The organism is Winogradskyella undariae (genome assembly GCF_013285155.1).
Lineage (GTDB): Bacteria > Bacteroidota > Bacteroidia > Flavobacteriales > Flavobacteriaceae > Winogradskyella > Winogradskyella undariae.
On record NZ_JABTEL010000002.1, the window covers coordinates 343,423 to 401,093 of the forward strand.

A 57,671-nucleotide genomic window follows, 5' to 3' on the forward strand; every position below is an offset into this window, starting at 1 on the left:
AGCAACGGTAAGTGGAGGTCAGCGTACGATAAATGTCATTGAAATAGATAACGACAAATTAGACAAAGGCTATAAACTTCGCTTTGAATCTGCAGTTGAAGATCAAGAATATTACGAGAGTGATGTAGAAGTAGAGTTAACTTCAGCTAATGTAAAAAGTAAAGTAGAAGGTAAAGGATTTATCCGTTACATACGTATGATGCCTCAATAAAAGCAATGCATATGACCCTTTCTATTTGGAGATTTAGTCACTTTATGTTGGCTTTGGTGTCTTCTCTTTTTATTGTTTTAGCTTCCATAACTGGTACCATTTTGGCTTTCGAGCCTATTTCTAATCAGTTGGAATCTTATCAAATTAATGAGGACACAACTTTAGCCACAACGATAGAAAGTTTAACTAATAGTTATGACGAAATTATTACCATCTCAACGGATGAAAATGATTTTGTCATAGCATCGGTTATTACAAATGAAGGTGATAGTGAAACCTTTTACATCAACCCAGAAACAGGGGAGAAGTTAGGTGAGCTTATTGAAAAATCACCACTTTTTAAGTTTACCACTAATTTACACCGTTCTTTATTTCTAAAATCTACAGGACGTTTTATTGTAGGTTTGGTGTCGTTTTTTTTAATATTAATGGCTATTACAGGTTTGGTATTAATAGCCAAAAGACAAGGCGGAATTCGTCGGTTTTTCTCTAAAATAGTTAACGAGAATTTTGAACAATATTATCACGTAGAATTAGGACGTTGGTTTCTAATTCCTGTGATCATTGTCGCATTTACAGGTGTCTATTTATCATTAGAAAAGTTTTCTCTTTTACCAGAATCAAATATTACGCATACTTATCCTGAAGATGTATCTGAGGATATAGATAAAATACCATTTTCAGATTTCGAAGTTTTTAAGGCCACACCAATCTCTGAAGTTGAAAATTTAGAATTTCCTTTTTCTGATGATGTAGAAGATTACTTTTTTATCACATTAAAAGGTAGCGAACTTTTAGTCAATCAGTTTTCTGGAGAAATTGTAAGCGAACAGCGGTATCCTTTGGTTCATATGTTATCGCAATGGAGTTTGTTTCTGCATACAGGCCAAGGCACTATTTTATGGTCTATTGTTTTAGCATTGGTTGGTGTTGTCTTGTTATTCTTTATTTATTCTGGTTTTGCTATGACTTTAAAACGTAGAAAGTCAGCAGTAAAAATTAAGAATAAATTTAAAAAAGAAGACGCAGAATATATTATTCTAGTAGGTTCAGAAACAGGAAGTACATTTAATTTTGCAATTTCATTTTACAAAGCTTTATTAGTTTTAGGCAAGAAGGCATACATCACAGAGTTAAATCAATATGCGACATATCATAAAGCAAAAGAGCTCATCATTTTTACAGCAACTTATGGCGAAGGAGATGCGCCAATAAATGCAACTAAATTTGAAAAGTTATTGGGAACAATTCAAAATTCTACGTTAGATTATTCTGTAGTTGGTTTTGGTTCTTTATTATATCCTGAATATTGTAAATACGCAGAAGAAGTTGATGAGCTGCTAAATGTGCATCCAAATTTTAATCGAAAATTAGAATTAGTAAAAATCAATAATCAATCTTTTGAAGCCTTTAAAAATTGGGTTTTACAATGGAATACCGTTTCTAATCAAAATCTGGTTATTACACAACCGACAGAAAAATTAAATTCAAAATATACACGAACGTTTAAAGTGGTAAAACGAACGGAGTTAAATATAGATGATACTTTCTTGTTGCAGTTAAGGCCATTAAAGAAGATTAAATTTCAGTCTGGTGATTTACTAGCATTTAAGCCTAATGAAGATGAAGCTGCCAGAGAATATTCAATTGCCAAAGTAGAAGGAGATATTCTTTTGAGTATTAGAAAACATGACAAAGGGTTGTGTTCATCTTATTTCAGCACATTAAACAAGGCTGATACTATTACAGCAACGATAAGTGAAAATAAAGAATTTCATTTACCTGTTAAAACAAAAGATGTCATTTTAATAGCCAACGGAACCGGTATTGCACCATTTCTTGGCATGATTAACGACAATAAAAAACAGAAAAACATACACTTGTTTTGGGGAGGACGAACCAAGACCTCTTTAGAATTGTATGCTGGTTTATTAGAAGAAGCAAAAAAGCAACAGAAACTAAACCAATTACAAATCGCATTTTCTCAAGAACAAGCAGAGAAAATTTATGTTCAAGATCTTTTAATTCAAAATGAAGAATTTATTGCAAAACACTTCCAGCAAAATGGAGTAGTCATGATTTGTGGGGCTATAGCCATGCAGAACCGTGTTTTAGAAGTTTTAAATAATATTACCACAGAACAACTCAACAAGCCATTAAGCACGTTTGAAAGTAACGGACAAATTAAAATGGACTGTTATTAAAAAAGAGAATTTATGTGTCATAATATAAAAGTTTTATCAAAAGTCAGTAATGGTGAATTGTCTATATGTAAAGACTGTAATATTTACCATTTAGAGTTTAATAATATCTATTTCGAATTTACGCAACACCAATATCATCTGTTTAAAAACTACTTATTATCAATTGAAGAAGATTATTGGGAAGAAATGTATGCAGATGCAAAAGTGAAACGAAAAATTCCCATACCATCAATTCAAGAGAATTTGGTTTTAATGTTTAATAAACAAGAAATACTAGAGCTAAAAGCACTTTTTTGTCATAGAGGTAATGTTTATGAAAATGAAATAACCTTAATTGATATTGATTATACTTTTATTTTGAATTAAGATGGATGAGATTGAGTTAATTTATGGTAATTATTTAGGGGTTTCATTCTTTTTAAAACGGTGTACAGTTGATCAATGTAACAAAATACAATTGGTGTTTAACAAAGTTGCTTTTGATATTACAGTTTCAGAATTGAAGCATTTACAGCAAACTATTAAATCTGCCATGAAAAATTTAGAACAACTTGATTGTCTAAATTTAGCTGATAAATTAAAAAGGATTCCTGTATTATTAAAAAGCGATAAGGAAGTTCTCTTTAATTATCAAGAATTAAAAATTTTTAAAAACCTTATAGATGGTACTATTTTCAATTTAAATTTTGATTCTGTAATGGAACGTTTATTATCTGCTTAAATTTTATTTAAAATTAATCTAAATTAGCTTTGTGTTAATTGTTTTCTGTTTTAAGTTTGCACCTTATAAAATAATACTAATTTTTTATGTTTAAAAAAGCATTAATTTTCTTAACAATTATTCTTGTAGCGATTGCTTGTAGCTCTTCAGATGATAGTACAGGTAGCAATAATGTAGATGATGGTTTTGACCGTACAGCACTTTTAACTAACGTTGCCGATAATATTATTATACCAGCATTTCAAGACCTACAAAGTAAACTTTCGGCTTTAGATACAGCAAAAGAGGACTTTCTTAATGATAAATCTACGACTAATTTAGAAACACTAAGTGATACTTGGTTAGAGGCTTATAAGGTTTGTCAACACGTACAAATGTTTAATATTGGTGAAGCTGATAATGTTGGAGGTAGTGAAGAAAGAGGTTTTGTAAGTTTCTTTAATATTTATCCTGTTACAGTTGCAGATATTGAAAATGGAACATCTTCAGAAGATTATGACTTAAATACCTCTGATTATTTTGATGCACAAGGTTTTCCTGCTTTAGATTACTTAATTCATGGTGTTGCAACAGGTGATGCGTTACCTTTAGATAAGTTTACTACTAACAGTGATTTTAATGAATATTCAGCCTATTTGACTGATGTAATGGCACAAATGATTACAAAAAATAATGCTATTGTTAATAATTGGGAATCTAGCTACAGAAATACATTTATAGCAAATACAGATAGTGGTCTTAATGGCTCTTTTAACATGTTAGCTAATGATTTTCTTTTCTTTTATGAGAAAGGATTTAGAGCAGAAAAATTTGGTATTCCTACAGGTGTTTTTTCTAATGGAGGAACGCTTCCAGAAAAAGTAGAAGCTTACTATAAAAGTGACGTTTCTAAGGAATTAGCTTTAGAGGCTTTAACAGCTATAGAAGATGTTTTTAATGGTGTTAGTTATACTAATAATACCAGTGCAACGTCTATTAATACGTATTTAGAATTTTTAGGTAATGAAGCGTTGGTTGCAGATATTAACAATCAGTTTGTAGCGGTAAGAAATGCTATTAATGGTTTAAATTCTAATTTTTCTCAGCAAGTTATAGATAATAATATTCAAATGAATGCAGCTTATGATATTATACAAGCAGCAGTTCCGAAGTTAAAAGTTGATATGGCGCAATCTTTAAATATTGTTATAGATTTTAATGACAGTGATGGAGATTAATCTTTTTTTTTAATAAAACACTAGAGGTTGTCTTATGGCAACCTCTTTTTGTATTACATATAGAAATGCTAACTAAAATAAAAACATACTTAGATACAAATACTAACGCAGCACCTTTGTCTGTTTTTAGAATAGGTTTTGGTGTTATGATGTTAGCAAGTATTATAAGATTCTGGTCTTATGGTTGGATTGAAAAATTATATCTAGAACCTAAATTTCACTTTACTTTTTATGGTTTTCAATGGATAAAACCTATAGGGAATTATACTTATTTATTATTTGCAATATGTGGTTTAGCGGCATTTTTTGTCCTCATAGGATTTAAATACAGAATTGCTATTATTACATTTTTTCTAAGCTTTACTTACATAGAATTAATGGATAAAACCACCTATTTAAACCACTACTATTTCATAACAGTATTAAGCTTTTTAATGTGTTTTTTACCTGCTAATGCCTATTTTTCTTTAGATGCATTAATTCGTAAAAAGCAGTATAAACAAATTCCTAAATGGACAATAGATAGCGTTAAACTATTACTTGGTACAGTTTATTTATACGCTGGTTTGGCTAAATTAAATAGTGACTGGTTATTTAAAGCTATGCCATTAAAAATATGGTTACCATCTAAATACGATATTCCCATTATAGGAGAAACTTTAATGCATAAAGATTGGTTTCATTTTGCGATGAGTTGGTCTGGAATGTTTTACGATTTAGCAATTCCATTTTTACTACTCTATAAAAAAACAAGAACCTTAGCTTTTATAATAGTGGTTATTTTTCATGTGTTTACTAGGATTTTATTTCCAATTGGGATGTTTCCTTATATCATGATTGTTTCTACATTAATATTTTTTGATGCTACTTTACACGAGAAAATTTTAAATATTTTTAGAAAAGGGATTTCGTTTTTAAAATTCAAAACAATAGCATTATCAGATCAGGCATATCGCTATTCTTACAGAAAATTAGTGCATCCAATTTTAATAGTGTTTTTTGCATTGCAATTGGTGTTTCCATGGCGGTATTTAGTGTATCCAAACGAATTATTTTGGACCGAAGAAGGCTTTCGTTTTTCATGGCGTGTTATGCTAATGGAAAAGGCTGGTTATGCTAATTTTAAAATTGTAAATAGCGAAACCAATGATTTTTTCTATGTAGATAATACTGATTTCTTAACGCCTTTTCAAGAAAAGCAAATGAGTTTTCAGCCCGATTTTATTCTAGAATATGCCCATTATTTAGGCGATCATTTTAAAAGTCAAGGCCATCAAAATATACAAGTTTTTGTAGATTGTTATGTGGCATTAAATGGACGGTTAAGTCAACCTTATATCGATCCTAAAATAGATTTATACAAAGAAAAAGAATCATTTAAACATAAAAACTGGATACTACCATTCAATGATGAAATTAAAGGTTTATAATATATTAATCGTTTTATTAGTTTCAATTTCGACTGCTTTATCTCAAAATAAAGTATCAGGAATTGTAACTGAAAGTGAAACAAATAGTCCATTAGCTAATGTTGAAGTTTTTGAAAAATCTTCAGGGATGTTAGCAAAAACAGATGCTTCAGGTTATTTTGAGTTTACTACTAATAAAGAGAAGTTAACAATAGTGTTCTTTTCTTATGAATTTCAAGTTATAGAAGTTGAAGCTTTGATTAATGGTGAAACAAAAATTAACCAGAAATTAATACCAATAGGAGAGGAATTAACTGCAGTAGAGATCACTTCACGTAAATCTAAAGTCTTTGAATTAAGTCGCTTACGAGATGTGGAAGAAACTGCTATCTATGCAGGTAAAAAATCAGAAGTTATTTTGGTAGATCAGTCCATGGCTAATTTAGCAAGTAATAATGCCAGGCAAATTTATAGCCAAGTAGCCGGATTAAACATTTTTCAGAATGATGATGCTGGCTTACAATTAAATATTGGTGGTCGTGGTTTAGATCCCAACCGAACTTCTAACTTTAATACACGGCAAAATGGTTATGATATTAGTGCAGATGTTTTAGGATATCCAGAAAGTTATTATACACCACCAGCTGAGGCTTTAGAGCAGATCCAAGTTGTACGTGGTGCAGCATCATTGCAATATGGAACACAATTTGGAGGACTCGTAAATTTTAAGTTTAAAGAGCCTAACCCTAACAAACCTATAGAGTTTGTAATAAGAAATACAATAGGAAGCAACGGACTTTATACCAATTTTACCAGCTTAAGCGGTACCAAAAACAAGTTTAGTTATTATACTTATTTTAATTATAAAAAGGGAGATGGTTTTAGACCAAACTCAGAATTCGAATCTAAAAATGCTTTTTTACACTTAGGATATCAATTATCAGATAAAACTAAGATCTCTGCAGAGGTAACTTATTTACATTATTTAGCGCAACAGGCAGGTGGTTTAAGTGATGCGATGTTTAATGACGATGCTTTTCAAAGTAATAGAACACGTAATTGGTTTCAGGTAGATTGGTTATTGTATAATTTTAAATTAGCACATAAGTTTTCAGAAAAAACCAATTTTACATTTAACTTTTTTGGTTTGGATGCAGAACGTAATGCATTAGGTTTTAGAACTAACCGACAGGATATACCTGACGATTTTAATGAACGCGATTTAATTAAAGGAGAATATAATAATTTTGGTTTTGAAGCCAGATTATTAAGTAAATACAAGCTTTTTGGTAAAGATGCTACAGGTTTAATTGGTTCTAAATTTTACAAAGCAAATAACACTTCTATTCAAGGACCCGGAAGTGATGGTATTGGTCCCGATTTTGATTTACAAACAGAAACTTACCCTAATTACGCCAGCCAATCTAATTTTACCAATCCTAATCTAAATATTTCTGTTTTCGGAGAAAATATTTTTTATCTCAATGATAAATGGTCTATAACACCTGGTTTTAGAGCTGAATATATAAAGACCGAAAGTGATGGTTTCTCTAAACGTATTAATTTAGATGGAGCAGGTAATGTAATTTTAAACGAAACCATATATTCCGATGATTTAAACGAGCGTTCTTTTGTATTGTTTGGCTTAGGCGGAAGCTATAAACCTAATGATAATGTAGAGTTTTATGCCAATGCCTCTCAGAATTATAGATCAGTTACGTTTTCAGATATCAATTTAGTGAACCCTAATTATAGTGTTAGACCTTTAGTTGATGAAACAGGATTAACAGCAGATATAGGATTTAGAGGGAATTATAAAGATGTTGTTTCTTTCGATTTTAGTGCTTTTAGCCTTTTTTATAACGACAGAATAGGAATTACTTTAGAAGTGCAAGAAGATAATAGCGTTACTAAAGTTAGAGACAATATAGGAGATGCTTTTATTTATGGATTAGAGTCTTTGATAGATTTTGATTTGAATAAACTCTTCATACAAAATAGTAAGTATAGACTGAATTACTTTGTGAATACTTCCATTATTAATTCAGAATATATAAAGTCAGAAGAAACAGGAGTAGAGGGTAATAAAGTAGAATTTGTACCACAGCTAAATATAAAAACAGGCTTGCGTTTTGCTTATGAAAACTTTCAGGCAAGTGTTCAATATACGTATTTAGAAGAACAGTTTTCTGATGCAACCAACTCTGGTAATGATCCACTTGGTAGTTCTGGGATAATAGGTTTAATTCCTTCTTATGATATTTTAGACTTATCTCTATCTTATCAATACAAACAGTTTAAATTAGAAACAGGAATTAATAATGTTTTAGATAATACTTACTTTACCAGAAGAGCCACAGGATATCCTGGCCCAGGTATATTACCATCATCACCAAGAAATTGGTACCTTACTTTAGATATTAAAATTTAGTGGTAGATTTAGAGTTAAATAGCGAGTTTTAAGCATTTATTTTACTCGTAAATGAAGCTTTATATGGCATTTAAATAAACCATCTTGTTTATGGCTTATAATGTTGCTTTTCCTATAACAATGGTGTTATAAAAAAGAAAACTCATTCCGTTTTACACTAAGTATAGTATAAAACGAAATGAGTTTTAAAGATAATTTTATAAGTGTTTTATAGAAATGAATTAACTATGAAACGCTTAAAATAATAGATGATTTTTAATCACCATCAGTATCCGTTGTTGTAATAACAATAGATAAAATACTTCTTACATCTACAGCAAATAAAATACGTAAATCTTCTAATTTAGAATGAAGATCTTCAACTAAAGAATGATTAACCTCTACAGCTTCACTTAATGGAATTGTTATAGCATCGAGAGCTGCGTAAATTTCTGTTATCTTAGTTTGTATAGCATCATTTAAATCTGTGGTATTAGTTATAGAAAATACATAATCATCAACACCTAATCCATTTGGGTTAAAATAGGCTGTTTCTACACTTTTTACACTAGCTTCTACTAAAGCTTTAGAAGTAGTGCTATAATATGCTTGAGCTAATTCAGGATTGATAACTTGTGAGTTTTCTAAACCAGCAGGCTTTCCTACTTTAGTTGTTTTAGTAACATCTATGGCGTTATACATTCCATTATAATATTGGTTAAAGGAACCTTGAATACCAGAATCGTCATTATTAATAAAAACAGTCGCATAATCTTCACTAGGATCGCTCCATATATCCTGAAGACGTTCTGCTCTTGAAGTAAGATAAACTGAAGATAATCTTAAATAATCTCTGCGTTTTTCAGAATTAATAAAACCAGAATTAATAGTTGTTAAATCTTCTGCAAATAATAAATACTCTAATGCAGCTAATGATTTAGCTTGTGCACTAATAGTTGCCATAAAATCAGCATCTATAGTATCATTATCAGAGATAAAAAACTCAATAGCACCACTTACTGTTGGCCAATTATAAATAGAAGAATTTATAAATTGACTTCTAGCAGTACCAATATGGTGTACATAAGTTTTTTCATAAGCAATAGCCGTCAACTTCCATTGTTCTCTTGCGATCTCTAAATTTGCTTCAGTAGTATTATTTACATAATCGCTTATGTTTTGTTCGAATGTATTTGCAGAATTTGTAAAAGTAGCAATAGAAGGTACAATTTGCTGATTTGTTACATCGGATAATAAGTCCTTAACTTTAAATCCATCATTAGAACTATCATCATTACTATTACAAGCAAAAAAGAGAAGAGTGCTTATAGTGAGCGTTAGAAATAAATGTTTTTTCATATTAATTTTTATAAGGAGTTAACGAAATCTATAACGCTTTCACGTTCTTCTTGCGATAAGTTTTTAAATGCATTTTTAATGTTTTCAGCTTCACCACCATGCCAAAGTATAGCTTCTTCTATATTTCTTGCACGACCATCATGTAAGAAAAATGTATGGTTATTCACAGTTGAAATTAGACCTATTCCCCATAACGGTTGTGTTCGCCATTCATTGCCATTAGCATCAAAATCTGGTCTATTATCGGCTAAGTCATCACCCATATCATGTAATAAAAAATCAGAATATGGTTTTATTGTCACCCCTTCTAAAAGCGGATGAATTTCTGAAGTTCCTGTTGTTTGATTAATAGCATGGCAACTAACACAATTTAATTCATTAAAGAGTGCTTTTCCGTTTAATACAGATTGTTCTGTAAAATTCCTTCTGTTTGGTACAGCCAAAGTACCTTGATAAAATAGAACTTTTTCTAATTGATCATCGGTAACTTCTGGGTCTCCTCCGTTTGGTGCATCTATACAATCTTGTTGTGGAGAAGGACAATTGTTTTCAGTAAATAAAGAAGTGGTTAAACCCATATCTCCATGAAAAGCACCAGCAATTTGTTGTTTTAATGAAGGCATATTAGATTTCCAACCAAACCGTCCTAATTTATCAGTACCAGATGCTACATCATAAACATAATTTGGTTTACCCGAAATACCATCATTGTTAGTGTCAAACTCATCGACGTTTAGTAAAATTTGCTCTTCAGGTATAGCACTTATTAATCCTAGTCCAATAGTTTGTGTTGCTACTCTAGGAGACATTAATACACCAGCTAGGCTACCAAACTGTTCTTCACTAAAAGAATAAATTGGTTTTTGTAGTTGGTACGATGTACCATCTGCATATTCACCATCAATAGTTTCATAAGTAGCGATCACTTTTGCTTCAAAAGGAATACCATTATTAGATATATCTTGTATTTGTGTACTATAACTTGGTACAGGGTTTGGGTTTCCAAAAGCATCTTCCCCAGGTAAGCTAACACGCATTAAAAAACCATTAGAGTTTTCTCCATTAACAAGAGGTCCACCACGTCCATCTTTAAAGTGGCAACCAGCACATGCCCTCGCATTAAATGTTGGTCCTAAGCCATCTCTCCCTGTTGTAGAAGCAGGAGAGGAGACCCAATTTTGATTAAATAATGAGTTTCCGGTAGAAAATTGTCCGATTTCAGAAAAAGATAAACCATCTATTTCAAAACCAAATGCATTAGAACTAGTACTATTAACACCTAAAGAACCAGATAAATACTCTTCTCCTTCTTCATATGTATTTACAACAGCAGAGTAATTGTTGTCGTCAGAGTCACAGGATAAAAATCCTATAATTATCATTAAAAAAATGATGTTTTGTTTTCTTTTGAACAAAATATGTGTGGTTTTAAAAAATAGATAAATCCCAAAACGCGAAGTTCGGGATTTATCTAAGTTTAGAAAAATTAAATTTAAAAATTTAATTAAGGTTAATACCTATTACAGATGCTGAAGCACTAATTTCATCTGCTAAAATAAATAAAGCTTCTACAGCTTGCATTACTGGACCAGTAAGATCATCAGAAGTTTCTTGTGTAATTAAATAATCGAAAGGTTGTGCATTATCACCAACAACATTCACTTTAGTCATTGCGTTAGTCGCAGCTGTTTGTAAAGCTAGTGCTTGTGTTTCGTCTGCTTGGTTTACTAAATCGTAAAAAGAAGGTCCGTCAACAGATCCATAAGAACCATATATAACATTAATTACGCCTTGTGCATTAGCATATACATCTCTGTTTGTGTTATCAGAAAAACAAGAATGTTCATCTTCTTGACCTAAACCATTAATACCATCTGTAGAATCTACAGGAGCAATCATACGCTCAGAACTTAATTCATCACCCGCAATAAAGAAAGCACCATTAATAGCTTGTTGTAATGCTGTATCTGTATCTAAAGCTTCAAATACAGTTCTATAAGTACCACCTTCAGCCCAAGTATTAGTTAAGTCTAATAAATCACTAACTAATAAATCTGTTGTAACTGTTAAGTATAATGCTCTTCTATCTGCATTATCTGCAGTTGTATAATCCATGTAAGAACGTTGACCTGCTAAATTATCTGCAGGTACAGTATTGTCTTGTCCCCAAAGTAAAAATTCAATAGCATGCCATCCTGTACTAATTGACTTATCATTTTGATCTTCATTTAAACTAGATAAAGTAGCTTCGTCAATTGTAACGCTTAAATCACTTATAATACTATTGTAACTACCTGCATAATCTTCAGTACCAGTACTAACATAATCGATATAACTTTCATCTATAGGCCATGCATTCATAAGACTTTCTGTTCCTAATGACCAAAAATCACCTTCTGTATCTACAGGTCCATTAGTTTCTCTAAAAGCTTCTGTTTGTCCATATATTTCTCTAGCAGCAAACCAAGCATTTTTTGCAGTATTTAAAGTAGCGTCAGATGGAGATGCTACAAATGCTTCAATAGCAGTTTGCATAGTAACTGATGTATTATAGCTATCTAAATAAGATTGATAAACTAAATCTGCATAGTTAGAAATTACTTCTTCTTTTGTTACATCTGTACTCTCAGGGTTACTTTGGTTGTTATCATCATCACTTGAACATGCAAACGCAAATGAAACGGCTAGTAATAAAATTGAAATTTTTTTCATTTTGTTATTTAATTGTTAAATTTTATTTGGCGAATTTATTTTTTATCTCCGACATATCAAAATTTATTTAGACTAAATTTAAATAAGGATTTGGTGATTTAACTTTCTTTGCCTTATTTTTTATAAATTATCATTAATTGTTTGTGTGAATAATATGAAGAAATGTGTACAGGTACAAAAGTGAAACGAAAAATTCCCATACCATCAATTCATGAGAATTTGGTTTTAATGTTTAATAAACAAGAAATACTAGAGCTCAAAACACTTTTTTGCCATAGAGGTAGTATTTATGAAAACTATATTTCGTTGAAAGACATAGAGTATACCTTAATTCTTAATTAATAAATGGTTTATTTTGATAAGATTTTTGCGCTAACTACAAGAGAATTTGTACTTAACAATAAAATAATCTTCAAAACCTCATATAAGCGTACTTGGTTGATATTAAATCCTTACCTTTGTGCGCAATTATATCTTAATTGCCATGACAGCACACGAAAATAAAATTGTTGGAGAAGGTCTTACTTACGATGACGTACTCTTAGTTCCAGCATATTCAGAAATACTTCCTAGAGAAGTTAGTATCAAAACCAAATTCACACGAAACATTACCATTAACATTCCTGTTATTTCAGCAGCAATGGATACGGTTACGGAAAGTAAAATGGCAATTGCCATGGCGCAAGAAGGTGGAATAGGAGTGTTACATAAAAACATGACTATTGCACAGCAAGCCGATAAGGTAAGGCGTGTAAAACGTGCTGAAAGCGGAATGATTATAGATCCTGTAACATTACCAATGACGGCAACTGTTTTTGATGCGAAATCAAATATGGCAGAACATAGTATTGGAGGAATTCCTATTGTAGATGAAGATGGAAAATTAAAAGGAATTGTTACTAATAGAGATTTACGTTTTGAACATGAAGGAACAAAACCAATTGTAGAAGTAATGACCAAAGAAAATTTGGTAACTGCTGCTGTTGGTACTTCATTAAAAGACGCAGAACAAATTCTACAACAAAACAAGATTGAAAAATTATTGATTGTTGATGATAATTTTAATCTAAAAGGACTTATTACGTTTAGAGATATTACTAAAGTAACTCAAAAACCAAATGCGAATAAAGATTCTTTTGGTAGATTAAGAGTTGCTGCTGCAATTGGTGTTACAGCAGATGCAGTAGAAAGAGCTTCGGCTTTAGTAGCTGCAGGCGTAGATGCTGTAATTATAGATACGGCTCACGGACACACTAAAGGTGTGGTTTCTGTATTGAAAGACATTAAAAAGAAGTTTCCTAAGCTCGATGTTATTGTTGGAAATATAGCAACAGGTGCTGCTGCTAAATATTTAGTGGAAGCAGGTGCAGATGCTGTAAAAGTAGGAATTGGTCCAGGTTCAATCTGTACAACAAGAGTTGTTGCAGGTGTTGGTTTTCCTCAGTTTTCGGCGGTGTTAGAAGTTGCTGCAGCGATTAAAGGTTCTGGTGTTCCTGTTATTGCAGATGGAGGTATTCGTTATACAGGAGATATTCCTAAAGCGATAGCTGCTGGTGCAGATACCGTAATGTTAGGATCACTTTTAGCAGGAACTAAAGAAAGTCCTGGAGATACAATTATTTACGAAGGAAGAAAATTCAAATCTTACCGTGGAATGGGTTCTGTAGAAGCTATGAAACAAGGAAGTAAGGATCGTTATTTTCAAGATGTTGAAGACGATATTAAAAAATTAGTTCCTGAAGGAATTGTTGGTCGTGTACCATATAAAGGAGAACTAGTAGAAAGTATTCATCAATTTATTGGTGGACTTAGAGCTGGTATGGGATATTGTGGTGCTAAAGACATTGAAACTTTAAAAGAAAACGGACGCTTTGTTAAAATTACAAGTTCTGGGATAAATGAAAGTCATCCTCATGATGTAACGATTACAAATGAGTCACCTAATTATTCAAGATAACGAATTCCTGCGCAAGCAGGAATCTTATATAATAACAAAAAAACAGCATCTTCATAAGATGCTGTTTTTTTTGTTATTAAATTTATATAAGGGGAATTAAATTTAGTTTTTAACGTGATTTAGATAGTAAGTCTCTATTAGTTTTAATGCCGATTTATGTACTCTACCTGCAGCTTTTTCATAATCAGAAGGTACATCATTAGCACCATTTTTAATGCCTTCATAAATCCCTGCGATAATGGTACCTAGAAATTCACCAAGTTCAGCTATTCTATCCGCTTTATAGGTTTCTACAGAAACTGAATTATAGATCAGGTTGGTGTTATAAACTTGATTGATATAAGTTGCAAGTTCCTTTTGAGAAATAGCCTCACCAACTAAGTTATAAATGTTACCATTATGCTTTTCTTCTAAAAGCATTTTTGAATATGCATAACCTAATTCTTCGCGACTCGTATAGTTACATTTTCCTTGGTCTGCAGAATTTCTTATTCCATCTTCTTTTATGTAAGTATCTATGTATTCTAAATCAGGTTCAATATAAATTCCATTTCTGCCAATAACCCATTGCAAACCAGAATTACGTATGTCTTCTTCAGTCTGACGATTGCTTTGAACTACAGGACTAAAGGCATTATTTTCTTCAGCTCCAATAATACTAGTATACACTATTTTTTGTACACCATTTTGTTTCGCAGCTTCAATGACATTACGATGTTGTTGAATTCTTTTCTGAGGATCATCCATACCAGAAACGAGCAGTACGATGTCTATACCTTTTAAAGCAGTATTAAAATCTTCACGGTTATTATAATCTCCATTTCTAACTTCCACACCTAAGTGTTTTGCTTTTTCTGGTGTTCTCGCAATGGCTATTACTTGCTCTTTTTTAGTGGCTTTTAAAAGTGCTTTTACAATTTCGGACCCTAAATGTCCACTAGCTGATGTGACTGCAATCTTCATAATATTTAGTTGTTTTAGGATGGATTAGATTTTAGTTCTTCCAACTCTTTTTCAAGTTGTTCGGCTTTAAATTTAAACTTTTCTAAAGCCTTTTTCATCTGACCAATTTTTTTTAAAGCTTCCTCATCTTGAACCACTTTATACGTGGTTTCTCCATCTTTTACTTTTATTTTTGAATGGCTCCCACATGTTGGGCATTTTGCGACTTCGCTCATAATATATTTTTAAGGCAAAGTTAGAAATATAACCAAGGTTGTAAAAGGTGAATCCGCTATTAAAAATGGTAAATATGAAACTTGAAGGCTAAAGTGTAGATTTGAATTCTTTAGGAGAAAGACCTGTATGCTTTTTAAAAAACTTCGTAAAATTAGTGACTTCATCAAAGCCGTTTTGATAAGAGACTTCTTTTAGACTTATAGTGCTACTAAAAATAACACGCTTAATTTCTAGAATGACATAGTTGTCAATAAAATGCTTTGCCGTATTTAGTGTAATGGCTCTAACTATAGTGTTGAGATGTTTTGTAGAGATGTTTAATGATTCTGCGTAATCTTTTACGTTCCGTGTTTTCGTATAATTTTCTTCTACTAAATTTTTAAAATCAATAAATAGCGTTTGATGTTTCTTATTGAAGGTTTTTAATGGTGAATTATAAGTTTCACGTTCTAATTTTAATAAAAAAAGTTCTAATATTTTGGCAACTATTTCATTTTGAGCATACGTGTTTTTACTGTTAATTTCTTCGGTAATACGTTCTAAAAAGAAGTTGTTTAAACTACTGTTTTCAACCAATGGATCAGAAATATGATAGTTGTATAAATGCGAAATAAATTCAATTGATGATTTTGAAAAATATTTTAAAACAAAATCCTCTGTAAATATGACTAGATAACCATCGTAGGTCGTATGATCTTTAAAAGCATTTACCTGACCTTTTGCAATTTTGAGAACAGACCCTTTTTTAATTTTGTAATTTTTTAAATCTACTTGATGTTCTCCTTCACCTTCTGTGACAAGCAATAAAGCAAAAAAAGAAATTCGGTGTGGCTGATGCGGATTATGGTTAGGGTCTTTTTTGATTCTTTCGAATATTTCGGCCACTCTAATAAAATCGAAGCCTGTAGACTTAGAGCCTTCGGTAATTTTAAAAGATATATTGGGGAAATTATTCAATGTAGAATTTATTTATAGTTTTTGAATAAAAATAGTCATTATTATGGATTATTCCGAAGATATATAAAATGGTTAATTTGGGTATTATTGCCGAAGTTTTCTAGGCTATTTTATAAAAAGTAAAACAGCATCTGAAAAGATGCTGTTTTTTGTTATTATAAAACTTGATGTATATAAACTAAGCTTGGTTAGCTTTTATAGGACAACCAATAGCTTTTGTTAAACTAGGTTCTGGTTTCTCACCTTTTTCTAATGCTTCAATAGCATCTTCTACAAACTTCACTTTTACATCCTCTGGTGATTTTGCATTATCATCGATGGTACCAATATATTGCACTTTACGTTCAGCATCTAGTAAAAATACATGAGGAGTTCTAACAGCACCATATTGTGGGTATATTTTTTGACCTTCATCTACTAAATAAGGGAATGTAAATCCTTTTTCTTTAGCACGTGCTTGCATCGCTTCATAACCTTCTTTTACATTTTCAGGGCTATTAGGATTAATTGCAATTACAGGATATCCTTTTGGTGCATATTCATTATTTAAAGCAATTAATCGATCTTCATATAATTTAGAAAACGGACATTCATTACAAGTAAATGTTACAATATAACCTTTAGCATTTTCTAAACCTGCTAAAGAAACCATTGTGCCATCTACATTTTTAAGATTAAAATCTGTAGCAACATCTCCAATTTTGTAACCTCCAATTTCTTCTAAGGTTTTGGTTTGTTCAGGGCTACCTTGAGGTGGTCCTTTTTTATCACCACCATGTGGAGGTCCTTTTCGGTCTCCATCATGATGAGGAGGATGTTCTCCTTTATGTTCTTTATGTTGATTTTCAGCAGTAGGTTCTCCTGATTTTTTTTCTTCATTTTTACAAGATACAAGTACACTTGCCGATAAGCCAATAATGGCAATTAGAACACTGATTTTTTTCATGTTTGATTTAATTTTTAATTAAGTTTTCTTATTTGGTTTTCTAAATCTTCTAAATTTTCAAAAGAACGTTCGTAAAATAAGCGTTCATCTTTGTTGAACATAATAGTAAATGGAATGGCTCCGGACCAATTAGGATCTATTTTATCTATCCATGTGTTAGCATCTGGATCATCCAATAGTACAACTTTTTGGGTTATGTTATTTTTCTTTAAGAAAGGTTTAAGTTTTGTCTCAATATCTTTTGGGAAATCTAAGCTTACCAAAATCACTTCTACATCTGGGTGTTTTGCGGAAAATTTTTCAATGTATGGTAGCTCTTTAACACAAGGAGCACACCACATCGCCCAAAAATTAACGAGATATGTTTTATCGGATTCGGTGTAAATTAAAGGTTCAAATTCACTGAAGTCGTAAACAGGGATTTCTTTATTGACGTCAGTTACATTAGTACTTTCTACTTTTTTTTCTGACGTTGTATTATTACAATTAGTAGTAAGTAAAAGGATGAAAAACAATGTAAATATTGAAAATTTAGAGTGTTTTGATTGCTTTGTTTTGAGCATGTTTAAAATTTTGTATTCAATATTTCAAAGTTAGACTTGATAAAATAACAAAGGTTTAATTGAAAATTAAATTTTTTTAGTTAGACCATACTGCATAGCCTTCTCTCCGCAATTCTAATGTGATTTGTGCTTCGGCTTTTAATGCTTCTGCTCTTGTAAAAAAAGGATCAATATGATTGAATAGACTAGGTCGTAAATAAGTGCCATATTTCTCAACAATATTTGCTGATATTTTATGGCCTTTTTTATTTCTATGTCCTGTTTTATGTTGAAGAAAACGTTCTTTAGGTGTTTTGGATGTCATGCCTACATACAAGCATTCCAAAACACCATTGAACTGTGGATTAGCATTTCTAAACTTTGTGTTTTGTGTAAAAACACGTTTAGATAACTCTATGACATATATGGTATAGAGCGTTTTTGCCATAAAATAGATGAATTAAATTCTAGAAGAATATTTAATTATTTTAATAAAAAGCTTTTTAAATCGTCATAAGAATCAATTTTTATAGAGACTTTTTCTTTGTGCATAACCGATTGAATTTGCGGTGGTAAATCAATATCTTCTTTAATAACATCAGTAACTACATTTAAAAACTTAGTAGGATGCGCTGTTTCTAAAAACACAACATGAGCATCATTTGATTTTAAGTATTCTTTGGCACCTAAATAACCAACAGCTCCATGAGGATCTGCAATATAATTCCAATCATGATAAATTTCTAAAAGCGCAGCTTTAGTTTCTTCATCCGTAAAACTATAAGAAGATAAATTAGCTTTTAAAGTATCATAATCATTGTTGTGTAACTCTTGTATTCTAATAAAATTACTAGGATTACCAACATCCATAGCATTACTTATAGTTTGCACTGAAGGTTTTGGATTATAAGACTGTGTAAGCATATAATTTACAATCGTATCATTGGCATTATTGGCTGCAATAAAATGTTTAATAGGTAAACCTAATTTTTGGGCTACCATACCTGCGCAAATATTTCCGAAGTTTCCACTAGGAACGGAGAATGCAAGGTCTTTATGTTTAGATTTTAATTGCTTGTAGGTAAACATAAAGTAAAATAGTTGTGGTAACCAACGTGCAATATTTATAGAATTTGCTGAGGTTAATTGCATTTTACTCGTCAATTCGGTATCCATAAATGCCTGTTTAACCATATCTTGGCAATCATCAAAAACACCATCAACTTCTAGAGCTGTAATATTTTGACCGAGTGTAGTTAATTGCTTTTCTTGAATATCGCTCACTTTTCCGTTAGGATAAAGAATAACAACATTCACACCTTTTACACCTAAAAAACCATTAGCAACTGCACCTCCTGTATCACCAGAAGTCGCAACCAAAACGGTAACATCTTTAGTATTTGTTTTGTTGAAATAGCCTAAACAACGTGCCATAAAACGCGCACCAACATCTTTAAAGGCCATTGTTGGTCCATGAAATAACTCTAAAGTAGAAATGTTTTCATTGATTTCTACAACAGGAAAGTCGAAGTTTAAGGTTTCTTCAATAATTGTTTTTAAAACGTCTTCAGGAATTTCTGGTGCAATAAATTGTTTAATCGCTTCGAAGGCAATTTCTGTATTCGATTTATCTTCAATCGTTTCAAAAAATGAAGGATCTAAGGGTGTTATCGATTTAGGAAAATACAAACCTTTATCTGGAGCTAGACCTCTAACAACAGCATCTTCAAAAGTTGTGTTAGGAGCTTTTTTATTTAGTGAGTAGTAATTCATAGTGTTTTGACAGAAGACGGAAGACTGATAACAGACTGCCGAATTCATTTTTAGTTAATATTTCTTTTAAATGCTGCCATTTTGTTCATTAAATGAAAAGCAGAATTGTATAATTTGATAAAAATTTCTTCCGAGATATAATTTCGTCGTTTTGCTTTAAATAAACAAGTTACAACTTCAGCTAATGAGCGAATAGAATAACCTATAAATTTTCTCTGTTCTGGATTTGATTGACCAATTGAACCTTCAGATATGTTAAGTGCAACAGAATCTACAGCTCTCATAATTTGAGATTTTAAATTAAACTTCTCTTTATCTGGAAATAGTTGAGAAATATCATTTATTACTTCTCCGTAATCCATAGCGTCTTGCCAAATAATCAGTTTTTCAAATTTGAATTTATTCATAATCTCAATTTTAAGTCTCGGCCATTTCTGTCTTCCGTCATTCTTTCTACAAAACCCGAATCCCTTCAATATTAATCTTAGAAACATAAGTTTCAAATTGTATATCTGTTGTTTCGTATACTTTTCTTATCGCTTTTTCGACTTCTTTTGCTGTAGCTTCACTTTTACTCAACATAAAAATTGAAGGTCCTGAGCCAGAAATAGCACAACCAAGTGCACCTGCCTCTAATGCTGCGCTTTTTACATCATCAAAATGCGGAATTAATTGTTTGCGATAAGGTTCTATAACCACATCAATTAATGAGTCTTTTATTAAATCGTAGTCTGAAGTATGTAAGGCATGTACCAAACTTCCAACATTAGCCCATTGTGCTATAGCATTACTTAGTGGAATCTCTTTTGGGAGAATAGCTCTAGATTCTGATGTTTTAATTTCAATTTGTGGATGAATTAAGGTCGCAAATAAATCGGGTGGAGTAGGGAGCTCTAAAATTTGTAATGGACTTGCACTTTTTACAAGTGTAAAACCACCAAAAATAGCAGGTGCTAAATTATCAGCATGTTCACATTTACTCGCTAAAGCTTCCCCTTTCATGGCGAAATTTGTGAGTTGTGTTTTATCTAGCGGATAACCTAATAACGCATTCATCCCAAAAACACTTCCAGCTGCACTTGCAGAACTGCTTCCAATACCACTTCCTGGTTTTATCTTTTTATAGATTTCAATTTCAAAACCACAGTCGGGCTGTAAGGCATTATACATTGCTAAAGCAGAAACTCCAGCAACATTCTGTTCCGCTTCAAAAGGTAAATCGTAACCTTCAATTTTTGTGATTTTAATACCTTTTTCTTCAGTTTTTCTAATGATCATTTCATCACCAATAGTATCTAAACAGAAACCTAACACATCAAATCCGCAAGCAACATTAGCAACTGTAGCTGGAGAAAATATTTTTATTTCTTTATTCATCATTTAATTATTAGCGATTCTTATGATATCTGCAAATAATCCAGAAGCTGTAACGTCTGCACCAGCACCAGCACCTTTGATTATTAAAGGTTGCTCAGGGTAACGTTGTGTATAAAACATTACAATATTATCTTTTCCTTTTAAGTTGTAAAATGGGTGTCCTTCAGGGATTTCTTTTAATCCAACTTTAGCTTTACCGTCATTAAATTCTGCAACAAACTTAAGTTGACTGTTTTTTTCTTGAGCTGATTTAAAAAGACTTTGATAGTATGCTTCATCTTCTTTAAGTGTTGCTAAAAAATCATCAACACTATCTGAATTTAGACCTTTTTCTGTTAAGAAATTATCACTTTCAAGTTCTGATAATTCAATTTGATGACCACTTTCTCTAGCTAAAATTAAAATCTTTCTGGCGACGTCAATTCCACTTAAATCAATACGAGGATCTGGTTCTGTATAACCTTCTTCTTGTGCTTGTTTTACCACATCGTAAAATGTAGTTTCAGCATTAAAATTGTTGAATATAAAATTAAGACTTCCAGATAAAACAGCTTGAATGGTATTTATTTTATCTCCAGATGTAATTAAATGACTTAATGTGTCTAAAACCGGTAAACCTGCACCAACATTGGTTTCAAATAAAAATGATGCATTGTATTGTCTTGATAAAGCTTTTAATTCATTATAATATTCAATATCACCAGAACATGCAATTTTGTTGCATGCGACAACCGAAATGCTTTGTTTAAGATAATCGCTATAAATATTAGAAACAGCTTTGTTTGCTGTAATATCTACAAAAACAGAATTTCTTAAATTTAAATTTTTAGCATGTTCTAAGAAACCATTTAAACTTGCTTTTTCTCCATTATCGAGCTCTTGTTTCCAGTTTTTTAAATTAATTCCATCGTCATTAACAACCATGTTTCTAGAATTAGATAAACCTGTGATTCTTAAATTAATTTTAAACTGTTCTTTAACGTATGCTTTTTGTTGTTTTATCTGGTCAATAAGCTTTTCTCCAACATTACCAACACCAGTAATAAATAGGTTAATTTGTTTTGTCTTTATTTCAAAGAATTGTTCGTGTAAACTGTTTAATGCTTTTTTCACGTCGTTTTTATGAATTACAGCAGAAATATTTCGTTCTGAAGCGCCTTGAGCAATAGCTCTAATGTTTACGTTATTTTTACCAAGTGTGCTAAACATTTTTCCACTTATACCTTGGTGATTTTTCATTTTATCACCAATAACAGCAATGATAGATAAATCAGTTTCAACAACAATAGGATCTATTTTGTGTAATGAAATTTCATATTCAAAAACGGCATCTATTGCAGATTTAGCACGTTCAGCATCATTTTCAGAAATTCCAAAACAGATGGTGTGTTCTGATGACGATTGGGTAATTAAAATGATGTTAATCCTTTCTTGAGCTAAAGTTTCAAATAAACGTTTACTAAAACCAGGAACGCCAACCATACCATTCCCTTGTAAAGTTAATAGCGCAACATTTTCTATATTGCTAATACCTTTTACAGGTGAATTTCCGTTAGGTGTAATATTTTTTGTTATCGTTGTGCCAATAGCTTCTGGCTCTAAAGTATTTTTTATAACAATAGGAATTTTCTTTTTTAAAACAGGCATGACCGTTGGTGGATATAATACTTTCGCACCAAAATGAGATAATTCTACAGCTTCTTGATAAGACAACTCTACAATTGGAGATGCTTGTTTTACTAATTTAGGATTTGTTGTAAACATACCACTAACGTCGGTCCAGATTTGTAATTCATCAGCCTCTATAGCAGCAGCAATTATAGCTGCTGTGTAATCAGAGCCTCCTCGTCCTAGAGTAGTGATTTCTCCACTTGTAGATTTTGATACAAAACCAGGTAAAAGAACTATTGAACTCGAGTTTGAGTTAAAAAAAGACTGAATATTTGAATCCGTTTGGTCAAAATTAACAGTAGCATTGTTAAAGTTAGAATCTGTTACAATTAGTTCTTGTGAGTTTTTTAAAACGACATCTACAGATCTTGAACGTAACGTATGATAAATGAGAGTCGATGATAATTTTTCGCCAAAACTTAATAATTTATCTTTTGTTTTGGGTGATAATTCATTAATAAGATAAATACCGTTTAATAGGCTTTTTAGGTCATTTAATTTATCAGATACTAATTCTTGTAAATCATCCTGTTGTTTTTTTAAAGCTTTATCATTTTCTGTATTTGGAAATAAACCATCAATGATTGAGTTGTGTAAAGACCAAATAACATCATATTTGTTTTTATAGTCTAGATTTTTATCACAAGCTAAATTTCCAGCTTCTAATAATTTATCAGTAATGCCGCCAACAGCAGATACAACTACAGCTATAGATGTTGTTTTAGATTGTTGATCTAAAATAGATATCACTTTATTTATGTTTTCGGCTGAACCTACAGATGTTCCACCAAATTTGAGAACTTTCATATAATTTATAGTTTAAAAAAGGAATAAAAAAATGTCTAAATAGACAAGAAGGGACGGAGAGATTATTACATATTACCCCAAAGGGTAATAATCATTGAAATAATAAACATAGACATAGACACAAACATTGTTTGTGTTAATACTTTTTCTGTTATGTTAATTTCTTTCTTCATTACATCTCAAATGTATTATTTTTATAACAATAAAAAAACAATTCGTTTCTTTTTAGTGATTTATTAAAAATAGAGCTTCAAATTATTAAAAACGGAACAAAACCTATTATTTGTAAAATTTTTTAAGGTTATACTTATGGAATTGACAATAAAAAGTTGTCTTTTTTAACGGAATCATTTTTGAGATTACACAAATAACATTTTAAAGCAACAGTAATAATTAAAATAGTTACATGAAATTATTTTCAAAAGAACAAATTTACGAAGGAGATCGTTTGACATCTGAACGTCAAAATATAGCTTCAACAGAATTAATGGAGCGTGCTGGTAATCAAATTTTTAATTGGATACACGCACGTTTACAAGGTGCCCAAGTTCCAATTCATGTATTTTGTGGTATTGGTAATAATGGAGGGAATGGATTAGTATTAGCGAGACATTTAATTACACATGGATATAATGTAGAAACCTATGTTGTGAATTGTAGTGATAAGCGCACACAAGAGTTTTTAATTAACTACGACCATATTAAAAACGTTACTAAAAAGTGGCCAGAAATGTTGAGTTGTAAAGATGATTTTACAGCCATTGAAATTGATATTGAAGATATAATTGTAGATGCTGTTTTTGGTATTGGTTTTAATAGAGATCCTAATAATTGGGTTGCAGAGCTATTTCAAAAATTTAAAGCATCAAAAGCTTTTACGTTAGCTGTTGATATTCCATCGGGTTTATATACAGATGAAGCTGTAGAGGATGAAAATGCTGTAGTTTATGCTAATTATACATTAAGTTTTCAGTCTCCTAAATTAGTTTTCTTTTTACCTGATACGGCTAAATTTATTGGGCAATGGGAAATCTTAGATATTGGACTTGATCGTGAATATCTAATGCAAACGGAAACTAAAGCCGAATTAATTTTTAAGCAAGAAGTACTCCCATTATATAGGCCAAGAGATAAATTTTCTCATAAAGGTGATTTTGGACATGTAATGATTTTAGGAGGGAGTTATGGTAAAATTGGTTCCGTTAATTTGGCTAGTAAAGCTGCTTTACGTTCTGGTGCAGGCTTAGTAACGGCTTATATTCCTAAATGTGGTTACCATAGTTTGCAAACTTCGATTCCTGAAGTTATGGTTATTACAGATGAATCTGAAACTCATATTTCTAATATAAATTTTGATTTAGAACCTAATGTAATTGGTGTTGGAGTAGGGTTAGATACTTCGGAAGAAACAGTTAAAACATTTGAAGCTTTTCTGAAGAAAAATAAAACGCAGTTAGTAATTGATGCGGATGGTTTAAATATCTTATCGAAAAATAAAGCACTTTTAAAATTGTTACCTAAGCAGACGGTATTAACACCACATCCTAAAGAATTAGAAAGGTTAGTAGGGAAGTGGTCTAGTGATTTTGATAAGTTAGAGAAAGTGCAAGCATTATCAAATAAGTATGATGTTGTTGTTTTAATTAAAGGCGCTAATTCTATGACGGTTTATAAAGATAAATTCTATATAAATTCAACAGGAAATCCAGGAATGGCAACAGCAGGAAGTGGAGATGTTTTAACCGGAATGATTTCAGGATTAATAGCACAAGGTTATTCGTCTTTAGTAGCAACAATTTTTGGGGTTTATTTACACGGAAAATCTGCTGATATCTCACTTGAATATTGTGGTTTTGAAAGTTTAATGGCTAGCCATATTATTGAAACTATTGGTGAAGCTTATATTGATTTGTTTAAACAACCAGAGCAACCAGAAAAAGAACAGAAAGAATAAAAACGATGGTGTTATAAATGCCAAAAAGCCTATCTAAATTGATTTAGATAGGCTTTTTGTATATTGTGGTTTACAGAGAAATTAGATATTTAACTCATTAAATAATTTAATTAATTCTGAGCTTGAAGGTCTAGGAGCATCAGCAGATATAATATTTCCGTTAGGATCAATTAAAATGAATCTAGGAATACCATTAACTTTATAATCTTGTACAAACTTGGATCTAAATCCATCATCAGCTATTAATTGAATACCACCTAAATCTTTATCAGATACCATTTTTTTCCAACCATTATAAGCCGCAGCTTTATCGTTTTTGTAACCTCTTCCTTCATCTATAGAAATACTTACAAATTCTATATTTTTTCCTTCAAACTGTTTCTCTACATTTTTAAGTGAAGGGATTTCTTTAATACAAGGTCCACACCAAGTTGCCCATAAATCTATATAAACATATTTACCGTTTAAATCCGAAAGTGACATTGTACCTCCAGCATAATTTTCATAGTTCTCAAAACTAGGAGAAGGTGATCCTTCGGGAAAAGCATTAAGTGTTGCTTTTTTAGCTTTCATAAAATTATTAATCTGAGCTACTGTTCCGTTTATGTTTTTATCCATCATGGCAATATGAGTAGAATCAACATCCGTATATTTTGTTTTTAAATCTTCATAAGAAGATTTATAATTTTCAATAGCATCATTTACTTTGTCTAAATCATTAGATCCGACTAATTCTTCTGTAAAATGATTTTTTGAAATTAATAATGATTGTAATTTAAAATTATTAAGATCTGAATCGTCACCACTAAAAACCATAGAATCTACAAACGAATTATAATCAGTTTCAAAAGACGAAGTGTTATCGTTTTCTAAATAAATTTGTCCATATTCTTTTCCATGTTGAAAATAGAAATCTCCAGCAGCAACTTTTAACGTATCATTAAAAGAGCCATCATCATCCATGGTAATCGTTTTTTCATAATTTCGACCTTGAAAAACCTTTAGAATTTTGCTTTCATCTGGGTTTGTTATTTTTCCAGAAAGTGTAACATAATTTTTAGGTTCTCCTTTGCATGCCAATAACGAAGTAGCAACGCAAAGCAATAGTAATCGTTTCATAAATAGTATTTTGTTTGTCCTTCAAAAATAAGAATTTTAAAGGGATCTTAATTTTAAATTTATTATAAAGTTTGAGTTTTTTAAAACAAAAAAAGCCTTCAATTGAAGGCTTTTAGAATAATTTAAAGGTTATTTGACTTAAATTTTAAGGTCATCAAATAATTCAATTAATTCAGGATTTGATGGTCTTGGTGCATCGGCGCTAACAATATTTCCATCAGGATCAATTAAAATGAATCTAGGGATACCATCAATAGCATATTCAGTAACAAATAGAGATTTCCAATCCTTATCTGCCATTAATTGAATTCCGCCCAATTCTTTGTCAGTAACCATTTTCACCCATTTATCATGATCTTTTTCCCTGTCTATTGAAGCACTAATAAAAGCAATATTTTTTCCGTGATATTGTTTTTCTACTTTCTTTAAAGAAGGGATTTCTTTAATACAAGGTCCACACCAAGTTGCCCAAACATCTATATAGACAAATTGACCTTTAAGGTCATCTAAAGATGTTGTTCCTCCTTTATGATTTTCATAATTCACAAATTTTGGAGAAGGCATGCCTTTAGTTAGTTTTTTAACTTTATTATATTTATTAGTTAGGTCTTCTTTAAATTTTTCATCTGAAGACATTGTTATAATTCCATTATAGTAAGCTTCATTATTTTCGTAGTTAGGAGTTATTTGGTAACTTAAACTTTTTGCTAAATCTGTTTTTAGAGAAGGGAATGTTTGCTTGTTTATAGTTTCAAATACTTCTTTAGGGTTTTCTGTTTCATTAATTTTATTAGAGTAATAACGCTGTACTAAATTTTTGTAGTTGTCAATATTATTATAATCTACTTCATTGTTATAATCTATAGTATCAAGTGGTTTTAAGAATTCTAAAGAAGGTTTAAAATCTTCTTTTTTTGTGTAATACCCATGTGCCGAAGGATAACTTTGAATGCTGCTTAGATAATCATACTCAATATTTTTCTCTTCAAGAGTTATAAAGTTAAGATCTAAATCCTTTTGTTTTTTTAAGAATTCTAATTTAGAGTTTTTTATAGTATTTAATTCTTTAAGAAATTCAGTTTCTTCTTTAGAAAATAATTCGATATAATTTATATCTGCATTTTCATTAGCCATATATTTTTCAGCTAAGAAATTACTGTTTTCTGATCCTAATCCTGAATATTTTATGGTTTCATCAAATTTTTCAGTATTTAAAGTTACGTTAATTTCATCTCCAGGAGATAAATACATTGCTGTCGTTTCATTTCCGTGACTTAAGTTGTAATAACCTGTTTCTATTTTTAAAGTGTCTATGAAAGTTCCTTCATTAGTTATAGAGACTTCTTTAATTTTCTTACTTCCTTTAAGTATTGTAAGTATTTCCTGTTTAGGATTGTCAATTTTTCCTGAAAATAAAACGTAATCTATTTTGACTTCTTTTTTGCAAGAAACAAATAAAATAGCAACGCATAGTGTAATTAATCTTTTCATAGTTAGGTGAGTTTTGAATAGGTGATAAAAATATGACTTCGAAGTTAAATTAAAGAATTGAATATTATTATGGTAAAACCCAAAATAATTCTCAAATTTGAAAACGAATAAAACTAAATTAAATGGACAATTACCATGTTATCTCTTCAGATGCTTTAGATATTGTAACGATTTACAACATTTTTTATGAAAATAAAAAATTGAAGCTTTCAGAAGCCTCTGCAAATGAGATTAAAAAATGTAAAACCTACTTAGATGCTAAATTAGCAAGTGAAAAAAAACCTATGTATGGTATAAATACAGGTTTTGGTTCATTATATAATGTAAAGATTTCAGACTCCGATTTAAGCCAGCTTCAAGAAAATTTAGTGATGTCTCATGCTTGTGGAACAGGTGATCGAGTACCAGAATCTATTGTTAAAGTGATGTTGCTTTTAAAGATTCAGTCGCTAAGTTATGGTCATAGTGGTGTACAGTTAGAAACCGTAAATAGACTTATTGACTTTTTTAATAACGATATATTTCCTTTTGTATTTACGCAAGGTTCTTTAGGAGCTTCTGGTGATTTGGCGCCGTTAGCACATTTGGCTTTGCCGTTACTTGGAAAAGGAAAAGTAGTACACAATAATAAAGAATATGATGCTAAGGCGCTTTTAGAAGAGTTTAATTGGGAGCCTGTAAAGCTAGAAGCAAAGGAAGGTTTAGCTTTGTTAAACGGAACTCAGTTTATGAGTGCTTATGGTGTTTATTTATTATTAATGTCTCATAAAACATCTTATTTAGCAGATATTATAGCAAGTGTTTCATTAGACGCTTTTGATGGACGATTAGATCCTTTTCACGATTTAGTTCATGCAGTAAGGCCTCATCCCGGGCAACGAAAAGTAGCGAGACGTTTTAATGAATTTTTAAAAGGGAGTGAGCTTATTACACGCGATAAAGAACATGTACAGGATCCTTATTCTTTTCGTTGTATTCCACAGGTTCATGGGGCAACAAAGGATACTTTAGATTTTGTTGAAAAAGTAATTTTAACAGAAATTAATTCGGTAACAGATAATCCTAATATTTTTCATGAAGAGGATTTAATAATTTCAGGAGGAAACTTTCATGGTCAGCCTTTAGCGTTAGCATTAGATTATTTAAAAATTGCTATGGCTGAAATAGGAAATATCTCTGAACGACGAGTGTTTCAGTTGGTTTCAGGATTAAGAGGTTTACCAGCGTTTTTAGTAGATAACCCAGGTTTAAATTCAGGGTTTATGATTCCGCAATATACGGCAGCAAGTATTGTTAGTGCTAACAAGCAAATGGCATCACCTGCCAGTGTAGATAGTATTGTGTCTAGTAACGGTCAAGAAGATCATGTAAGTATGGGGGCAAATGCAGCGACACAAGCTTATACTTTGGTTAAAAATGTAGAGCGCGTTATAGCTATTGAATTAATGAATGCATCACAAGCTTTAGAATTTAGAAGGCCTTTAAAAACGTCTCCTTTATTAGAATCTTTTTTGGAGCAATATAGAAAAGTTGTACCTTTTATAAAGGCAGATGAAGTACTGCATGATTCTATTGAAGCATCAATTCAGTTTTTAAAAGATGTAGATATTGAAATTGACGAGTTGTTTTTAAATCATTACGACCTAAAATAATTTTAGATATAAAATCCAGAGTGATGTTTGATCACTCTGGATTAATTATTTTATCGGCCCAGCTGATGGCTTCTTCTAATTCTGAAAAAATTTCAAAATGTTTTTTGAAAAACATTTTTTCAATTTGGGCATTAATCTTTGCTTGGTAATTATTTGAAACAATTGCTATTCCTTCTAAATTTTGAATTTCTGAAGTTTTTAAATAGACTTTAGGGTCAACTGAGTAGGAGTTTATTCTGTTTGATATATATATAAAGGGCTTATTTGAAAAATAAGTTTCAGTAATCTGAATTAATGTATTATTTCTGTTTGATGTAACGTTAATGCCTTCTTTTATGATAACGATAATATAATGGTCATAAATTGTTACATCACAAAAATCGAATGTTAGGGATTCATTCATTTGTAAATGATAATTTAAAATAATTAGCAATAAAAAAAAACTCTTTCATTTCAGAAAGAGTTTTTTTTGTCTATCTAATTAAAATTTAAGATTCAGTTGTTTCTTCAGAAGATTTAATTTTAATATTAAGTGCATCATTTTCTGTATCTAAATCCATGAAAATAGTATCTCCTTCATGAAGTTTAGAGTTAATGATTTCTTCGGCAAGGGCATCTTCTACATATTTTTGAATAGCTCTATTTAAAGGTCGTGCACCATATTGTTTATCAAATCCTTTTTCAGCAATATAATCTTTAGCTTTATCTGTAAGCTGAAGCTCGTAACCAAGTCCTTTTATTCTATCGATAAGTTTAATAAGTTCGATATCTATAATTTTTCCAATGTCTTCTTTTTCTAAGGCATTGAATACAATAACATCGTCAATTCTATTTAAGAATTCCGGAGCAAAAGCTTTTTTAAGAGCATTTTCTATAACTCCTTTTGCATGATCTGATTCTTGTGCTATTGTAGCCGAAGTACCAAAACCTACACCAGATCCAAAATCTTTTAGTTTTCGGGCTCCAATGTTAGATGTCATGATGATTATAGTGTTTCTAAAATCAATTTTACGACCTAAACTATCTGTTAAATAACCATCGTCTAAAACTTGTAATAGCATGTTAAATACATCTGGATGCGCTTTTTCTATCTCATCTAAAAGTACTACAGCGTATGGTTTACGGCGTATTTTTTCGGTCAATTGACCACCTTCTTCATAACCAACGTATCCCGGAGGCGCACCAACTAAACGAGAGATGGCAAATTTCTCCATGTATTCGCTCATGTCTATTCTAACTAAAGAATCTTCACTTTCAAATAATTCGCGAGCCAAAACTTTTGCTAATTGTGTTTTACCAACACCAGTTTGACCTAAAAAGATAAATGAACCAATTGGTTTATTAGGATCTTTAAGTCCAGCTCTGTTTCTTTGTATGGCTTTAACAACCTTTGCAACTGCTTGGTCTTGACCAATCACTTTTCCTTTAATAAGTTCTGGTAATTTAGACAATTTATTAATTTCAGTCTGCGCAATTTTATTTACAGGAATACCTGTCATCATAGAAACAACATCGGCCACACTCTCTTCTGTAACGATTTCTTTATGAAGTTTTGTTTCTTCTTCCCATTTTTCTTGAGCAGTAGCAAGTTCTTTTTCTAAGCGTTTTTCATCATCTCTAAGCTTTGCAGCTTCTTCATATTTCTGCTTCTTAACAACGCTATTCTTCGTTTCTTTAACTTCTTCAAGATTTTTCTCTAATTGAAGAATTTGTTTAGGAACATCAATATTTGTAATATGAACACGAGAACCTGCTTCATCTAAAGCATCAATAGCTTTGTCTGGAAGAAAACGTTCAGTCATATAGCGATTAGTTAACTTCACACATGCTTCAATAGCTTCTTGTGTATAATTAACATTGTGGTGTTCTTCGTACTTCCCTTTAATATTATTAAGGATTTCTATCGTTTCTTCAACAGAAGTTGGTTCTACAATTACTTTTTGAAAACGACGCTCTAAAGCACCATCTTTTTCAATGTACTGTCTATATTCATCTAAAGTTGTTGCGCCAATACATTGTATCTCACCTCTTGCTAAGGCAGGTTTAAACATGTTAGAAGCATCTAAACTTCCTGTAGCTCCACCAGCTCCAACAATAGTATGGATTTCATCAATAAAAAGAATAATATCATCATTCTTTTCAAGCTCGTTCATCACCGCTTTCATGCGTTCTTCAAACTGACCTCTATATTTGGTTCCTGCAACTAAGCTTGCTAAATCTAAAGTAACAACACGTTTGTTAAATAGCGTACGTGATACTTTACGCTTTATAATTCTTAATGCAAGCCCTTCTGCAATGGCAGATTTACCAACACCTGGTTCACCAATTAATAAAGGATTGTTTTTCTTTCTTCGACTTAAAATTTGAGAAACACGTTGTATTTCTTTTTCTCTACCAACAACAGGATCTAATTTCCCTTCTTCTGCTAGTACAGTTAAGTCTCTTCCAAAATTATCTAAAACAGGTGTTTTAGATTTTTTGTTTGTTTTGTTAGGCTGCCCTCCAAAAGGATTTTGTTTTGCGTCATCTTCTTCCTCATTAATATCGTCATCAGAAAACGATTCTGCCTTCGGAGTGTCTAAGTAATCATCTTCGCTAGTAATCATAGATTTGAATTCTTCTTTAACATTATCATAATCAACTTTTAGCTTATTTAAAAGCTTAGTTGTTGGGTCATTTTCATTTCTTAAAATACACAATAATAAGTGGGCTGTATTAATTGAGGTACTTTGAAACAACTTAGCTTCTAAAAACGTTGTTTTTAAAGCACGCTCAGCTTGCCTTGTAAGGTGTAAGTTCTTTTTTTCATTAGATGTTGTAATGATATTAGGATTAGCAGGACTTAAAATCTCTACCTTTCTCCTTAAGTGATTAAGATCAATATCTAAAGCACTTAATATATCTATAGCTTTACCATCACCATCTCTTAATAAACCAAGCATTAAATGCTCAGTACCTATAAAATCATGACCTAAACGTAAAGCTTCTTCTTTGCTGTAAGCAATAACATCTTTTACTCTTGGGGAAAAATTATCATCCATATTATATTCCTTTCTCTTTCTTTCTGCATTAAAAATAATAAAAACATATTGAGTAAAGGTCAAAAACTGTACCTAAACCATGTGAATTTAAAAAAGAAGCACTAAATAATTTAAATTATACTGTACTAGCAATGATAAATAAGATTTAAGAGATGTTCTGTTAAAGTCTTATTTATTAGGGGTATATAAGTATAATAGAAAGAAATTATGTCAGGTCTTTCGATCTTTCTTTGGTGTTCAATAAATGTTTAAAACGAAGAGACTAAAAAAGCATTTTATCTCAAAGTTAATTCACAGATACTTATTAACTAAAAGGCTATTGTGTATTGTTAATAAAAAATACCAAAAATGATAATGAATTTGGGAATAAACAGTAGTATTTTGGTTATATTAGCATGTTAAGAAAACTTAGAAAAAAACTAATTAATTTTATATATGGCAGAAGGAGAAAAGCTCATTCCAATTAACATTGAAGATGAAATGAAATCGGCTTACATTGACTATTCAATGTCAGTCATTGTGTCACGTGCGTTACCAGATGTAAGAGATGGTTTAAAACCTGTACATAGACGTGTACTTTACGGTATGCACGAACTTGGTATTAGAGCAAATTCGGCACATAAAAAGTCAGCAAGAATTGTCGGTGAAGTTTTAGGAAAGTATCACCCACATGGAGATACCTCTGTTTATGATGCAATGGTACGTATGGCTCAAGAGTGGAGTTTACGTTACATGTTAGTCGATGGACAAGGTAACTTTGGATCTGTGGATGGTGATAGTCCTGCAGCAATGCGTTATACAGAAGCAAGAATGCGAAAGATATCTGAGGATATGTTAGCTGATATTGATAAAGAAACTGTAGATCATAAATTAAACTTTGATGATACGTTAAAAGAACCAACAGTTCTTCCTACACGTATTCCTGGTCTTTTAGTAAATGGAGCTTCGGGGATTGCTGTGGGTATGGCTACTAATATGCCTCCACATAACTTAACTGAAGTTGTAAATGGTACTATAGCTTACATTGAGAATAATGATATTGAAATAGATGAATTAATTCAACATATAAAAGCTCCAGATTTCCCAACAGGAGGAACTATTTATGGCTATGATGGAGTTAAGGAAGCTTTTCATACAGGACGTGGACGTATTGTAATGCGTGGTAAAGCGGTTATCGAAGAAGTACATGGTAGAGAATGTATTATTGTAACTGAAATTCCTTACCAAGTCAATAAGGCAGACATGATAAAAAAGACTGCTGATTTGGTTAACGATAAAAAAATGGAAGGTATTTCTTCTATACGTGATGAATCGGATAGAAATGGAATGCGTATTGTTTACATTTTAAAACGTGATGCAATACCTAATATCGTTCTTAATAAACTATATAAATATTCAGCACTACAAACATCTTTTAGTGTGAATAATATTGCGTTAGTTAATGGGCGTCCTCAGCTTTTAAACTTAAAAGAACTTATTCATTATTTCGTTGAGCATAGACATGAAGTTGTTGTAAGACGTACAACATATGAATTACGTAAGGCAGAAGAAAGAGCACATATCTTAGAAGGTTTAATTATCGCTTCAGATAATATTGATGAGGTAATTAAAATTATTAGAGCTTCTAATAATGCAGATGAAGCACGTAATAGTTTAATTGAACGTTTCAAACTTTCAGAGCTTCAAGCCAAAGCTATTGTTGAGATGCGATTACGTCAGTTAACAGGCTTAGAACAAGATAAATTACGTTCTGAATATGATGAAATAATGAAAACCATTATTGACCTTAAAGATATCCTAGACAGAAAAGAACGTCGAATGGCTATTATTAAGGAAGAATTAGAAGTTGTTAGAGAGAAATATGGAGATGAGCGTCGTTCTATAATTGAATATGCTGGTGGTGATTTAAGTATCGAAGATATGATTCCGGATGCGCAAGTTGTAATTACAATATCGCATGCAGGTTATATTAAAAGAACATCACTTAGTGAATACAAAACTCAGAATAGAGGCGGTGTTGGACAAAAAGCAACAACAACTCGTAATGAAGATTTCTTAGAACATTTATTTGTAGGTACAAACCATCAATACATGTTATTCTTTACTCAAAAAGGAAAATGTTTCTGGATGCGTGTTTACGAAATACCAGAAGGTTCTAAAACTTCAAAAGGTAGAGCAATTCAAAATCTAGTAAACATTGAGCAAGATGATAAAGTTATGGCTTTCATTTGTACTCAAGATTTAAAAGATGAAGAATACATTAATAGTCACTATGTCATAATGGCGACTAAAAAAGGTCAGGTTAAGAAAACATCTTTAGAACAATATTCTAGACCAAGATCAAACGGTATTAATGCGATTACTATTAAGGAAGACGATGTTTTATTAGAAGCAAAATTAACAACAGGCGAAAGTCAAGTGATGTTAGCGTTGAAATCTGGTAAGGCAATACGTTTTGAGGAAGCTAAAACTAGACCAATGGGTAGAGGAGCTTCTGGTGTTCGTGGAATTAGACTTCAAGACGAAAAAACGGATGAAGTTATCGGTATGATTGCTGTAGATGATATGGAAAGTAACATCTTAGTGGTTTCTGAAAATGGATACGGTAAACGATCTAGTCTAGAAGATTACAGAATTACCAATAGAGGTGGAAAAGGTGTAAAAACAATTTCTATCACAGAGAAAACAGGTAATTTAGTATCTATTAAAAATGTAACAGATGAAGATGATTTAATGATTATTAATAAATCTGGAATTGCAATTCGTATGGCTGTAGCTGATTTACGTGTCATGGGAAGAGCAACTCAAGGTGTTAAATTAATAAACCTTAAAGGGAATGATTCTATTGCTGCAGTAGCTAAAGTTATGAAAGATGACGAAGAGGTTATTGAAGATATAGAAGCTGAAATCATTGGAGATGGTGATACCAATGAAGATGATGGTACAGCTATTGATAATAATGAAACTGAAAACTAAATTAACAAATAAATTATTTATTACAAGATGAAAAAATTAATGACATTAATGCTACTCTTAGCTGTTTCGTCAATGTCCTTTGCTCAAAAAAATGAGGTAAAAGCAATTGAGAAGGCACTAAAGAATTCAAATTTTGGAGATGCCAAATCTGCAGTAACTTCAGCGGAAGCTCTGATTGGTAGTATGGACGATAAAACTAAAGCAAAGTTTTATTATTTAAAAGCTCAGGCTTTATATGCAGAAGGTAAAGGTACTGATGCTAATATTGATGAAGCGATAGTAAGTTTAGACAACTTAAAAGAATTAGAATCTAAAATGGGTAAATTAAAATATACCCAAGAAGCTAATGTAATGTCTGAAGGAATGGTTAATACATTTTTAACCAATGCCAATAATGCATTTTCAAGTAAAAATTATAAAGCTGCGGCTAAAGGTTTTGAAAAAGTTTATAGAATGTCTCCGCAAGATACATTGTATTTATATTATGCCGCTTCATCAGCAGTAACTGAACAAGATTATGATACTGCTTTAGATTATTATATTGAACTAAAGAATCTTGGTTACACAGGTATCAAAATGAATTATTTTGCAACCAATGCAGAAACAGGTGAGGAGGAACTTTTTCCAGATAAAGCACAAAGAACTTTTTCTTTAAAAGCTAAATTACATAACAAGCCTAGAGATGAAAAAAGTGAATCTAATGCCGCTGAAATTGTAAAAAATATAGCTTTAATTTATGTGTCTCAAGGAGAGAATGAAAAAGCATTAGCAGCAATGTCTGATGCTAGATCTCAAAACCCTGACGATATAGGGTTATTATTATCTGAAGCAAATGTTTATTTAAAAATGGGTAATAGAGATAAATTTAAGGAGTTAATGGAGCAAGCGACTCAGAAAGATCCAGATAATGCTGAACTACAGTATAACTTAGGTGTTTTAGCTGCTGAAGCTGGTAACTCAGAATCTGCTATTAAATATTACAATAAGGCTATTACAATTAACCCTAATTATGTGGATGCATATACTAATTTAGCTGTTGTTATTTTAGCAGGTGAAGCTGCAATTGTTGAAGAAATGAATGGTTTAGGTACAAGTTCTGCTGATAATAGAAAATATGATGAACTTAAAGAAAAGCGTTCTCAATTATATTCTGATGCTATTCCTTATCTAGAAAAATCATTAGAATTAAAAGAATCTAATATTGATGCTGCTAAAACATTAATGAATATCTATAGTGCATTAGGAGAAACAGATAAATTTAAAACTATGCGAGCTAGAGTTGAAGCAATGGAAGCTTCTGCTGCTGGTAACTAAAGTTTAGTATTCTTATTACAAGAACAAAAAAAATGGTCGGAAGAAATTCCGACCATTTTTTTTGTAAAGAATTAAGAGGCTAGAATAAATATATATTATATCTATATAGGCTATAAATAAGTAAATAGCTTTTTAATAATGCCGTGAAATTTATTTCCACTTAATGCTGCAACCCATACTTGGTTTTTGATCAGCGCTTATAGGCGTATTTGTTATTAAAGCAGTCATTGCAGCTCTAAGATCTTTTCCTGTTACAGGTTTGTCATTCTCAGGTCTAGAATCATCTAATTGACCTGTATAGACTAATTTTAAATCGGCATCGAATAAGAAAAAATCAGGTGTACAAGCAGCATTATAGGCTTTTGCAATATTTTGAGTTTGATCGTATAAATATGGAAATATATAATCTTCATTTATTGCGTATTTGGCCATTAAATCGGGTCTGTCTTGCGGATGGGTTAAGACATCATTACTAGAAATAGCAATACAGTTAATACCTTTTGAAATGTAATCTTTAGCTAATTGAGATAGTTCTGAGCTTACATGATTAACAAAGGGACAGTGGTTACATATAAACATCACCAATGTTCCTGTTGTACCTTTTAATTCGTTTAGAGATTTCTTTGTGTTATCTACACTATCTTTAAGTCTGAAGTGCGGTGCTATGGTGCCTAAGGGTAGCATGTTAGATTCTGTACGAGCCATTATTTCTTTATATTTGTTTTTATTAATCCGTTATATTGACCTCAGCAAAAGATATGGAAAAGATAGTAACATTTGAAGACTTTACAAAAGTAGATTTAAGAATAGGTACAATTGTAGAAGTGAATGCTTTTCCTAAAGCACATCGTTCAGCTTATCAATTAATTATAGATTTTGGTGTTTTAGGATTTAAAAAAACTTCTGCCCAAATTACAACTCAATATCAAAAAGAAGATTTAATAGATAGGCAAATTGTGGCTGTCGTTAATTTTCCTAAAAAGCAAATAGCTAATTTTATGAGTGAATGTTTAGTTGTTGGTGCAGTAAAATCAAATGATGTGTTTTTATTACATCCAGAAACTAAAGTTAAAAATGGGAGTCCTATTTCTTAAAAATCTATAATCTAAAAATAAAATTCCCTGATAAATTTTTATCAGGGGATTTTATAGTTTAATATAATTTATCTTAGATATCGTCAAAGCTAATATCTGTAAAACTTTCTGTGTCTCCTGATGTTTTTACTTCTTCAGTTACAAACTCATCTTCACGTTTAAAATCTTTTTGATGACGTTCGCTAATAACTTCCTGACCTTTTTCATTAATAATATAATCAGTCATTTCAGCTAAAATTTCTTTAAATTCGGTAAAGTCTTCTTTATATAAATAAATCTTATGTTTTTTGTAATAAAAAGATCCATCATCATTAGTGAACTTTTTACTTTCAGTAACTGTTAAATAATAATCCCCAGCTTTTGTTGCTCTAACATCAAAAAAATATGTTCTCCTTCCTGCACGTAATACTTTAGAATAGATTTCTTCTTTGTCCGTCATTTCATAATCACTCATAACTCAATCTTATTTTAATTTCAATCCAAAAATCTAAAAAAAAAGTAACCTAAACAACAAATAATTACTTTTCTTTTTCGGAGCGTTGTTTGTGGTATAATTCCTTGTAGTAACCATCAGTATTTATAAGGGTTTCGTGGTTCCCTGACTCTATAACTTTCCCGTCTTCTAAAATAATAATTTGATCAGCATTTTTCGCTGATGATATACGGTGACTTACAATAATTGTTGTCTTGTTTTTTGTCAGCTTAACAAGGTTATTTAATATCTTTTCTTCAGTTTCTGTATCAACCGCAGAAAGGCAATCATCAAATAATAAAATCTCTGGTTTTTTAATAATAGCTCTTGCAATAGATACACGCTGTTTTTGTCCTCCAGAAAGTGTAATTCCACGTTCACCTAATACGGTGTCGTAACCTCTATTGAAACCAATAATGTTTTTATGAACTTTAGCATTTGTTGCAGCGGCAATTACTTCTTCGTCAGTCGCATCTTCTTTACCAAACTTAATATTATTCTTTATAGTATCTGAAAACAAGAATGCATCTTGAGGTACATAACCTATACTTTCTCTTAAACTGAAGAGATTTAAGTCAGCTATGTTTTTATTATCAATTAAAAGAGCACCTTTATTAATATCATACAAACGACCAATTAAGTCTAAAATAGTAGATTTTCCTGAACCTGTTTTTCCTAAAATGGCTAATGTTTGTCCCGATTTTAATGTGAAACTGATGTCTTTTAATGCTTCTATATTTGTGTCTTGATAGGTAAAGGATACATTTTTAAATTCAATATCACCTTTAATAGGTGTTAAAGCAGTAGTTGTGTTTTTTATATCTGGTTCTGTATCTAAAAATTCGTTGATTCGTACTTGTGAAGCTTCGGCTTGTTGTACTAAAGAGGTTACCCAACCTACAGTTGCAACTGGCCAAGTTAGCATATTAACATATATAATAAATTCTGCAATAGTCCCTATTTTTTCAATTTCACCACTCATATATTGCATACCTCCTGCATAAATAACAATAAGGTTACTCACCCCAATTAATAATATCATCATTGGGAAAAATAAGGCCTGCACCTTTGTAAGACTAATTTGCTTCTGTCTGTTTTCTGAAGAAAGGTGTTCAAACTCGGCATTAGTTCTTGGTTCAATGCCATAAGATTTTATAACAGAAATTCCACTAAAAGTCTCCTGAGAATATGTAGATAACGTAGATAATGATTGTTGTACAATTGTACTACGTTTGTTAATTAAACGGCTTAACTTATAAATTACTACAGATAAAAAGGGTAGAGGTAGTAAGGTGTATAAAGTTAATGAAGGAGATCTATCCATCATATAAATGATTGCGATAACAAATAAAGTAATGGTGTTTATGGTATACATTATTGCAGGACCAACGTACATTCTAACTTTACCAACATCTTCACTAATTCGGTTCATTAAATCTCCAGTCCTATTTGTTTTATAAAAATTTAAAGACAGAATTTGGTAATGCTTATAAATTTCATTTTTAAGATCAAATTCAACATGGCGAGACACATTAATTATCGTTTGACGCATTAAAAATGTAAATATTCCAGCTATAATAGCGGCTCCAATAAGGTAAATGGTGTAAATTGTTAAGTCACTTTTAAAAATTTCATCTGAAATTTTTCCATCTAATCGGTCAGAAACAATATTAATACAAGCTCCAATTAATCTTGGGGTAAATAAGGCAAATACCTTGGCTATAATGGTGATAATGATACCAATGATTAATCTATATCTGTATTTGTAGAAGTATTTGTTAAGGTGTTTAAGTGCTTTCATTCTATAGTTTAGTGGCTCAAAAGTATTACTAGAATTGTATTTAATAGTTAATGTTTTGCTAATCCTTTAATTATAATTTACTTTTGCAAGCTGTTTTTAGAAACTCTAAAGACACCCTAAATTTTAAGTGATATGACTTCAGAAATTATAACTTCAAAAGAACTCAAAAAAATAGATCCGGTTTTCGGACAGCATTCTTTTGATGATCATGAGCAAATTGTTTTTTGCAATGACAAAGATACTGGTTTAAAAGCTATAATTGGTATTCATAACACAGTTTTAGGGCCTGCTTTAGGGGGTACAAGAATGTGGAATTATGCTAATGAATGGGAAGCTTTAAATGATGTATTGCGTTTATCTCGTGGTATGACATTTAAATCAGCCATTACAGGTTTAAATCTTGGTGGTGGTAAAGCGGTCATTATAGGTGATGCTAAAATACAGAAAACACCAGAATTAATGAAACGCTTTGGTGAGTTTGTAAATTCATTAGGCGGACGTTATATAACAGCAGAAGATGTTGGTATGACGACCGAAGATATGGATACTGTAAGAGAAGTGACGCCTTATGTTACAGGAATTTCCGAAAGTAAAGGAGGAGCTGGTAATCCATCTCCAATTACAGCTTATGGTGTTTTTATGGGAATGAAAGCGGCATCTAAATTCCAATTTGGTTCAGATATTTTAGAAAATAAAAATGTTTTTGTACAAGGAATCGGTAATGTAGGTGAAGCTTTAGTAGAACATTTAGTTAACGAAGGTGCCAATGTTACAATCTCAGATATTAGCCAAGAGCGTTTAGAAGAAGTGCGCTCTAAATATGGTGTAAATATTTATGGAGGTAACGATATTTATAGTGAAGATATGGATATTTATGCGCCTTGTGCATTAGGAGCAACGATTAATGACGATACAATTCATAAACTAAAAGCAAAAGTAATTGCAGGTGCAGCAAATAATCAATTAGCTGAGGAAAACAAGCACGGTTTAATTTTGCAAGAACGTGGTATTGTTTACGCACCAGATTTCTTAATAAACGCAGGTGGGATTATCAATGTTTATGCAGAATTAGAAAATTACGGAAGACAGGAAATAATGCGTAAAACAGAAAACATCTATAATACAACATTAGAGATTTTAGATAACGCAAAAGTGAATAATTTAACTACAAATGATGCTGCGTTAAACATCGCTAGAGAACGTATTGCAACTAGAAAGAGAGAAAACTTAAAATAGTCAAGATTAAATTCTAATATAAAAATTAAATAATAGTATTTTTGCAGGGTGAACTTTAAGTAGTTCACCTTTTTTTAATAATCAAAAAATAAAGTAAGTTCTTACACATGCTAAACAGAAGACACATCAGAATTAAAGTTATGCAATCTATGTATGCTTTTAAAGGTACCGAAAGTGATGATTTAATAAAAGAACAAAAGTTTTTATTACACAGTTTAGATAACATGTACGATTTGTACCTGTCGCTTTTAGCTTTATTAACCGAACTGCATAAAAAGAGTAAGAACCATAACGAGAAACTACAAAATAAACTCTTAGGTACTGCCGCAGATAAAAATCCCGATTTAAAATTTCAGGAGAATCAACTTCTTAATTGCATTAGTAGTAATACAATGTTAAAAGATGTTATTTCTAGTCATAAATTAAATTTCTGGGATTTAGAATTTGAATATGTTGATATTCTTTTTAAAGAAATTTTAAAGAGTGATATTTATAAAGCATATACAGAAGAGGAAGAACCTAATTTTAAGAGAGACAAACAATTTGTTTTAGATATTTTTACTGAAATTATAGCTCCAAACGAAAAGCTTTTTGACTTTTTTGAAGACAAAAAATTAACTTGGGTAGATGATTTACCAGTTGTAAATACAGCGATGCTAAAGGTTTTACGAAAGTTAAAATTAACGTCTCCAGAAACTGCTTTATTACCTGAGTTGTATAAAGATGATGAAGATAGAGATTTTGCTATAGAGCTATTTAAGAAAACTTTTCTAAATAATTCTAAGTTTACAGAAGAAATCAATGGGAAAACAACGAATTGGGATTCAGATCGTCTAGCGAGTTTAGATGGAGTGTTATTAAAAATGGCACTTTGCGAATTTCAGAAATTTCCATCTATTCCACATAAGGTTACAATCAACGAATATTTAGAAATCGCAAAAGAATATTCTACTCCAAAGAGTAGTTATTTTATTAACGGTATTTTAGATAAAGTTGTAAAGGAATATCAGGCTGAGAATATTCATGTGAAAACAGGAAGAGGCTTAATGTAATTTTAATTGACCTTTTTTCTATATCTAAATAAGAATAAAGGTCATTAAATAAAGACAGTATATCAGGTTATTGATGATAATTTAGTTCTTTTATAGAGTAAGTTATTTCTTGTAAATATTGTGTTAACAAAGAACTAAAAATTTTAATTCCTTAAAATAATCATTAACTTCGCTAGCTGTATATTAACTATCAAAATAAAATAAATAATGAAAAAAGTAATTTTAGGATTAAGTGCATTATGCATGGTAGCTTTTACATCTTGTAAAGATGATGCCGCTAGTAAAGTTAAAAACGAAAATGTTGCCGTTGCAGCTGAAAGAGATGCAAGTGCAGGTGATTTTGCAGTGCTTACTTTAGATAAGACAGAGCATGATTTTGGAAACATTGTAAACGGAACTCCTGTTGAAACTATTTTCAAGTATACTAATACAGGAAACTCTATGTTAGTCGTAAGTGATATTAAAAGTACTTGTGGATGTACAGTACCTTCTAATTTTACTAAAGAAGTTCAGCCTGGTGAAACGGGGCAATTTACTGTGAAATTTAATGGTAGAGGTAATGGTAAAGTAACAAAATCTTTAACTATGACCGCTAACACAGAAAAAGGAAAAATACCAGTAAGAATTACTGCTATGATTAGTGCAGATCCTAATGCTCCTGTTAAAGCAGCAAATACTGCAACAAGTAAGGTTAATCCTTTAGCTATTGATGCTGCTACACCAAGAAAATCTTCTACGCAACCAGGTCACGAAGGTCATAACCACGATTAATAATTTTTACATATAATAATTCCAAATGGACGCAATAGGATCATTTTTACCGTTTATCGCTATTTTTGCAGTGATGTATTTCTTTATGATTGCACCACAGATGAAACGCTCTAAACAAGAGAAAAAATTTGCTAGCGAATTAAAGCGTGGCGATCGTGTTATCACAAAAAGTGGTATGCACGGAAAAATTGTAGAGTTGAATGAAAAAGATAGTAGCTGTGTTATTGAAACATTAGCTGGTAAAATTAAATTTGACCGTTCTGCAATTTCTATGGAAATGAGTAATAAATTAAATGCACCAGCTGTTGTAAAATAAGCCTACTGTATTGATTACAAATATTAGAAAAGCCATTCATTAATTTGAATGGCTTTTTTTAGGTTGTTTAGTGTGTAGATTTATAATGTGTTTATATATTATATTTAATTAATAATAAACAAAAGGGTAAGCCTATACTTTGATTAATGTTTAAGAGGCTCTATTTAATAAAAAAACAGGCTAAGCAAAAAAATGTCCTAACCTGCTCTCCCTCGATTAATAGCACTTTAAATATTTTCTTTTAAGTTTGGTCTTCTATTTGATACTGCTAAATTATATATTTTATTAAAAGTTAACAATGCGTAGGTCTACGTAGTGTTTAATAAAATGGCTTTATATTGACTAAGTGATAATCCAATATTTTGTTTAAATAGCAATTCAATATTATGAGAATTTGGATAACGTTTTTGAAATTGAAGTAGTAATTTATCTTCGGTTGTAGAGTTTAAATGAATTATAATATTGTCTAATACCGTAGGTGTAATTGTTTTTAATTTAGCACACGATAGATAAATTAAAAAAGCACTTGTTTATTTAAGTCATTGTGATTTTGTGTCTTATTAAATAGCCGACATAAGTTGGTCTGCACTTAACAATATAATATGTCACTTTTTCTTTTGAGGTAAGTAATAAAGGGCTTATAAGAGGTTTATAGTATAATATAGTATTTACTTTTTCTGATTTTAAAACGATGTAACTATAGCCGTCTGGTTTTATAATATATACATTTCTATTTAGCATTTCAATAGAAAAAATGTTTAAGATCCAGCAATTAATAGGTGCATAATAATTGTGTATAGGAGCGATAATATAGTATGGTTAGCGGTTCCTTAAAACTATTATTTATTGAGCAGTAGTAGTATACGTAGGTCTACGTATTAAGTATATTTGGATGTTTTTTTAACCAAACAAAGAGTGCATTTTGGTTAGTGGTATCTATTTCTAATTTTTTAATAATATTACTGCGGTGTTTTTCAACGGTACGTTTAGATATAAATAATTCTTCTGCGATTTGATTGCTATTTAAGTTTTTATCTAAATATTTTAAAATTTTAATTTCGGTAGGACTAAGTTTTAGAAAGTTAGAATCTGTATGACCATCAAAGTGTATACTGCTATTTAATTTTTTACCAATATAATTAATGTTATTATTTATACTTTCTAAACAGGCTTCCAATTCTTGTAAAGCACTATCTTTTGTGATGTATCCATATATGTTTTTTCCTACTTCTTTTAATATAGATTCTTGCTTATGTAAGGTTAAAATGATAACTTTTGTATTTATTTTATTGTATTTAATTTGATGCGCTACTTCTAAGCCATTTAGTTTAGGCATATCAAAATCCAAAATAGCAATATCTGGCTGTAGCTCTACAATTTTATTGTAGGCAGTATTACCATCAGTAGCGATGGCAATAACTTTAAACCTCTTTTTTTCTAAAAAATCTTTAGTCCCATTGAGTAATAGAGGATGATCGTCTGCAAGAATAATAGTAGTAGACATAGCTTATTTTTTCTGAACCTTTATTTGAATAGTTGTTCCTTTTCCTTTAACAGAATCAATACTCAATTGTGCTCCAATAAGCTTTGTACGCTCTTTTATGGTTTTCATACCTAAACTATTAAGTAATTCAGTATTTTCGGTGAGATCAAAACCAATACCATTATCCTTTATTTGGAATAGAACCACATTCTTTAAATCCTCTACACTTATAGCACAAGCTTTTGCTTCTGAATGTTTTTCAACATTATTTAAGCATTCTTGTAGCATTCTATAAATAAAAATTTCACTGTCTTTAGGGATATTTAAAGTCTCAATATCTATATTTTCAGAATAAAAAATGTCTGAATTTTTCTGAAAGTTGGATACCGTATTTTTTATTGAATTTATTAAGCCTAGCTTTTCAAATTGAAAAGGGTGTAACTGTTGTGATATAGTTCTAACTTCATTAATAGCTCCATCGACCAAAGATGTATCGTTATTGCTTTCGTTTTCTAGAAAGATTTTGTTTTTAATGAGTAATAAGCTTTGGCCAACACTATCATGAAGTTCACTAGAGATGCGCTTACGTTCTGCTTCAACACTATGGACTAAATCTTGAGCAAAAGCTTTTTGAAGCTGAACATTCTTTTGAGTATACTTTTTAGAGCGCCATAAATAAACAATGGAAAATAAGGCTAGTAAAAGCATGATGCTTCCCCAAAATAATTCTGCTTTATGCTTGTTTTGTAAGTCTAAAAGTTCAATCTCATTCTTTTGGTTCTTAATTTTGTCATCACGTTTATTAGTTTCATAAAGGGTTTGATAATAGCTTAAAGCATTATTTTTTTGGACAGATTTTAAGGAGTCTTCAATTTTTTTTGCAGACTTTAAATGAGAATAAGCCTTACTGTATTCATTACGTTTTTCGTAAATCTTCGCTAAAAAAGCTTCTCCATCTTCTATATTTTCTATTTGATTAGAGGTTTTTACAATGTTAAGATATTTCAATCCCCAATTTAGTGCTTCATTGTAATCTTTTTCTGCAAAAGCTAAATACCCACAAGCTTTATAATATTTACTTTCATAAATACCTTCTATATTTTTTTTGTCTTTTATTAGTGTCTCAAAATAGGATTTGGCTTTAGCAATACTGTCGTTTTCTGCATAAGCGATAACTAATGAATGTAATAGTATAGGATTAAAATACTCAAAGTAGTTCGATTTTTTATTTACAGCAGCAGCCTTGTGTAAATGTTTTAACCGCTCTTTTTGTAAACCTTGTTTATTATTGTCTGCAGCGTAATTAGAATAAAGAGAGACGAGAAAACTATAATTTTTAGTGATTTTAGCTAAAGCAATGGCGTCATCACGCTCATGTTTTGCCTCTTTAATAAATCCATTAGTACTATATATAATAGATAACGCATTCTTTGAAGCAATAATGTTAAAGGTGTCTTTTACTGATGTGAAGATTCCCGATGCTTCTTGTATGTATTGGGATGCTTTTGCATATTCTGCTTCGTCGATGTAGGCATAGCCTTGGTTTAAAATAGCAAAGGCTTTTAAGCGGTCGTTACCTGCTTTTTCAGCATATAATTTAGCCTTGTTATAATAAGATATGGCAGTGTCTATTTCTTTTGTGGCATAAAAACTATCACCAGCATCTATATAAATGCCAGCCATATTTCTATCTGTAATATGATTTTTTAAGGTGTTAAAATAGGTATTGAATAGTGTAACACCTTTTGTGGGTTGCCCTAAAATATTATTGTGATAGTTAATAAGGTTTTGAATATTACGAGAGGCAATATTAAACGAATCTAATTGTATTGAATAATCTATAGTGACTCTAGAAATAGAGTCATAGCCTAATTTGGGATAATCAATAAGAAAATCGGTTACACTATCTAGTAATTTTAATTTTTTACCGCTGTTATTTTCGGTTTTTATAAGCGCTTTTAACGCCTCAACTTTATGTTGAGGCGTTGGGTCTTGCGCATAAGTAATGGAGTAAGTTAATAGTAAAAATACTATATATATAGTTTTCATTGATGTTATTTATAAAAACCTAAATTAGTGAAAATTTAGTCTTTAGAACCTTCAATCCATTTTTTAGCATTTACAAAAGCTTCTAGCCAAGGTGAAACTTCATCTTTTCTATCTTGTGGGTAATTGGCCCAGTTCCATTGAAAAATTGAACGTTCAATATGTGGCATAGTTGCTAAATGTCTTCCTGTTTTGTCACAAAGCATTGCAGTGTTAAAATCAGATCCATTTGGATTTGCAGGATATTCTGCATAACCATATTTAGCTACAATATTATATTTGTCTTCAGAATAAGGAAGCGTAAATTTTCCTTCTCCATGAGAAATCCAAACTCCTAAAGTAGCACCTTCTAAAGAAGAAAGCATAACTGAATTATTTTTCTGAATTTCTACAGATGTAAATCCACTTTCGTGTTTATGAGAATCATTATAAGTCAGTTTTCCATGAGTTTCATGCTCTGGGTTCACTAAATCTAATTCCATCCAAAGTTGTGCTCCATTACAAATTCCTACAGAAAGTGTATCTTCTCTTTTAAAGAAATCGTTGATCACTTTATTGGCTTTATCATTGTATTTAATGGCTCCGGCCCAACCTTTAGCAGAACCTAAAACATCCGAGTTACTAAAACCACCAACAGCTCCTAAAAACTGAATATCTTCTAATGTTTCACGACCAGAAATTAAGTCTGTCATATGAACATCTTTAACATCAAAACCTGCTAAATACATAGCGTTAGCCATTTCACGTTCAGAGTTAGATCCTTTTTCTCTTAAGATTGCCGCTTTAGGACGCGAATTGTCTGTAGTAAGCGCATCTTTTAATTTCCCTGTAAAATGAGATGGGAATTTAAAATCTAACGCTTGATTCTTATAGTTGTCAAAACGATCTTGTGCTAAATTATTAGCCGTTTGTTTTTGATCTAATAAGAAAGACGTTTTAAACCAAACATCTCTTAGTTCTGTAACATTAAAAGAGAAGTCGTCTTCGCTATTTTTAATCGTTACAATTCCTGACGTATTAGCTTCACCTATATTAAAAAATTCAATATTATTTTCTGATAAAACAGTTTCTACAGAAGCATCTGCTTGAAAAACAATTCCTGAATTTTCTGAGAATAAAACTTTAATAGAATCTTCTTCATTTAAAGATTTAATATTTAAATCTGCACCTAAATTAACATCTGCAAAACACATTTCTAATAAGGTTGTAATTAAACCTCCAGAAGCCACATCGTGTCCTGCTTTAATCTTATCTGCTTTAATTAAGTCTTGAATGGTATTAAATGTATTTTTTACAAAATCTGTATTTGTAACATCAGGAGTTTCATTTCCAATAGCATTTAATGCTTGGTTAAAAGAACTTCCTCCTAATTTAAAGTCATCTTGAGAAATATTGATGTAGTAAATATTTCCACCATCAATTTGTAAAACAGGTTCTACAACCTTAGTGATTTCATTACAGTTTCCTGCAGCAGAAATAATAACAGTTCCTGGAGAAATTACGTCTCCATCTGTATATTTCTGTTTCATAGATAAAGAATCTTTTCCTGTTGGGATATTAATTCCTAAACCAATAGAAAATTCTGAAACCGCTTTTACAGCTTTATATAAACGGGCATCTTCACCTTCATTTTTACAAGGCCACATCCAGTTTGCAGATAAAGAAACAGAATGTAAATTATCTTTTAAAGGTGCCCATATTAGGTTGGTTAAAGATTCTGTTATAGCATTTCTACTTCCTGCTTCTGGATTAATTAGTGCAGAAATAGGCGCATGCCCAATAGACGTTGCAACACCTTCTTTACCATTATAATCTAAAGCCATTACGCCAACGTTATTTAACGGAATTTGTAATGGGCCAACACATTGTTGCTTGGCAACTTTACCACCAACACAACGGTCTACTTTATTTGTTAACCAATCTTTACACGCAACAGCCTCAAGTTGTAAAACTTGTTTTAGATAGATTTCTAAATTTTTCGTTTTGTAACGTGGGTTTTTATATTTTCTGATAACAGTTTTATCTGTCATTATTGTTTTAGGAGATGAACCAAACATATCTTCTAAAGCTAAATCCATAGGTTTTTCACCTGTAGAATTAGATTCAAAAGTAAAGCGGTCATTTTCTGTAACTTCACCAACATCATAAATAGGAGAACGTTCTCTGTCAGCTATTTTATGTAAAGTTTCTAAATGTTGTTCACCAATAACTAATCCCATACGTTCTTGAGATTCATTACCAATAATTTCTTTAGCCGATAGGGTAGGGTCACCAACAGGAAGTTTGTCTAAATCAATTTTTCCACCTGTATCTTCAACAAGTTCAGATAAACAGTTAAGATGTCCACCAGCACCGTGATCGTGAATAGAAACAATAAAGTTTTCTTCACTTTCTACCATACCACGAACCGCATTTGCAGCACGTTTTTGCATTTCTGGGTTAGAACGTTGTACTGCATTTAATTCAATTCCTGATGCAAATTCGCCTGTATCAGCAGAAGAAACAGCTGCGCCTCCCATACCAATTCTGTAGTTGTCACCACCTAGGATTACAATTTTATCTCCTTTTTTAGGAACATCTTTTATCGCCTGATCTGCTTTTCCGTAGCCAATACCACCCGCTTGCATAATCACTTTATCGTATCCTAATTTTCTTGCCGGAGAATCACTTACTGAAGCATTTTCTTGGTGCTCAAAAGTTAATACAGAACCTGTAATTAAAGGTTGTCCAAATTTGTTTCCAAAATCAGATGCTCCATTAGAGGCTTTTATTAAAATATCCATTGGTGTTTGATACAGCCATTCTCTAGCTTCAAATTTATTTTCCCAATGTCTGTTTTCTTCTAAACGAGAGTAAGAAGTCATGTAAACAGCGGTTCCTGCTAAAGGTAAAGAACCTTTTCCGCCAGCAAGTCTATCTCTAATTTCTCCACCAGAACCTGTTGCAGCTCCGTTAAAAGGCTCAACAGTTGTTGGGAAATTGTGTGTTTCTGCTTTTAATGAAATTACAGATTCATAATCTTTAGTTTCATAAAAATCGGGTTTATCTGCCGTTTTAGGTGCAAATTGCTCCACTTTAGGACCTTTTATAAAAGCAACATTATCTTTATATGCTGAAACAATATCGTTTGGAAATTGTTTAGATGTTTCCTTTATTAATTTGAATAATGAAGTTGGCATTTCTTCTCCATCAATTACAAAAGTTCCGTTGAATATTTTATGCCGACAATGTTCTGAGTTAACTTGAGAAAATCCAAAAACTTCAGAATCGGTTAATGGTCGATCTATTTTTTTAGAAACACTTTCTAAATATTCTACTTCTTCATCACTAAGCGATAAACCTTCTTGTTGATTGTAAGCCGAAATATCTTCAATATTTAAAATGGCTTCAGGTTGAATGTCAATTTTAAAAATACCTTGATTTAAACTCTTGTATTTTTCAGAAATCATAGGATCGTAATCCTTGTAATCTTCAACAACTGAAGTAAATTCTTCAATTCTTAAGATATCTGAAATACCCATATTCTGAGTGATTTCTACAGCATTTGTACTCCAAGGTGTAATCATCGCAGCTCTTGGTCCAACAAAAAAAGCATCGAGTGATGCTTGTTCTATTTTTGATTGGTCGCCAAATAACCATGTCAGTTTAGATATAGTTTCTGTTGATAATTCTTTTGTTGCTTGAACAGCAAAAACCTTACTGCTTTGGTTCCCGAAGAAATGAATCATTTATGTATTGTATTTGAGTTGTGTTTAATAAAAAGCAAATTTACTTTTTTTCTACGTGATTTAACATATAAAATTCTAAGGAAAAAAGGGAGTTATTCACGATGTTTTAAACATAAAAAAAATGAACGAGCGTTGGTAGGTAAAATAACACGCGTTCATTTATAAGGAATTGTATTTTTATAGCTTTGTTGGTTTTGTGTTTAATTGTTTTTTAAAGTGATACTGCCATATTCAGACTCTATAAGCACTAAATTCTCAGTATTTTTATCACCATAAAATCCAAGATACTCCTTTCCAATACCGCTTTCATTTTTCGTTATATAAGTTAAACCTTCAGGTTCTCTAAAAGATCCATAGTCAATTCCAATATTAAAATTGAATTTACAATCAGCATCAAATCCAATTGTTATTCCTGTAAATTCAGAATTTATATCTACAGTCTTAGTTTTTGTCACTAACCGGTCAATTTTTATGGAACCATAATCAGATCTAATTTTAACAGTTTTAAAGACAGTACCCAATCGTAAAGCTAAATAATCTCCATTACCATCTAAATTGTTAATGTTGTCAATTTTTACTGAACCATAATCACATTCGTAAACTACATTTTCAGCGATTTCAATTACAGAAGTTGTGTAATCGGCTTCTAGATTTAAATCTTTGGCTTTGGCGACGGTAAATTCGCTATAATCAGCTTCAATTGTTCCGTTGTTTATAAATTCAAAATAGCTGTTTTTAGTATAACTCAATCGTATTGTATTATCCTTACCCATCAATTCCTTGGTGGTTACTTTTCCATAATCACATTTTATATAAGCATTGCCTTCAATTCTATCTAGATTAATATAACCATAATCATTAAAGAGCTTTACGTTGTTTGTAATAGGCATTTTAACTAAATAGTTAATTTCTATATTTACATTATTACTTAATTTTTTGTTCCACCAAGACGTATCATAACTGTTGCCGCCAATTGAAGAAATTGCTGTAACTTTATGAGGTGCAGATTGCCAAGCAACATCTAATTCGTTCAATCTTTCGTTAACCTTGTTTTCATTATTACCACTTACTTTAATGGTGACTTGGATATCAATGCGGTTTTCGTCCCAAGTAATAATATCAATGTTCCCATATCTGCTGGTGATATTAAATGTAGCATCAGCATTTACATTAAATGATTTTTTTAAGGTTTTCTGTTTTTCGTGTTTTGCCACTTTAGGTTTCCCGTTTGTTGCTAACATAACTGTTGGTAGCAGTAGTAAAAAGAAAAAGAACTTATATAATGTTTTCATTTGAGTTGGATTTGAATTGTTTAACGGTTTCAATTTGTTCTAATACGGTATTTAAAATATCTATTCTATTTTGAAAGTTGGTAATCATTGCATAAATAACACGTTGGTTTTTTCCACTTTCTGTTAAATCTATTTTTAATTTTTTATAATCTTTTTCAAGTATTTGAATTTGTACCAAAGCATCTGTAATAATTTGTTCAGTTAAGGGAGAACGCTCTTTGTTTAATTTCTTTAATTCATTTTCAATAGTAACTGTAAAAAAGTCTTGTGTTTCAGACATTTCAGGTGATACGCTGGCTAAGTCTAAAGTTTCAGGTTGGTTTGGTAATGCTGTAAATAATCCGAAACAAATTACTATAGTTGCTGCAATTGCTAAAAAAGGTTTCCAGTTAAAACGAGATCGCTTTTTAATTTCAGTTGAATTGGAATTATGTGCTTTCAACTTTTCTAAAAATCTATGCTCATGATGGTTTTGAGGAGTTTCAATATTAAATTGATCCTTCAAATTATCAAATAAGCTTTCCAAATTATCTTTTTTCATAATTAATTCAATACTAATTTCTTGCGTAAACTCTCTTTTGCTCTAGAGATCATTGTTCTGCAATTGGCATATGTAATATCCATTATTTCGCAGATTTCTTCGTAATCGTAACCTTCAATTAAATGTAATGTTAGGCTTAAACTGTAATTAGATTTTAGCGTTTTCATAACATCTAAAATCTGTTTTGCTTTTTCGTTTATGGGTTCACTTTCAACAATACCCATATCATCTTCTACTTTATAAATCACAGTATCTAATGGTACTTCGTTTTGTTTTATAGTTTTGTTGTAATAGCTAATACTATTGTTTATCACGATTCGTTTCAACCATGAGCCAAACATATTAGCGTCTTCTAGCGTATTTAATTTTGTAAAAGCTGTTAAAAAAGATTCTTGCATTATGTCTTCAGCCTTAAAAGAATCTTTTATAATTCTGAGGGCTGTGTTATACATTGCTTTGTTATATCTGTTATAAATTTCCAACTGTGCACGTTGGTTTCCAGATTGACAAAGCTGTAATAACTGTTCGATATTTTGATTGGTTGATGTCAAAAAACAATTGCTTTTACTTATAGATGGTTACTTTTTTAAAGTGTTACAGTTTATTTTTAAATATTTTAATATCTGATCTCGTCAGTTCGATTATATTATGAAATTTTCAAAATCTAACATCAAGATGGCTAAGTAGAACTTCAGCAAAAATTCTCAAAAACATTTACTTAATTACTCTTCAATATTAATTTATCCGATTATCATTGTATCAATTCATTCAAAGTGACAATTTTATTTCTAATTTAAAACCTTTTTTGTCAATCAAAGGTAATGGCATAACAATTGAATTTAGAGTAGTGTGAATAACTTTAGATATCTTATAATGTTTTGATATTCAGTATGAAGTTAATTTTTAATACATTTAAAAGCATGTTATTCTGTGTGTAATAATGACAGAATGACTTAAATATATATATGGGAAAATCAAATTTTTTAAACTTAGACAATCTGTCATTTCAGGATTTTGATGAGAATTCAGAGTTAATTCCATTGATGACTCCAGAAGATGAAGAATTAATAAATAACGAATCTTTACCAAATTCTTTACCAATTTTGCCGTTGAGAAATACGGTTTTATTTCCAGGAGTTGTTATTCCGATTACAGCGGGAAGAGATGCATCTATAAAATTAATTAATGATGCTAATAAAGGTGGAAAAGTTATAGGGGTTGTGTCTCAGATTGATGAATCTGTAGAAAATCCTACAGCAAAAGATATTTATAAAACGGGTACTGTTGCACGTATCTTAAAAGTTTTAAAAATGCCTGATGGTAACACAACAGTTGTTATTCAGGGTAAAAAACGTTTTGAGATTAACGAAGTTATTTCAGAAAAACCATATTTAACAGCTACAATTTCTGATATTGAAGAAGCTAAACCGGCAAAAGATAACGAGGAATTTAAAGCGATTATAGATTCTATTAAAGATTTGTCTTTAGAGATTATAAAGGAAAGTCCAAATATTCCTTCGGAAGCTAGTTTTGCTATTAAAAATATTGAAAGTGATTCATTCTTAGTCAACTTTGTGTCGTCTAACATGAACCTCAATGTAGAGGAGAAGCAAGAGCTGTTAAAGATTAATGATCTTAAAGAACGTGCGCTTCAAACTTTGAAATTCATGAATCTTGAATTTCAGAAGTTAGAACTTAAAAACGATATTCAGTCTAAGGTTCAAAGTGATATGAACCAACAGCAACGTGAATATTTCTTGCATCAACAAATGAAAACAATCCAAGAAGAATTGGGTGGAGGTGTGTCTGCAGGTGAAGAAATTGAAGAAATGAAAACACGTGCTAAGAAAAAGAAGTGGGACGACAAAGTAAAGGAACACTTTGAAAAAGAATTAGCAAAAATGCAACGTATGAATCCTCAGGTGGCTGAGTATTCTATTCAACGTAATTATTTAGATTTGTTTTTAGATTTACCTTGGAATGAGTTTAGCAAGGACAAATTTGATTTAAAACGTGCCGAAAAAATATTAAACCGTGATCATTTCGGACTAGAAGATGTTAAGAAAAGAATCATTGAATATTTAGCCGTATTAAAACTTCGTAATGATATGAAGTCTCCAATTATATGTCTTTACGGACCTCCAGGTGTTGGTAAAACATCTTTAGGTAAATCTGTTGCAGAAGCATTGGGTAGAGAATATGTGAGAATTTCACTAGGTGGTTTACGTGATGAAGCAGAAATTCGTGGTCATAGAAAAACCTATATTGGTGCAATGCCAGGACGAATTATTCAGAGTTTGAAAAAAGCAAAAACATCAAACCCTGTATTTGTATTAGATGAAATAGATAAACTTTCTACAGGAAGTCAAGGCGATCCATCTTCTGCTATGTTAGAGGTTTTAGATCCTGAGCAAAACAGTGAATTTTACGACAATTTCTTAGAAATGGGGTATGATTTATCTAAGGTGATGTTCATTGCGACTTCTAATAGCATGAATACCATTCAACCTGCATTAAGAGACCGTATGGAAATCATTAATGTAACAGGTTATACTATTGAAGAAAAAGTTGAAATTGCAAAAAGACATTTATTACCAAAGCAATTAACAGAGCATGGTTTAGATAGCTCTTCTTTAAAAATAGCAAAACCACAACTCGAAAAAATAGTTGAAGGTTATACACGAGAATCAGGAGTAAGAGGGTTAGAGAAGCAAATTGCAAAAATGGTGCGTTATGCAGCTAAAAATATTGCAATGGAAGAGGAATATAATATTAAAATTTCTAATGAAGATATTATAGAAATCTTAGGTAGTCCTAGAATGGAGCGCGATAAATATGAAAATAATGATGTTGCTGGAGTTGTAACAGGTTTAGCTTGGACAAGTGTTGGTGGTGATATTTTATTTATAGAATCTATTCTATCTAAAGGAAAAGGAACTTTATCTATTACAGGGAATTTAGGTAAGGTGATGAAGGAGTCTGCAACAATTGCTATGGAATACATTAAAGCAAATGCTGAAGAATTCGGAATTAATCCAGAGATTTTTAGTAAGTATAATGTTCATATTCACGTGCCAGAAGGAGCAACTCCTAAAGATGGACCTAGTGCAGGTGTAACAATGTTAACGTCTTTAGTTTCTTTATTTACACAACGTAAAGTGAAAAAGAGCTTAGCCATGACAGGTGAAATTACTTTGAGAGGTAAAGTATTGCCTGTAGGTGGAATTAAAGAAAAGATCTTAGCAGCAAAACGTGCGCGTATCAAAGAAATTTTACTTTGTGAAGATAACCGAAGAGATATCGAAGAAATTAAACAAGAATATCTAAAAGGTTTAACGTTTCACTATGTAAAAGATATGAGTGATGTTTTAAAACTTGCATTAACAAAACAGAAAGTAGAAAATGCAAAAAAGCTTTAAACTAATCGTAGCATTTTTAATTAGTCTTATAGCTTGCATACAAGTTATTGCTCAAGAAGAAACAAATTTTAAAGATGTTATATTAGATGGTGAGCCAGCAATATTTGATATCGCTACAGGTGAAATTACTGTAGTTAAACTTGAAAATATAGCTGCAGGTACTAAAATAGATTCTGTTAATACATCGTCGATTTACACTAAAAAATCAGGCGTAAATGAAATTTTAGATTCAAATATTGTAGAATTTCATAGTGTAAAAGAAGGAGAGACTTTGTTAGATTTATCTAAAAAATATAAAGTCTCTCTAACAGAATTAATGCGTGCCAATAAACTAGAAACCACATTAATTGATGTGGGACAAAAGCTTTGGGTTAAAAATTTAGATTTTCAACTTTACCCAATAAAGGAAGCAGTAGTAAAAGAAAAAAGTGCAGCGAGTTCTTTAGGGAATTTAACTTCAAATTTTTATATTGTAAAATCAGGAAATACTTTATATGGTATATCTAATCAATTTCATTTAAGCGTACAAAAGTTAAAACGCATAAATAATTTAAACTCTAATCTTATACGTGTTGGTAAAAAACTTCGTGTTAAAAGTTTCGAAATTAAAAATCAAACTAAAGATAGTTCTTTTCATTTAGTTAAAAGTGGAGACAATTTATATCGTATTGCTCTTAATAATGGAATTACTGTAAAGATTATTAAAGAATTAAACGGTTTGACTAGTGATTTAATAATTATTGGACAAAAATTGAAATTAAATTAGAAAAGAACAGCTTTCAAAAAATAAAAAAATCTTCTCATCGTTTTAAGATAGATTTAGTTATTTTGCAAAATCTATGATTAAAAGGATTTCCATTTTACTTTGTATGCTTATAGCTCTGCCTGCATTCGCGCAATTAGGAGGCGAAGCTACATACCAATTTTTAAATTTGGTATCCTCGCCTAGGCAAGCAGCTTTAGGAGGTAAGATAATTACAAACTTTGATGATGATGTTACAGAAGCACTTTACAATCCTGCTTCTATTAATTATAAAATGAGTAATCAGTTAGCTGTAAATTATTCGAGTTACTTGGGTGACATAAGTTACGGAACTGCAGCTTACGCATACACTTGGGATAGGCACGTACAGACGTTTCATATTGGTGTTACCTATATTAATTACGGTTCGTTTGATGGTTATGATGTTGATGGAAATTCAACAGGAACATTCAGTGGTAATGAAACAGCCATTTCTGCAGGCTATAATTATAACATTCCATACACAGATTTTTATGTTGGTGCCAATGTTAAAATTATTACTTCGGCATTAGAACAGTATAATTCAGTTGGAGGCGCAATAGATTTTGGAGGGATGTATATAAATGAAAAACTAGATTTTCATGCTGCATTAACCATTAGGAATATAGGAACTCAGTTT

The 57,671-nt window shown here is 31.1% G+C and carries 47 protein-coding genes (2 of these 47 only partly in view); 21 read left to right on the forward strand and 26 right to left on the reverse strand.

From position 1 onward, the window contains the following. The 7 genes from HSX10_RS03955 to HSX10_RS03985 all read left to right on the forward strand — a co-directional run. Window positions 1-211, forward strand: the end of a protein-coding gene (locus tag HSX10_RS03955; protein ID WP_173586907.1) for a DUF2271 domain-containing protein. It extends 275 nt beyond the left edge of the window; only the last 211 of its 486 coding nucleotides appear in the window; its start codon lies beyond the left edge, outside the window; the stop codon is at window positions 209-211. A gap of 11 nt (window positions 212-222) precedes the next feature. Next, complete coding sequence (locus HSX10_RS03960; protein WP_173586908.1) at window positions 223-2,415, forward strand: PepSY domain-containing protein; 2,193 nt, start codon at window positions 223-225, stop codon at window positions 2,413-2,415. Window positions 2,416-2,427: 12 nt separating this feature from the next. After that, window positions 2,428-2,781, forward strand: a complete 354-nt coding sequence (locus HSX10_RS03965) for a DUF6686 family protein (protein ID WP_173586909.1) — start codon at window positions 2,428-2,430, stop codon at window positions 2,779-2,781. 1 nt (window position 2,782) lies between these two features. Beyond that, window positions 2,783-3,136 carry a DUF6686 family protein gene (locus HSX10_RS03970; protein WP_173586910.1) on the forward strand — a complete coding sequence of 118 codons (354 nt, stop codon included), beginning with the start codon at window positions 2,783-2,785 and terminating at the stop codon, window positions 3,134-3,136. A gap of 86 nt (window positions 3,137-3,222) precedes the next feature. After that, window positions 3,223-4,353, forward strand: coding sequence for an imelysin family protein (locus HSX10_RS03975; RefSeq protein ID WP_173586911.1), 1,131 nt, complete (start codon window positions 3,223-3,225; stop codon window positions 4,351-4,353). 65 nt (window positions 4,354-4,418) lie between these two features. Next, window positions 4,419-5,783, forward strand: coding sequence for an HTTM domain-containing protein (locus HSX10_RS03980; RefSeq protein WP_173586912.1), 1,365 nt, complete (start codon window positions 4,419-4,421; stop codon window positions 5,781-5,783). After that, window positions 5,761-8,193: a TonB-dependent receptor domain-containing protein gene (locus HSX10_RS03985; RefSeq protein ID WP_437344040.1), complete on the forward strand. Its 2,433-nt coding sequence runs from the start codon at window positions 5,761-5,763 to the stop codon at window positions 8,191-8,193. The genes HSX10_RS03980 and HSX10_RS03985 overlap by 23 nt, the downstream gene beginning before the upstream one ends. A gap of 255 nt (window positions 8,194-8,448) precedes the next feature. On the opposite strand, the gene HSX10_RS03990 is transcribed toward HSX10_RS03985, so the two are convergent. The 3 genes from HSX10_RS03990 to HSX10_RS04000 all read right to left on the reverse strand — a co-directional run bounded on the left by HSX10_RS03990 (window position 8,449) and on the right by HSX10_RS04000 (window position 12,243). After that, complete coding sequence (locus HSX10_RS03990; RefSeq protein WP_173586913.1) at window positions 8,449-9,531, reverse strand: imelysin family protein; 1,083 nt, start codon at window positions 9,529-9,531, stop codon at window positions 8,449-8,451. An 8-nt stretch (window positions 9,532-9,539) separates the two neighbouring features. Next, window positions 9,540-10,913, reverse strand: a complete 1,374-nt coding sequence (locus HSX10_RS03995) for a di-heme oxidoreductase family protein (RefSeq protein ID WP_173586914.1) — start codon at window positions 10,911-10,913, stop codon at window positions 9,540-9,542. 118 nt (window positions 10,914-11,031) lie between these two features. After that, window positions 11,032-12,243, reverse strand: a complete 1,212-nt coding sequence (locus HSX10_RS04000; protein WP_173586915.1) for an imelysin family protein — start codon at window positions 12,241-12,243, stop codon at window positions 11,032-11,034. A 162-nt stretch (window positions 12,244-12,405) separates the two neighbouring features. Here HSX10_RS04000 and HSX10_RS18860 point away from each other — a divergent pair, with 162 nt between their 5' ends. Both HSX10_RS18860 and guaB read left to right on the forward strand, forming a co-directional pair. Beyond that, entirely contained in the window at window positions 12,406-12,585 is a 180-nt protein-coding gene (locus HSX10_RS18860) for a DUF6686 family protein (protein ID WP_367651251.1), read from the forward strand. A gap of 142 nt (window positions 12,586-12,727) precedes the next feature. Further along, window positions 12,728-14,200, forward strand: coding sequence for an IMP dehydrogenase (gene guaB / locus HSX10_RS04005; RefSeq protein ID WP_173587029.1), 1,473 nt, complete (start codon window positions 12,728-12,730; stop codon window positions 14,198-14,200). Window positions 14,201-14,302: 102 nt separating this feature from the next. Here guaB and HSX10_RS04010 read toward each other — a convergent pair whose 3' ends face one another. From HSX10_RS04010 to thrA, 10 genes are all read right to left on the reverse strand, one after another. Then, window positions 14,303-15,163 carry an SDR family oxidoreductase gene (locus tag HSX10_RS04010; RefSeq protein ID WP_173586916.1) on the reverse strand — a complete coding sequence of 287 codons (861 nt, stop codon included), beginning with the start codon at window positions 15,161-15,163 and terminating at the stop codon, window positions 14,303-14,305. A 14-nt stretch (window positions 15,164-15,177) separates the two neighbouring features. Then, window positions 15,178-15,378 (reverse strand): hypothetical protein, encoded by a 201-nt coding sequence (locus tag HSX10_RS04015; protein ID WP_173586917.1) that lies wholly within the window; start codon window positions 15,376-15,378, stop codon window positions 15,178-15,180. 88 nt (window positions 15,379-15,466) lie between these two features. Continuing rightward, window positions 15,467-16,336: a helix-turn-helix domain-containing protein gene (locus tag HSX10_RS04020; RefSeq protein ID WP_173586918.1), complete on the reverse strand. Its 870-nt coding sequence runs from the start codon at window positions 16,334-16,336 to the stop codon at window positions 15,467-15,469. A 178-nt stretch (window positions 16,337-16,514) separates the two neighbouring features. After that, window positions 16,515-17,282, reverse strand: coding sequence for a thioredoxin family protein (locus HSX10_RS04025; RefSeq protein ID WP_173586919.1), 768 nt, complete (start codon window positions 17,280-17,282; stop codon window positions 16,515-16,517). 14 nt (window positions 17,283-17,296) lie between these two features. Then, window positions 17,297-17,845: a TlpA family protein disulfide reductase gene (locus tag HSX10_RS04030; RefSeq protein ID WP_173586920.1), complete on the reverse strand. Its 549-nt coding sequence runs from the start codon at window positions 17,843-17,845 to the stop codon at window positions 17,297-17,299. Window positions 17,846-17,921: 76 nt separating this feature from the next. Continuing rightward, window positions 17,922-18,272, reverse strand: coding sequence for a GIY-YIG nuclease family protein (locus HSX10_RS04035; protein ID WP_173586921.1), 351 nt, complete (start codon window positions 18,270-18,272; stop codon window positions 17,922-17,924). 35 nt (window positions 18,273-18,307) lie between these two features. Next, complete coding sequence (gene thrC / locus HSX10_RS04040) at window positions 18,308-19,597, reverse strand: threonine synthase (RefSeq protein WP_173586922.1); 1,290 nt, start codon at window positions 19,595-19,597, stop codon at window positions 18,308-18,310. Between the two features lie 50 nt (window positions 19,598-19,647). Continuing rightward, a complete protein-coding gene (locus HSX10_RS04045) occupies window positions 19,648-20,004 on the reverse strand; it encodes a four helix bundle protein (protein WP_173586923.1) in 357 nt (118 codons plus the stop codon). 46 nt (window positions 20,005-20,050) lie between these two features. After that, window positions 20,051-20,974: a homoserine kinase gene (locus HSX10_RS04050; RefSeq protein ID WP_173586924.1), complete on the reverse strand. Its 924-nt coding sequence runs from the start codon at window positions 20,972-20,974 to the stop codon at window positions 20,051-20,053. Window positions 20,975-20,977: 3 nt separating this feature from the next. Then, window positions 20,978-23,452, reverse strand: coding sequence for a bifunctional aspartate kinase/homoserine dehydrogenase I (thrA, locus tag HSX10_RS04055; RefSeq protein WP_173586925.1), 2,475 nt, complete (start codon window positions 23,450-23,452; stop codon window positions 20,978-20,980). Between the two features lie 406 nt (window positions 23,453-23,858). Here thrA and HSX10_RS04060 point away from each other — a divergent pair, with 406 nt between their 5' ends. Then, on the forward strand, window positions 23,859-25,406 hold the full coding sequence (locus HSX10_RS04060; protein ID WP_173586926.1) for an NAD(P)H-hydrate dehydratase: 1,548 nt from the start codon (window positions 23,859-23,861) through the stop codon (window positions 25,404-25,406). An 81-nt stretch (window positions 25,407-25,487) separates the two neighbouring features. Here HSX10_RS04060 and HSX10_RS04065 read toward each other — a convergent pair whose 3' ends face one another. Beyond that, window positions 25,488-26,525 carry a TlpA family protein disulfide reductase gene (locus HSX10_RS04065; RefSeq protein ID WP_173586927.1) on the reverse strand — a complete coding sequence of 346 codons (1,038 nt, stop codon included), beginning with the start codon at window positions 26,523-26,525 and terminating at the stop codon, window positions 25,488-25,490. A 138-nt stretch (window positions 26,526-26,663) separates the two neighbouring features. Then, entirely contained in the window at window positions 26,664-28,016 is a 1,353-nt protein-coding gene (locus HSX10_RS04070) for a TlpA family protein disulfide reductase (RefSeq protein WP_173586928.1), read from the reverse strand. Window positions 28,017-28,138: 122 nt separating this feature from the next. Here HSX10_RS04070 and hutH point away from each other — a divergent pair, with 122 nt between their 5' ends. After that, entirely contained in the window at window positions 28,139-29,668 is a 1,530-nt protein-coding gene (gene hutH, locus HSX10_RS04075) for a histidine ammonia-lyase (RefSeq protein WP_173586929.1), read from the forward strand. Window positions 29,669-29,699: 31 nt separating this feature from the next. Here the strand turns inward: hutH and HSX10_RS04080 are convergent, their stop codons facing one another. Then, entirely contained in the window at window positions 29,700-30,071 is a 372-nt protein-coding gene (locus tag HSX10_RS04080; protein WP_173586930.1) for a hypothetical protein, read from the reverse strand. Between the two features lie 85 nt (window positions 30,072-30,156). Then, window positions 30,157-32,709 carry an ATP-dependent Clp protease ATP-binding subunit gene (locus HSX10_RS04085; RefSeq protein WP_173586931.1) on the reverse strand — a complete coding sequence of 851 codons (2,553 nt, stop codon included), beginning with the start codon at window positions 32,707-32,709 and terminating at the stop codon, window positions 30,157-30,159. Between the two features lie 435 nt (window positions 32,710-33,144). On the opposite strand from HSX10_RS04085, the gene gyrA reads away from it, so the two are divergent. Together gyrA and HSX10_RS04095 are read left to right on the forward strand one after the other, a co-directional pair. Continuing rightward, entirely contained in the window at window positions 33,145-35,685 is a 2,541-nt protein-coding gene (gyrA, locus tag HSX10_RS04090; protein ID WP_173586932.1) for a DNA gyrase subunit A, read from the forward strand. 27 nt (window positions 35,686-35,712) lie between these two features. After that, entirely contained in the window at window positions 35,713-36,999 is a 1,287-nt protein-coding gene (locus tag HSX10_RS04095) for a tetratricopeptide repeat protein (protein WP_173586933.1), read from the forward strand. 150 nt (window positions 37,000-37,149) lie between these two features. Here the strand turns inward: HSX10_RS04095 and HSX10_RS04100 are convergent, their stop codons facing one another. Continuing rightward, a complete protein-coding gene (locus HSX10_RS04100; protein WP_173586934.1) occupies window positions 37,150-37,704 on the reverse strand; it encodes a thioredoxin family protein in 555 nt (184 codons plus the stop codon). 53 nt (window positions 37,705-37,757) lie between these two features. Between HSX10_RS04100 and HSX10_RS04105 the strand changes: the two genes are divergently transcribed. Further along, window positions 37,758-38,093: a tRNA-binding protein gene (locus tag HSX10_RS04105; protein WP_173586935.1), complete on the forward strand. Its 336-nt coding sequence runs from the start codon at window positions 37,758-37,760 to the stop codon at window positions 38,091-38,093. A gap of 73 nt (window positions 38,094-38,166) precedes the next feature. Here the strand turns inward: HSX10_RS04105 and HSX10_RS04110 are convergent, their stop codons facing one another. After that, window positions 38,167-38,547 carry a PUR family DNA/RNA-binding protein gene (locus HSX10_RS04110; RefSeq protein ID WP_173586936.1) on the reverse strand — a complete coding sequence of 127 codons (381 nt, stop codon included), beginning with the start codon at window positions 38,545-38,547 and terminating at the stop codon, window positions 38,167-38,169. Between the two features lie 64 nt (window positions 38,548-38,611). Beyond that, window positions 38,612-40,366 (reverse strand): ABC transporter ATP-binding protein, encoded by a 1,755-nt coding sequence (locus HSX10_RS04115; protein WP_173586937.1) that lies wholly within the window; start codon window positions 40,364-40,366, stop codon window positions 38,612-38,614. 132 nt (window positions 40,367-40,498) lie between these two features. Between HSX10_RS04115 and HSX10_RS04120 the strand changes: the two genes are divergently transcribed. From HSX10_RS04120 to yajC, 4 genes are all read left to right on the forward strand, one after another. Next, window positions 40,499-41,602, forward strand: coding sequence for a Glu/Leu/Phe/Val family dehydrogenase (locus HSX10_RS04120; RefSeq protein WP_173586938.1), 1,104 nt, complete (start codon window positions 40,499-40,501; stop codon window positions 41,600-41,602). Between the two features lie 107 nt (window positions 41,603-41,709). Continuing rightward, the gene (nusB, locus tag HSX10_RS04125; protein ID WP_254453193.1) at window positions 41,710-42,654 is read left to right on the forward strand and encodes a transcription antitermination factor NusB; all 945 of its coding nucleotides are present in this window, start codon (window positions 41,710-41,712) and stop codon (window positions 42,652-42,654) included. A 207-nt stretch (window positions 42,655-42,861) separates the two neighbouring features. Further along, a complete protein-coding gene (locus HSX10_RS04130) occupies window positions 42,862-43,425 on the forward strand; it encodes a DUF1573 domain-containing protein (RefSeq protein WP_173586939.1) in 564 nt (187 codons plus the stop codon). A 25-nt stretch (window positions 43,426-43,450) separates the two neighbouring features. Next, a complete protein-coding gene (gene yajC / locus HSX10_RS04135) occupies window positions 43,451-43,741 on the forward strand; it encodes a preprotein translocase subunit YajC (RefSeq protein WP_173586940.1) in 291 nt (96 codons plus the stop codon). An 871-nt stretch (window positions 43,742-44,612) separates the two neighbouring features. On the opposite strand, the gene HSX10_RS04140 is transcribed toward yajC, so the two are convergent. The 6 genes from HSX10_RS04140 to HSX10_RS04165 all read right to left on the reverse strand — a co-directional run bounded on the left by HSX10_RS04140 (window position 44,613) and on the right by HSX10_RS04165 (window position 53,382). After that, window positions 44,613-45,245 carry a response regulator gene (locus HSX10_RS04140; protein WP_173586941.1) on the reverse strand — a complete coding sequence of 211 codons (633 nt, stop codon included), beginning with the start codon at window positions 45,243-45,245 and terminating at the stop codon, window positions 44,613-44,615. Between the two features lie 3 nt (window positions 45,246-45,248). After that, the gene (locus HSX10_RS04145; RefSeq protein ID WP_173586942.1) at window positions 45,249-47,273 is read right to left on the reverse strand and encodes a tetratricopeptide repeat-containing sensor histidine kinase; all 2,025 of its coding nucleotides are present in this window, start codon (window positions 47,271-47,273) and stop codon (window positions 45,249-45,251) included. 35 nt (window positions 47,274-47,308) lie between these two features. After that, window positions 47,309-50,998, reverse strand: coding sequence for a phosphoribosylformylglycinamidine synthase (gene purL / locus HSX10_RS04150; RefSeq protein WP_173586943.1), 3,690 nt, complete (start codon window positions 50,996-50,998; stop codon window positions 47,309-47,311). A 200-nt stretch (window positions 50,999-51,198) separates the two neighbouring features. After that, window positions 51,199-52,290 (reverse strand): DUF4097 family beta strand repeat-containing protein, encoded by a 1,092-nt coding sequence (locus HSX10_RS04155; protein WP_173586944.1) that lies wholly within the window; start codon window positions 52,288-52,290, stop codon window positions 51,199-51,201. Beyond that, window positions 52,274-52,831 (reverse strand): hypothetical protein, encoded by a 558-nt coding sequence (locus HSX10_RS04160; protein WP_173586945.1) that lies wholly within the window; start codon window positions 52,829-52,831, stop codon window positions 52,274-52,276. The genes HSX10_RS04155 and HSX10_RS04160 overlap by 17 nt, the downstream gene beginning before the upstream one ends. A 2-nt stretch (window positions 52,832-52,833) precedes the next feature. After that, window positions 52,834-53,382: an RNA polymerase sigma factor gene (locus HSX10_RS04165; RefSeq protein ID WP_173586946.1), complete on the reverse strand. Its 549-nt coding sequence runs from the start codon at window positions 53,380-53,382 to the stop codon at window positions 52,834-52,836. A 414-nt stretch (window positions 53,383-53,796) separates the two neighbouring features. Between HSX10_RS04165 and lon the strand changes: the two genes are divergently transcribed. The 3 genes from lon to porQ form a co-directional block, all read left to right on the forward strand. Beyond that, the gene (gene lon / locus HSX10_RS04170) at window positions 53,797-56,250 is read left to right on the forward strand and encodes an endopeptidase La (RefSeq protein WP_173586947.1); all 2,454 of its coding nucleotides are present in this window, start codon (window positions 53,797-53,799) and stop codon (window positions 56,248-56,250) included. Beyond that, window positions 56,234-57,016 carry a LysM peptidoglycan-binding domain-containing protein gene (locus HSX10_RS04175; RefSeq protein WP_173586948.1) on the forward strand — a complete coding sequence of 261 codons (783 nt, stop codon included), beginning with the start codon at window positions 56,234-56,236 and terminating at the stop codon, window positions 57,014-57,016. Before lon ends, HSX10_RS04175 begins: the two co-directional genes overlap by 17 nt. A gap of 73 nt (window positions 57,017-57,089) precedes the next feature. Next, on the forward strand, window positions 57,090-57,671 hold the 5' portion of the coding sequence (gene porQ / locus HSX10_RS04180; protein WP_173586949.1) for a type IX secretion system protein PorQ. 450 nt of this gene lie beyond the right edge of the window; the window shows 582 of its 1,032 coding nt (coding positions 1-582); the start codon lies at window positions 57,090-57,092; its stop codon lies beyond the right edge, outside the window.

Excerpts from the sequence above, each read along its gene's own strand:
- HSX10_RS04050 (WP_173586924.1), bottom strand. The coding sequence starts at position 20,974 with ATGAATAAAGAAATAAAAATATTTTCTCCAGCTACAGTTGCTAATGTT.
- lon (WP_173586947.1), top strand. The coding sequence starts at position 53,797 with ATGGGAAAATCAAATTTTTTAAACTTAGACAATCTGTCATTTCAGGAT.
- HSX10_RS04155 (WP_173586944.1), bottom strand. The coding sequence starts at position 52,290 with ATGAAAACATTATATAAGTTCTTTTTCTTTTTACTACTGCTACCAACA.
- HSX10_RS04115 (WP_173586937.1), bottom strand. The coding sequence starts at position 40,366 with ATGAAAGCACTTAAACACCTTAACAAATACTTCTACAAATACAGATAT.
- thrC (WP_173586922.1), bottom strand. The coding sequence starts at position 19,597 with ATGAATTACTACTCACTAAATAAAAAAGCTCCTAACACAACTTTTGAA.
- guaB (WP_173587029.1), top strand. The coding sequence starts at position 12,728 with ATGACAGCACACGAAAATAAAATTGTTGGAGAAGGTCTTACTTACGAT.
- HSX10_RS03960 (WP_173586908.1), top strand. The coding sequence starts at position 223 with ATGACCCTTTCTATTTGGAGATTTAGTCACTTTATGTTGGCTTTGGTG.
- HSX10_RS04095 (WP_173586933.1), top strand. The coding sequence starts at position 35,713 with ATGAAAAAATTAATGACATTAATGCTACTCTTAGCTGTTTCGTCAATG.
- HSX10_RS03995 (WP_173586914.1), bottom strand. The coding sequence starts at position 10,913 with ATGATAATTATAGGATTTTTATCCTGTGACTCTGACGACAACAATTAC.
- HSX10_RS04015 (WP_173586917.1), bottom strand. The coding sequence starts at position 15,378 with ATGAGCGAAGTCGCAAAATGCCCAACATGTGGGAGCCATTCAAAAATA.
- HSX10_RS04000 (WP_173586915.1), bottom strand. The coding sequence starts at position 12,243 with ATGAAAAAAATTTCAATTTTATTACTAGCCGTTTCATTTGCGTTTGCA.
- HSX10_RS04130 (WP_173586939.1), top strand. The coding sequence starts at position 42,862 with ATGAAAAAAGTAATTTTAGGATTAAGTGCATTATGCATGGTAGCTTTT.
- HSX10_RS04025 (WP_173586919.1), bottom strand. The coding sequence starts at position 17,282 with ATGAAAAAAATCAGTGTTCTAATTGCCATTATTGGCTTATCGGCAAGT.
- purL (WP_173586943.1), bottom strand. The coding sequence starts at position 50,998 with ATGATTCATTTCTTCGGGAACCAAAGCAGTAAGGTTTTTGCTGTTCAA.
- hutH (WP_173586929.1), top strand. The coding sequence starts at position 28,139 with ATGGACAATTACCATGTTATCTCTTCAGATGCTTTAGATATTGTAACG.
- HSX10_RS04105 (WP_173586935.1), top strand. The coding sequence starts at position 37,758 with ATGGAAAAGATAGTAACATTTGAAGACTTTACAAAAGTAGATTTAAGA.
- HSX10_RS04070 (WP_173586928.1), bottom strand. The coding sequence starts at position 28,016 with ATGAAAAGATTAATTACACTATGCGTTGCTATTTTATTTGTTTCTTGC.
- HSX10_RS04100 (WP_173586934.1), bottom strand. The coding sequence starts at position 37,704 with ATGGCTCGTACAGAATCTAACATGCTACCCTTAGGCACCATAGCACCG.
- HSX10_RS04030 (WP_173586920.1), bottom strand. The coding sequence starts at position 17,845 with ATGCTCAAAACAAAGCAATCAAAACACTCTAAATTTTCAATATTTACA.
- HSX10_RS04175 (WP_173586948.1), top strand. The coding sequence starts at position 56,234 with ATGCAAAAAAGCTTTAAACTAATCGTAGCATTTTTAATTAGTCTTATA.
- HSX10_RS04160 (WP_173586945.1), bottom strand. The coding sequence starts at position 52,831 with ATGAAAAAAGATAATTTGGAAAGCTTATTTGATAATTTGAAGGATCAA.
- HSX10_RS03980 (WP_173586912.1), top strand. The coding sequence starts at position 4,419 with ATGCTAACTAAAATAAAAACATACTTAGATACAAATACTAACGCAGCA.
- HSX10_RS18860 (WP_367651251.1), top strand. The coding sequence starts at position 12,406 with ATGTGTACAGGTACAAAAGTGAAACGAAAAATTCCCATACCATCAATT.
- gyrA (WP_173586932.1), top strand. The coding sequence starts at position 33,145 with ATGGCAGAAGGAGAAAAGCTCATTCCAATTAACATTGAAGATGAAATG.
- HSX10_RS03970 (WP_173586910.1), top strand. The coding sequence starts at position 2,783 with ATGGATGAGATTGAGTTAATTTATGGTAATTATTTAGGGGTTTCATTC.
- HSX10_RS03985 (WP_437344040.1), top strand. The coding sequence starts at position 5,761 with ATGATGAAATTAAAGGTTTATAATATATTAATCGTTTTATTAGTTTCA.
- HSX10_RS04010 (WP_173586916.1), bottom strand. The coding sequence starts at position 15,163 with ATGAAGATTGCAGTCACATCAGCTAGTGGACATTTAGGGTCCGAAATT.
- HSX10_RS04145 (WP_173586942.1), bottom strand. The coding sequence starts at position 47,273 with ATGAAAACTATATATATAGTATTTTTACTATTAACTTACTCCATTACT.
- HSX10_RS04110 (WP_173586936.1), bottom strand. The coding sequence starts at position 38,547 with ATGAGTGATTATGAAATGACGGACAAAGAAGAAATCTATTCTAAAGTA.
- HSX10_RS03965 (WP_173586909.1), top strand. The coding sequence starts at position 2,428 with ATGTGTCATAATATAAAAGTTTTATCAAAAGTCAGTAATGGTGAATTG.
- HSX10_RS04065 (WP_173586927.1), bottom strand. The coding sequence starts at position 26,525 with ATGAAACGATTACTATTGCTTTGCGTTGCTACTTCGTTATTGGCATGC.
- HSX10_RS04085 (WP_173586931.1), bottom strand. The coding sequence starts at position 32,709 with ATGGATGATAATTTTTCCCCAAGAGTAAAAGATGTTATTGCTTACAGC.
- HSX10_RS04060 (WP_173586926.1), top strand. The coding sequence starts at position 23,859 with ATGAAATTATTTTCAAAAGAACAAATTTACGAAGGAGATCGTTTGACA.
- HSX10_RS04045 (WP_173586923.1), bottom strand. The coding sequence starts at position 20,004 with ATGAATAAATTCAAATTTGAAAAACTGATTATTTGGCAAGACGCTATG.
- yajC (WP_173586940.1), top strand. The coding sequence starts at position 43,451 with ATGGACGCAATAGGATCATTTTTACCGTTTATCGCTATTTTTGCAGTG.
- HSX10_RS04120 (WP_173586938.1), top strand. The coding sequence starts at position 40,499 with ATGACTTCAGAAATTATAACTTCAAAAGAACTCAAAAAAATAGATCCG.
- HSX10_RS04140 (WP_173586941.1), bottom strand. The coding sequence starts at position 45,245 with ATGTCTACTACTATTATTCTTGCAGACGATCATCCTCTATTACTCAAT.
- HSX10_RS03990 (WP_173586913.1), bottom strand. The coding sequence starts at position 9,531 with ATGAAAAAACATTTATTTCTAACGCTCACTATAAGCACTCTTCTCTTT.
- thrA (WP_173586925.1), bottom strand. The coding sequence starts at position 23,452 with ATGAAAGTTCTCAAATTTGGTGGAACATCTGTAGGTTCAGCCGAAAAC.
- HSX10_RS04080 (WP_173586930.1), bottom strand. The coding sequence starts at position 30,071 with ATGAATGAATCCCTAACATTCGATTTTTGTGATGTAACAATTTATGAC.
- nusB (WP_254453193.1), top strand. The coding sequence starts at position 41,710 with ATGCTAAACAGAAGACACATCAGAATTAAAGTTATGCAATCTATGTAT.
- HSX10_RS04035 (WP_173586921.1), bottom strand. The coding sequence starts at position 18,272 with ATGGCAAAAACGCTCTATACCATATATGTCATAGAGTTATCTAAACGT.
- HSX10_RS03975 (WP_173586911.1), top strand. The coding sequence starts at position 3,223 with ATGTTTAAAAAAGCATTAATTTTCTTAACAATTATTCTTGTAGCGATT.